The following is a 57,671-nucleotide window of genomic DNA, read 5'->3' on the forward strand; positions in this document are numbered from 1 at the left end:
TCTCACAAGGTCTTTCATGGGGAATGGTTACGCTAGAAACCATTCTCCATGAAAGAGCAGAGCAACCGAAGGGCGGTAGCCAAAAACCTCTCTTATTTTAGTGTCCGTTTTATTGACAGAAGTACCAGTCATCACCGATCATAAAGAGAGATAAAACCCTCCAATCCCTCTCAATAAAGAGAAGAATTAAACCTCTTTACTAGCTCTGTTTTACGCATGCTACTCGCAACCATTACACCTAAAATGGCGCCGATTGTACTTGATGTTAAAAAGGCTGGTAGGAAGAAGAATGCTGCTACAGATGTTCCCATGAATAATTTTGCGTAAGGGACGGCAATAAGTGAAGCCAGAATGCCAGTTCCGATAACTTCTCCGATACCAGCTAACCACATCTTATTGCTATATTTATAGGCAAGGGCAGCACAGAACGCACCGATGATACTACCAGGGATAGCTAGTAGAGAGCCTGTTCCAGTAAAAATACGAATGATGGCAGTGACAAAGGCAACTATAACTGTTGGTACGGGTCCAAGTATAATCGCTCCTATCACATTAATAGCATGCTGAACGGGGTAAGCACGTGCGATTCCTGTTGGGATGGATACGAAAGTAGAGCCTGCAACAGCAATGGCTACTAATAAAGCCATGACTGTTAATTTACGAATTGACATAAAGTTCACTCCTTTTGGTAAAGTTGGTGAGGAAAAATAAAAAGGCCACCCCCTTTAAACAATAGGAAGCGGCCTTGCATGTATATAGTGACAACAGCAAGTAGCGCCACTTCCCTCCGCTAGTGTGAACTAGATCAGGTTCAAAGGGTCCGTATATTACCATATACGTCTCAGCCTTTTAAAGACTCCCCTAGTGGTTAAGATTATTCAATTTAGTGAATCAACAATAATGTAACATACTGTTAAAAATAGTCAATGATTTTTCAGACTATTTTGGATCGGGATGCATTAAATGAGGTGCTTTTTTCACTGTCCAGATGAGCGCAAGGAAGAAACAAGCTAATAATATGATAGAACCAAAAATATAGGGGCTATTCATATTCCAATCAAATAATAAACCTGCCAAAGCAGGTCCAATCATATTCCCAAGGCTCATATAGGCATTATTCAAGCCCGCAGCAAATCCCTGCTCTTTTTCTGCAAGTTTTGAGATGAGTGTATTAACAGCTGGACGAATTAATGTCGTTGCTGTAGAGAAAATTGTTGCTACAACTAATATAAGGGCAAAGCCAGAAACAAATAATATTAAGAAAATAGCAACGGATGCAATAAACAAATTAACTAGTACTACTTTCATTTCACCATAACGATTGAACAGTGGTGTAATAATAAACATTTGTACTACTACTCCAAAAGCACCACCAACAACTAATATAATCGCTATATCTACAGGTGTGTAATTAAACTTTTCTGTCACAAATAATGACAATGTCGTTTGGAAATTTGCAATTCCAAACGAGAACACCAGCATAATTATGAGCATAACAAAATAAGGCATATGTATGGAACGAGCCATTTGCTTCGCCAGATTGTCTTGCTTTTGTTTCTGTTGCGCAGTGTTTGGTTTGGTAGAAGGTAATAAAAAGTAAGATAAAATAGATGCTACAATGGCTGCAGCTCCAGCTGTGAAAAATGGGAAATGTAAGCTTACCTTTGCTAAAAAGCCTCCAATACCAGGTCCAATCATAAAGCCAAGAGACATGGCGGCACCCAACATCCCCATACCTTTCCCGCGTTCTTCATAGGTTGTGACGTCAGCGACAAAAGCCATAATAGGAGGTGCAACAAATGCGGAACCTAGACCACCTAAAAATCTTGCTAAAAAGAGCATCCATACATCTGTAGCAAGGCCAAATCCGATTTGAGCAAGACCCGTTACGATAAGACCGAAAATAATTAAATTTTTTCGACCGTACTGATCTGAAAGATTCCCAGCAATAGGAGAAAATACGAATTGAGCTAAGGCGAACGTTGCGATTAGCATACCTAGAACTTGTCCTGCTGCACCAAATATTTTTAAATACTCTGGCATGACAGGAATAATAATGCCAATACTCCCCATTGCGATAAACATATTAAACATTAAAATATACAAAGCCGCCTTATTGGACTTCTGCTGGGTCATCGAATGAACCCCCTTTTTGTAATCAAATATAGTACAGTCTATCATAAAGAATTATTGCTTGGCTAATAGTTAAGATTATCGTACTGGTTCTATATTTAGAATGGTTTTCCACAAAAGTTTTCATCTGCGTACCTAAGGATGATGAAAGAATACATGTTAGTCATAAAAATTGAGGGAGAAGAACTATAGAATCGAGCAACAACAATCGATGGATTTCTCTTATAAAAGGAGAATTAACAAATTTGTGAGTCTGTCTGTAATGGTCTATAAATTGTAGCGACTGTTATAGTAGTGGCATCAAAATTATTATGGCTTATTTATTGTTAATACAATGGATAAAGAAAATATAAATTTATGCAGGTTCGATGAAAAAATCTATAGGTAAAGCTTTTCCATAACAGATGATGTGAGCATCTATTAAAATTTAGATAAAATATTTTCTAAATATAATAATACAAATAGTCGATTGAAAATGTTCTTATTTAATAGAAAATTAGATAGGCAGAGAAAAAACTAGCGAATTGGTGTGAAAACCATTTCGCTAGTTTAATTACCGGATACTCATTTTAAATTCTAAAAATAATTCGTTGTATTTCCCTAAATAATCAGGTCCCAAATTTTTGTAGACCTCTAATGTATCGCGTTGTTCTTCAGAAGGATAGTAGCGTTCGTCAGAAACAACTTCTGCGTCCATCAAGTCCATGGCTGCAATATTAGGAGTAGAGTAGCCTACAAAATCGGCATTTTGAGCACCTGATTCAGCACTTAGCATGAAGTTAATAAAGGCGTGGGCACCATCAATATTTTTCGATGTTTTTGGGATGACCATATTATCAAACCATAAGTTTGAGCCTTCCTCAGGTACAGCAAAGTCTAACTCTTCATTTTCATACATCATGTCAGCTGCTTGGCCAGACCATGTAAGGGCAACAGTTGCTTCATTATTGATCATTAACGGTGTAATTTCATCTCCAATGATCGCTTTTACATTTGGTGCGAGTGTGATTAATTTATCAGTAGCTTCACGAAGTTCCTGATCATCTAGTGAATTCAGAGAATAGCCAAGACTGTTTAAGCCCATGCCAATGACTTCACGCGCACCATCTACTAAAAAGACTTTTCGCTTTAAAGAAGGGTCCCATAAATCGTCCCAAGAGGAGAAGTCTAAGTCTCCAACAAGGCTTGGATTGTAGACAATACCTACTGTTCCCCAAAAATAAGGGACAGAATATTTATTGTTATCATCGAATGGTAAATCTAAAAAGTAAGGATCAATATTTTTTAAATTAGGGATTTTCTTCTTATCTAAAGGAATCAATAATTTTTCTTCCTTCATCTTCTCAATCATATATTCAGAAGGGACAGCAATATCGTAAGCTGTTCCGCCTTGTTGAATCTTTGTCATCATAGCTTCATTGGAATCGAATGTTTCATAGATAACATGAATGCCTGTTTCTTTTTCAAATTCTTTTAACAAATCAGGATCAATATATTCTCCCCAGTTAAAGATGGTTAACGTGTCTTTTCCACTTTTACCGCCACCAGCACTTAAGGCATCAGCCGCGTAGAATAAAAGGGCTGAAACGACAAGGATGGCGATGGTAGCTTGAATTAGTGACTTCATCGTTGCCCCTCCATTCTTTTACTCGTACGACTAGTAATGAAATAATAAACAACAACAACTAAAACAGTAATAAAGAATACTAAACCAGAAATTGCATTCACCGTTAGAGAAATTCCTGCGCGGGCCATTGAATAAATTTCGACGGATAAAGTACTAAAGCCATTACCTGTTACAAAGAATGTCACGGCAAAATCATCTAATGAATACGTAAGGGCAAGGAAGAAGCCTGCAAAAATACCTGGCTGAATATAAGGAAGAATGACACGCATCATAACGTCCTTTTTCGTTGCTCCTAAATCTAATGCTGCATCGATTAATGAGTTATTCATTTCTAGTAGCTTTGGTAAAACCATTAATACAACAATCGGTACACTAAATGCGACATGCGCTAATAAAACAGATGCAAAGCCCAGTTTAATTCCTACCATTGTAAATAAAATTAAGAAACTAGCCCCGATAATAACGTCTGGGCTGACGATTAAGACATTGTTTAAGGATAATAAAGTATTACGCATTTTAGAATCCTTTACCGTCACAATTCCAATTGCTCCTAGCGTACCAATAATAGTAGAAATGAGAGCAGAAAGTAATGCCACGATGACCGTATTTATTAATATAACAAGAAGACGCGAATCTTCAAAAACAGCTTGATAATGCTCCAAAGTAAAGGATTCAAAATTATTCATGGAGCCGCCACTATTAAACGAGTAAAAGATTAAATAGAAAATTGGAGCATAGAGAACGATAAAAACAATTGTTAAATAGACTTTGGCTGAAGCAGATAGTTTGTTCATCGTACGCGACCTCCTTTATCCTTTTGTCCCGTAATTAGCATGATAATCACCATGAATAAAATTAAGAATACAGCAATAGTGGAACCCATACCCCAATTTTGTGTCACAAGGAATTGCTGTTCAATCGCTGTGCCTAGAGTAATGACACGGTTCCCTGCAATTAAGCGAGTAATCATGAACAGGGATAGGGCAGGGATAAAGACGACTTGAATACCAGATTTAACGCCATCCATTGTCAATGGTAAAACAACACGACGGAAGGTTGTAAAAGCCGAAGCACCTAAATCACGTGCTGCATAAATGAGTGTTGGGTTTAAACGATCTAAAGAATTGAAGATCGGTAAAATCATAAATGGAATAAAGATATAGACAGACACAAAGACAAAGCTAATATCGGTAAAGAGCATTTGCTTTGGATCAAAGCCAAATACTTCGATAAATGCATTAATAGGCCCGTATAACCCAAAGATGCCGATAAAGGCATATGTTTTTAACAAAAGATTAATCCATGAAGGAATAATAATAAGTAGAAGCCAAAGTTGTTTATGCTTTGTCTTCGTTAAAAAATAGGCAGTTGGGTATGAAATTAATAGTGTAAAGAATGTAATTAAAAATGCATACCAAAACGAGCTCAAAGTCATCTTTAAGTAAACCGAAGAAAAGAACGCTTTGTAGTTATCGAGCGTAAAGTTGCCATGTAAATCAAGCAGGGAATAATAAACAACGAGTGCAATTGGCGCGATAACGAAAAAGGCAATCCATAACACATATGGAAATAACGCTGGTTTCGATGTTTTAGTTTGCATCTTCATCGTCTCCATACGATTCTAATCGTTTATCAAACTCTTCCTCTGTTTCGTTTAAGCGCATTACGTGAATCGCCTCAGGATCAAAGTCTAAGCCAATCTCAGTCCCTACTTCTGCTTTCTTCAATGAATGGACTAGCCACTCATTACCATCTTTATCATATGTGGATAATTCATAATGTACCCCTCGGAATAATTGTGTATCCACTTTTACCACAAGTTTGCCTTTATCAATTGTTGTCATTTCTAAATCTTCTGGTCGAATGACAATATCTATTTTTTCATTTGGCTTCATCCCTTGGTCAACACATTCAAAAACATTGCCAGCAAATTCAACCTTGAAATCCTCAATCATCACGCCAGGTACAATATTGGATTCACCAATAAAATCAGCAACAAAGCGGTTAATCGGTTCATCATAAATATCCACTGGTGTACCTGATTGCTGAATTTGGCCTTCACTTAAGACAAAAATTTCATCACTCATGGCAAGTGCTTCTTCTTGATCATGTGTAACAAAGACAAATGTTTTGCCAAGACGTTGTTGTAATTCACGTAGCTCATATTGCATTTCTGTACGTAGCTTTAAGTCTAAAGCTGAAAGTGGTTCATCCAGTAAAATTACTTCAGGGTCATTGACAATGGCACGTGCAATCGCGACACGTTGTCGTTGTCCACCAGACATTTCAGATATTTCGCGGTTACCATACCCTGCCAAATTGACAAACTTTAAGGCTTCAGCTACACGCTCTTTTATGTCCTTTTCAGGAAGCTTTTTAATACGTAGGCCAAATGCGACATTTTCAAACACATTTAAATGAGGGAACAGCGCATAATCCTGAAAAACAGTATTAACTTGACGTTCATTGGCAGGAACTGCATTAATCTTTTTATCATGGAAAAATACATTTCCTGTTGTAGGTTCCGTAAATCCTGCAATAATTCGTAAAATGGTTGTTTTACCACAACCTGATGGACCAAGGAGTGTATAAAATTTCCCTTTTTCAAGCTCCAAATTGATATTTTTTAAAACGACGGTGCCGTCGCTATATGACTTTGAAACATTTTCAAAGCGGATAATTGAATTGGTTGTCATGGATGCGCCTCCTTAAGCTATAAATAAGAATCTGTTGCGACAAGTAAAATTTTTGTTTCATCATCATGTGCATTAAAAATCTGATGATGGTCTGTCGCGTCATAATAAAGTGCGTTACCTTCACTTGCGATATACTGTTCATTCCCTAAAACGAGACGAATACGCCCTTTAACCACATAAATAAATGTTTCAGAAAGCGAAGGCTCAAACTGTTTGAACTCGCCATCTGCCGCAAAGGTTAAGAAAATGGGTTCCATCTCTTTTTCATTCGAAGTAGGAATCAGCCATTGAATTTCATATTTTTTTTCTTCATCTGTATAGGTAGATTGATCTTCCTCTGTATAAACAACCTTCTGTTCAGGTGATTCATCATCAAAAAAGTCTTTGGGTCTTGACCCTAATACTTCTAATATTGAAAATAATGTTTCAATTGAAGGTGAGTTTAGATCCCGTTCTAATTGGGAAATATAACCTTTGCTTAAATCTGTACGTTCTCCAAGTTCCTCTTGGGTAAGACCCTTTTTTAAACGAAGCGCTTTAATTTTTGCTCCTATTTGCATCTTTTCCCTCCTAAGAGAAGTTTAGCAATGATAAACTTTTGAAATATGAAGTTTACTTTAACGAAACTTTTAGTTTACTAAAACCATTACAATTATACATAATAAAAAAAAATTTGCAATCGTTTTTCGTGAAAAAAATAGCTATAAAAAGTTAAAAAATGGGGTATAAATGAAAGTGAGAAAAATTTTGAATAGTGTAGAATATTATTGTCAAAGATAGCTTGTAGATAGACAATAACTATAATTCCAGTTGTGGATTTGACGAATTTTTGTCAATCCATTTCAATCATCCAAACGGGCGGAGTTTACTTGTTTGAAAAACTGCGGTTACTCTGCTATCGTAGAAGACGAGTTCGCTAGTGCGAATGGAATATATAAACTACATATTTATTTGGAGGGATTTATTATGGCAGAACGCATGGTAGGTAAACAAGCACCTGACTTTACAATGGAAGCAGTACTTTCAGACAAATCATTTGGTAAAGTATCATTAGAAGATATTAAAGCACAAGATAAATGGACAGTTCTTTTCTTCTATCCAATGGACTTTACATTTGTATGTCCAACTGAAATCACTGCAATGAGCGATCGTTATGACGAGTTCGAAGACTTAGATGCAGAAGTAATCGGTGTTTCTACTGACACAATCCATACACACTTAGCATGGATTAACACAGACCGTACGCAAAATGGTCTTGGTGAATTAAAATACCCATTAGCTGCTGATACAAACCATCAAGTATCTAAAGAATATGGTGTATTAATTGAAGAAGAAGGTATCGCATTACGTGGTTTATTCATCATCAACCCAGAAGGCGAATTAAAATACCAAACAGTATTTGATAACAACATCGGCCGTGATGTTGATGAAACACTACGTGTACTTCAAGCACTACAAACTGGTGGTCTTTGCCCAGCTAACTGGCGTCCAGGCCAAGCAACTCTATAATCTAAATAGAGTCGATTATGCGAAAAATTAAAAGTCCCCACGACAAGCTTGTGGGGACTTTTAACTGAATTTTTGTTTTGGGAAAGAGTTTTTTTACCCGGTTATCTAAATATTTGAAGACAAACGATCTTTTAGAGGAGGATTTTTATGAAACTTCGTGAACAAATGCCTGAATTAGTTGGCGCAACGACTTGGTTAAATGGTGAAGTAACTAAAGCAGAATTAGTAGGCAAAAAACCAACATTAATCCACTTCTGGTCAGTAAGCTGTCATTTATGTAAAGAAGCAATGCCAGATGTGAACAATTTCCGCGATCAATATAAAGATGAATTAAACGTTGTAGCAGTACATATGCCACGTTCTGAGGCAGATACTGATTTAGATACAATTAAAGCAGTAGCAGCAGAGCATGATATTGTGCAACCAATCTTTGTAGACAGTGAAATGAAGCTAACAGATGCTTTTGAAAACCAATATGTTCCAGCATATTTTGTGTTCGATAAAGATGGACAGCTGCGTCATATGCAAGCTGGTGGTAGTGGTATGAAAATGCTAGAAAAGCGTGTAAACCGCGTTTTAGATGAGATGCGTAACGCTGAATAATAATGATATGGTGAAGACGGGGATTGAGATCCTCGTCTTTTTTGTTGTCCACCATTGACGAATTGGCTCTTGTTTTGACAATACATATCGCAGAGAATAGGCTACAATGGTGGTATAGTAGTTTTCGGAGGGATTTTTATGATGAAAAAAGAGTTTGCAGTCATAGGGCTTGGACGTTTTGGAGGCAGTATTGTTCGTGAATTAATGAGTCAGGGCGCACAGGTAATGGCAATTGATCATTCTTCAGAGCGTGTAGATGAGTTTGCTTCCATTGCTACACAAGCTGTTATTGCAGATTCAACCGATGAATCGGTGTTGAATTCATTAGGTATTCGTAATTTTGAGCACGTGATTGTAGCAATTGGGGAAGATATACAAGCAAGTATATTAACAACGATCATTTTGAAGGAAATTGGTGTTGAGCAAATTACAGTAAAGGCTCAAAACGATTACCATGAAAAGGTTTTACGTAAAATTGGCGCAGATTTTGTCGTCCATCCTGAGCGAGATATGGGTATTCGTATTGCTAATAATATGTTGTCGAATACTGTTCTAGATTATTTAGAGCTATCAGATGAACACTCCATTATGGAATTAAAGGCTAATGATGCGATTGCTGGCTATTCCATTATGGATTTAGATATTCGCGCTAAATATGGCATCAACATTGTAGGAATTAAGCGTGGGGCTGATATTATCGTATCTCCACAGGCGAGTGACAAGATTTTATTAGGAGATATTATGCTTGTTATAGGTGCTGATGTTGATATAAATCGCTTTGTTAAAAAGGCCTTGAACGGGTAAGAGCAAATGACGAAACGCAGATGGAGACTTGTTATATTCGCTGGTATTTTATTAGTTGGTGCTTTTATTATGCAAAACAGAGAAAAAAGTGAAGATGAAGCAATTTCTCTTGTTCTAGATCATGCCACAGAAATTGACCACATTGAATTATTCAAAGGAGATCAATCACTATTTCGTGCTACAGGCGAAGAAGCACAAGACTTTATTGAGAAATATCCATTAAGTCATGTAAGGAAGCTTTCCAAAAAGGAAAGAACGATTTTTGAAGAAAAGCCTGTATATCATATCATTTATAAAATGAAGGAGAAGCCTCTTTATGAGGTAGAAATATTAAAAGTGGCTATTAGTTCTGAACTTGATGAAGAGTTGCAGCAAATGGTTTTTCGTATGGGTGATGCACAATATTTGATTTATTGGGCAAAAGAGAAAAAGGTACTCGAACAATCGACCAACACGCAACGATTACTTGAACAATACGACCAATAATGCAGGTAGTGATACAGCAATTCATGCTGGTCACTACTTTTTTATTCTATTTTTAAGAAAAATTGGAAAAATATTTGATTTCATTGAGAGAGTTAGATTAAACTTTGACATAAAGAAGGGGGCTAGATGTAATGAAAATCATGTCAACTAATTGTATAATCGAACAATTACAACCAGAGCATTTTACAGATATACAAAAACTCTACTCTAATAAACAAGTTCGAACTTATCTCGGGGGTGTTCCATCAAACAGCTATATAGAAGCATCTTTTAAAGGCATGCTAGAAGCGCCATTTCCTAATACATATTTATATATTACTTTAAAGGAGACAGGTGAATTTATAGGTCTTGTCTCGATCGATGAATACCATGATAAGGAGTTGTATGAGCTTTCCTATCAATTTTTACCTCAGTTTTGGGGGAGGGGGTTAGCTTTTGAAGTGCTAACGCAGGTAATTCAGGATGGTTTGAATTATCTGAATATAGAATCTATTGTGGCAGAAACACAAACAGCTAACAAGGCATCATGTCGCTTGCTTGAAAAATTAGGAATGAAGAATGTACAGATGTTAGAAAGATTTGGGCAGGAACAAGCTGTCTATGAATTAAGTAAAAATAACGAACCGATAAGACAAATCATTGCCCTATCAGGCGGTGGGTTTTCTCAGCAGACCCCTTCATTTATCGATGAGTACATTTTACGACAAACTCAGAAAAATGAACGAGTTAAAATTTGTTTTATTCCCACAGCAAGTAATGATGCACAAGGGTATATCGAGAAGTTTTATGCAGCATTCCATCATTGTGAAGCAACCCATATTTTGCAAAAAGATATGCGTGATAGAAGCATTCGAGAAAAATTATTAGCGCAGCATATTATCTATGTGGGTGGTGGGAATACAGGTTATCTTCTTGAAAAGTGGCGAGAATATGGTTTTGATGAATTGTTAAAGGAAGCTTATCAAAAAGGGATTATATTAGTTGGCATCAGTGCTGGGGCAATGTGCTGGTTTGAAAAATGCTTTAGTGAAAATACTTATGATGATTTCGAGGAATGGAATGGCTTAGGGCTATTATCAGGTATCTATTGTCCTCATTATAATGATCAGGAGAGAAGGTATGCATTTGATCGCTGGATAGAAAATCATCCCACATTACAAGAATACACACTCATAGATACTGAGACACTTCATTTTAGGAATGAAAGGTTAGTAGCTAAAATTCAAAGCTATTAGAAGGGATGAAGAAAGTATGAGAATTCCAGCAAAACTAACACTGGGTGATGAGATTCGTGTTATTGCTCCAAGTAGAAGTGCCCAAGTTTTAAAAGTAGAGATGGTTGAACAAACGAAGATCATATTGGAAAGATTAGGGTTTCACGTATCATTTGGTGCCCACATTTTTGAATGTGATTTGCAGCACTCTTCCTCCATCATGCACCGTGTTGCGGATATACATGAAGCTTTTCGGGATCCACAAGTGAAGGCGATACTAACGGTGATTGGTGGATACAACTGTAATGAAGTTTTACCTTATTTAGATTATCAAATGATTGCTGAAAATCCGAAGATACTTTGTGGGTTTAGTGATATCACGGCCCTAGCTACAGCTATTACTACAAAATGCGATTTTATCACTTATTCAGGGCCACATTTTTCTAGCTTTCGTATGGTGCAAGCACAAAAATATCAGCTTTCCTATTTTCAAAAATGTTTAATGGAGAAGAATCCATTTTCTCTAGTTGCGTCTAGTATTTGGAGTGATGATGCATGGTATATTGATCAGGAAAATCGTCATTTTGAGGCAGCCAGCTGGAAGGTCTATTCGAAAGGCGCAGTGAGTGGGCAGCTTTATGGTGGTAATTTATGTACGTTAAATTTATTGCAAGGAACAGCTTACATGCCTGATTTATCGAATTGTATTTTATTTTTAGAGGATGATGAGCTTGTGAATCCTGCCATTTTTGCACGTGATCTCACGTCATTATTGCAAGCAACGACTACAATTAAAGGATTGGCAATAGGTCGATTTCAACGAGCTTCTGCGATGACAGAAGAACAATTACATTTTATTTTAGACAAGCATCCACTATTAAAAGCTATCCCTGTATTATATGATGTGGATTTTGGTCATACACAGCCGATTTTTACATTCCCTATCGGTGGCAATGTCCATATAAATACAAAAGAATTGAGGATTCAGGTGACTATATTTTAGAAGGAGAGCGTGTTCAACATGATCATACGAGAAGCAACCCGACATGACAGTGAACGAATTATAGCTGTTATGACAAATGCAGAGGCATCAAATTTTATGTTATTTGGACCAGGTGAGCGCAATTTAGCACCTAAGCCATTTGGGGAGTATATAGACAAGCTATATCATAGTCACCACTCAGCTTTGTTCGTAGCTGAAATGGATGAGCAGGTTGTGGCGTACTTAATTGTACAAGGCAATGAGCCGAAAAGAATTGCTCACCGTGCTTATCTTGTCATAGGCATACATAGTGACTATAGAGGAAGAAAAATTGGAACGGCTTTATTTCAACACGTAGAAAATTGGGCAATGGAGAATGGTGTACATCGTCTAGAATTAACCGTCATGGAAAATAATGAGGCTGGTGTTGCTTTGTATAAGAAAATGGGCTTTGATATTGAGGGAACGAAGCGGGCTTCGCTGTATGTAGATGGACAATATATTAATGAATACTATATGTCAAAACTATTGATTGGGAAAGGAACTAACGTATGACTACAAAAGTAAACATCGGCATTTATTCACCGTCCTCCCCAGCAACGGTGACGGCTTTGGAACGATATGAACGTGCTAAAGCATTTCTCGAGAATAAAAATTTTCGAATCGTGACAGGTTCTCTAACTGGTAAATCCGATTATTATCGTTCAGGTTCGCCAAAAGAAAGAGCAGAAGAATTGAATGAGTTATTACGCAATCCAAATGTGGATATGATTATGTCTACAATAGGAGGTACCAATGCCAATAGCATGCTACCTTATATTGATTATGAGGCTTTTCGTCAACATCCCAAAATGGTCGTAGGTTATTCGGATGCAACGGCCGTTCTACTGGCACTTTATGCAAAGACGGGTATCTCAACTTTTTATGGTCCAGCCCTTGTACCATCCTTTGGTGAGTTTGAACCATTAGTAAATGATACCTTCAAATTTTTTGAGCATTATTTCTTTAAACCCCAAGCATTACCTTACGAAATACCAATGCCTTCTTATTGGTCGGATGAACCTGTTAATTGGCTTGAGAAGACAGTGGATAAAAAACTCCAAAAGAATGAATGGTTAGCGATTCAGGGTGGGGTTGCTGAAGGAAGGTTAATTGGTGGGAATGCCAATGCCATGTATGGATTTATTGGTACGCCGTATTTCCCTAAAATTGTGGAAGGTGATATTTTATTAGTGGAGGACTGCTTAAAAAATGCTGCTGTTGTTGAAAAGAATTTTGCAATGCTAAAATTGCATGGTGTCTTTGACAAAGTTAGTGGGATTATTTTGGGGAAACATGAATGCTACGATGATTTAGGAACGGGTCGACAGCCATATGATATTCTACTTGAACAATTGGATGGAATAATGATTCCTATATTAGCAGAGGTGGATATTTGTCATACACATCCTATGCATCCAATTGCGATAGGCAAACGAGTAAGGATAGATGCCACAGCTAAGAAGATATACTGTTTGGAAAGATGGTTGTAATGATAAAGCCTTGCAAATCGTAGCAAGGCTTTATTTTCTAGAGGTTCCTATAATCATCATCAGTGATAGCGTACATTTTGGTATTGTCCCTTAACAAGCATACTTTTCCGTAATAGCCCTTCAAACTGCATACCTGACTTCTCCATAACCTTTTGGGACCCAATGTTTTCTTCAAAGCATCGTGCTTGGATACGTACTAAATCTAATTCATTAAAACCGAAGTCAATGAGCTTTTTAGTTGCTTCTGTTGTGAACCCCTTATTCCAAAAATCCTCAGAAAGAACATAGCCAATTTCCGCGTATTTATGGGTATCATTAATCGTCACAAAATCAATCGTTCCAATAATTGTGCCTGCATATTCAATACCCCATAACATCAGATTGCCTTGCTGATAACCATCAAATATTAATGCCATAAAAGCCTTTGTGTTCTCTAAGCTAGTGTGTGCTTGCCATGTCACATAACGCGCCACATTTTCACGGGAAGAGTAGTGAAACATTGCTTCTAAATCCTTATGTGTAATAGGTCTTAATAGTAACCTCTCCGTTTTCATAATTGGTATGTTACTCATGATTTACCTCCTTTAACAAATAGTATATAAAAAATCGACCCATAATAATGAATTAGGTCGACTTTTTTATTTATTCATTTTTGTAGCACTATTATTAAAGATTTCACCTTCACATTATGGATAGCGCTTATCTGTTGCTGAGGAATCCTTAGTTTTGGTTTTATGTTTTTCATCTTTTACTTTTTCATTCAATTCTTCGACAGGTATTGGATCTACTGTTTTCATGTCCTCGTGTTTATCAAAAATGCTTTCTTTATCTGTATCCAATACATCAGGGTTATTCGTATTACGTGTTTTTGCCTGTTTTTTATCATTCATTCACTATCACCTCTTACTATTAACTTTCACTTTTTTACTAGAGTGTAAACATTTTATTTTGAGTGATAGTGTAAGCTAATTGTTTGTTGTCAGCGCCAAACCATAAGTACATAGCTTTTACTTGAATGATAAAGAGTGTAGTGAAACAGAGATGGCTATCATTCCTACCATTTTTCTTAGGAAGAAATAGTGGTCTTTCCCTGAAGTGCACGTTCTTCCATAGCTATATCAAACTCTTTTTCAGATTTTGACACGACAACACAAGCTACACCATTACCAATTAAATTAGTTACAGCACGAGCCTCAGACATAAAGCGATCTACACCGATTAACAGCGCTATTCCTTCCACTGGTATCATTGGGAAGGCAGCCAAAGTTGCTGCTAATGTAATAAAACCTGAGCCTGTTACACCTGCTGCACCTTTAGAAGTAATCATTAAAATTCCGAGCAGTGTAATGATTTGAATCCAAGTTAGCTCCATTCCATATGCTTGTGCGATAAACAATGCAGCCATGGACAGGTAGATGGAAGTCCCATCTAGATTGAAGGAGTACCCAGTAGGAATGACTAAACCTACAACCTGCTTCGAGCAACCATAGTTCTCAAGCTTTCGCATCATAGATGGCAGAGCTGATTCAGAAGAGGAAGTCCCAATTACTAAGAAAATCTCATCTTTGATATAAGCGATAAATTTAAAGATGTTGAATCCAAAAAACTTTGCAATGGCACCTAAAATAAAGACAACAAATAAAAACATTGTTATATATACAGCAGCCATTAATAAACCTAGATTACCTAAAGATTTTAAACCAAAATTCCCAATTGTATAGGCCATTGCACCAAAAGCTCCGATTGGTGATATTTTCATAACCATACTTACAATCTTGAAGAATATCTCTGCTACTTGCTCAAAGAATGTGATGACTGGTTTTGCGGGTGCGCCTATTGAGGCAGCTGCTAGGCCAAATAAAACAGCAGAGAATAGGACTGGTAATAATTGACCTGTTGCCAATGCACCAACTACATTTTCTGGAATAATACTAGAAATGAAGGCACCCAAGCCCTGCTCAGATTCAGCTGCAGCAGTTGTATATTTTGAAATATCAGCATCAGATGCACCTGATGTATCCAAGCCTGTACCAGGACTTACGATTAAAGCAACAGCAATTCCGATTGCTAATGCAATTGTGGAAACTATTTCGAAGTAAAGCAATGCCTTTCCTCCGATTTTCCCGACCTTTTTCATATCTCCCATACTGCCGATTCCAATAACGACTGTTAGGAAAATTATAGGGGCAATTAACATTTTAATTAATTTGATGAATAGGTCTGCTAAGATTTTCAAGCTGGCACCGAACTCGGGAAAAATGGCTCCAACAATAATCCCAAGAATGATAGCCACTATAACCTGAACAGTCAAATTTTTCAGTAACTTCATTTTTTGCTACCTCTTTTCTAAATTTTCTCTTTGATATCGCTTTCACTAAAAGTATCATAGCGAATATTTCTTAAAAAAAGAGATTTAGAAAATAAGAAACATATCGTTCATTAAGTACATTTACTTACAATTACATATAAATATAGTAATATCAATAACTCTCCCTGTTATGGTACGCTATAGTTCATTAATTATTGTTATAATACAAAAACATAGAGTGATAATTAAGTTCTTTTTAAATTATCAATTTATAATATTGTTCATTAAATTCAATATTTTCTGCTACTTATATAGACTAAAGGTGTTGTCAAAAGATTTTTTTGCAGATAATCTTAAAACTAAATATGTGTGCCAGTGATTATGAGAATGCAAATTTGAAAGGACGGAATTTTTTAATGATGAAAATGCCTGTGAACGGCAAAATACTGTTAGTGACATTTTTAATCATTGCACTCTCCTTTTTACTAGGTGGTATTTTTTTACTCGGTAACCTATTATCTGAACAGGAAAGAGATTTTGGACAGCGGGCAATGCTTGTGGCAAGAACTGTATCAAATGTACCAGAGCTTAGTGTGCATTTGAAAAATGACAATATAAAAGAATCTGCAAAAAGTATTAATAAAATTGTAGATGGCATTAGAGTGATTCATAAGGCCGAGTATATTGTTGTAATGAATATGGAACGTATTAAACTATCACACCCAGTAAGTAAGGAAATAGGAAAACGCAGTGAGTCGCAGGATTTAAACGCCGCATTTAGTGAACATTATTATGTATCAAAGGCACGTGGAGAATCGGGTGTTATGATAAGAGCTTTCGTGCCAATTATTAATGATAAAAGAGAACAAGTGGGCATTGTAGTAGTTGGCTATTCATTACCAGATTTTATGGAAATGTTACAAAGTTATGAGCGAGAAATTATGATAACTATTGTTATATCGCTGATTTTCAGTATTTTCGGTGCCTATACACTTGGACGACATATAAAAAAACAAATGTTTGGGCTTGAACCTCATGAAATTGCAAAAATGTATGTGGAAAGAACAGAAACCTTTAATGCTATGCATGAGGGAATAATAGCGGTTGATAAGGAAATGAATATCACCATTTTTAATGAAAAAGCGGCCGATATTTTAGGTGTTACTAGGAAAATAGAGGACTGTATTGGACAAAAGATTTATGACGTTTTGCCTGATACCCGTCTGCCTGAAATTGTTGAAACAGCAACACCTGTTTATGATCAAGAGCTTTACATTAATCATCATAGTATCTTAAGTAATCGTGTACCTATTATTGTGAATGGAGAGCTAGTTGGTGCAGTTGCTATGTTTAAAGATTTAACAGCTGTGAAAAAGCTTGCGGAGGAAGTAACAGGTGTAAAGGCCTTTGTTCAAGCATTACGTGTGCAAACCCATGAGCATAAAAATAAGATTCATACAATTGCAGGACTACTGCAATTAGGACATACAAAGCAGGCACTTGAATATGTTACTGTCACTACTGAAAATGAAGCCTCATTGACGAAGTTTTTAAATGAACGCTTTCATAATGAAAATATTTCAGGTTTGTTATTAAGTAAAGTAAGCTATGGAAAAGAACTGGGCATCGAGGTTGAGATTGATCGGAAAAGTCATTTTAAACGCTTTCCACCTCTATTAGATCATCATGATTTTGTTGTGTTGTTTGGCAATTTAATTGAAAATGCTTTTGAGGCTTTAAATGTCCTTTCGAAGGAAGATAAATATGTAGCCATCTCTGTAGACGAGCATGATGGCGTCTTAGCGATTGCAGTTACCGATAATGGAATTGGCATGACCAAAGAGGTGCAGGATCGTATGTTTGAAAATGGATTTTCGTCCAAGGCTAGTGAAAATCGGGGCATTGGCTTGCATTTAGTCTATGAAATTGTAAGAAAAGGCAATGGAGATATTGAAGTAACAAGTGAATTTATGAAAGGGACAAGTTTCTTAATTTTATTTGAGTTAGGAGAAGTATAGATGGATGTAATAAATGTCTTATTGATTGAAGATGATCCAATGGTACGAGAAGTGAACAGACAATTTATTGAGCAAATCAAAGGCTTTTCATTAGTTGGCTATGCTAGCAATGGAATTGAGGGAATTCAAAAAATTAAACAATTAACCCCAGAGCTTGTCTTTATGGACATTTTTATGCCAGAGCAGGATGGCATTATAACGTTAGGGAAAATCCGAGAAGAGCATCTTCATGTTGCTGTTATTGCTGTAACAGCTGCGAATGATATGCCCACTGTGCAGCGAATATTACACTTAGGTGTCTATGATTATATTATGAAGCCCTTTACGTTTGAGCGGATTGAGCAGACTTTAAAAAATTATCAAAGCTATAGAAGGAAAATAAGCGGCATGCAAGATTTAACTCAGCATGATGTCGATCATTTAATGCAACAGCGTATTCCTGAACAAATTGTAGTAGAAACAACAGGAATGGATGCCATTCTTATAGAAGAACTCCCAAAAGGGTTTAATCGAGCTACCTTAGATAAGGTACTTGCATATATAAAAAAAAGTGGCGAGGCAGTATCAGCTGAGGAGGTATCAGCTTATATAGGTACAGCACGTGTTACAGCTAGACGCTATCTAGACTTTTTAGAAAAGCAGAAACTATTAAAAGTAGATATACAATATGGAAACGTAGGACGTCCTATTCATCGTTATTATATTTAATGATTAGTTACCTAAAATTTTTAGCCGAAATAGTAAAGTTTAGGGGGCGTTCTAAAAGCTTTATTTACGAGAATGCAAGAAGCTCCAAATCCCGATACATAAAAGGCAGTAGGTAAATTTGAATATCATGGAGTAGAGAGGAGCTTCCTTATTGAGGTATGCTTTAAAATGATTATTTTTATTGAATATGGACATTTTTATTTCTCTAATATATAAGGGAAATGAAAATGTCTTTTTGGGGTGATGGGATAGGAATAGGCAGGTGAGGAAAATTGTTCGATTGTTTGTTGATTAGTATGAATAGTAGTACTTTACTTTGACAATACATATAGCAAAGATACATTACAATATGGAAATAGTCAGTTACCTAAAAAATAAATTGATTTAGGTAATAGAAGTATTAAGTTAGCTCATGGGAAGTAGGTTAGGCATATGTTTAACGTCCGAAAAGAGACATTATTGAAATTTTTAAAGATTCTATTTCCAATATTACTTTTGGTGGTAGCTATTTATGAAATCCAACAGTCAGTGAGTGGAATAGATGTTCATTTACTAAAAGAAGAAGTGAACGAGCTTCAGCTATGGGAGCTTTTATTGATTTTCCTAATCACCTTTTTCGCAATTACACCAATGATTTTTTATGATGTTATTTTAGCAAATATATTAGGTATCAACATCAATAAACGTAATTTGCTCAATCATTCATTTATCGTAAATACTTTTTCAAACCTTATTGGCTTTGGAGGGTTAGTTGGTATATTCTTACGTGATTATTTTTATTCCAAATATAAAGACGATAAGGAAGGTATGTTAAGAAATATTGCTTCGGTCACCCTGTTCTATTTAACAGGGATTTCTTTGTTAACGTGGATTATGTATATATTCTTTTGGGATTTCTCGTTGCTAAAAGAAGAACGGTGGTTATCGATTGCAGTTGTTCTTGTCAGCCTATATGTACCAGCTTTTTGGGCGATGTATATGATTCGATATAAAAAGGAAAGCTCTTTAAAACCAAAAATATCACTTCAATTGATGGTTACTTCAATAGCTGAGTGGCTTGCTGTATTTTTCGTAATCTGGGCTTTAACGCTTATTTTAAAGATTCCAATAGAATTATCCACATTAATTCCTATATTTTTAATTGCTTCTAGTGCAGGAATAGTCAGCATGATACCTGGCGGAGTTGGCTCCTTTGATCTCGTTTTTTTGTGGGGAACACAAAGTATAGGAATTGCTGATGAAAAAGTGTTGTTTCTATTAATTCTGTACCGTGTTGGGTATTTTGTTTTACCATTTTTTGTTTCCGCTCTCTTATTTATTAAAGAATATTGGATGCGATGGAATCAATCATGGGATGACTTACCAAATATTATTTTTCAGAAACTAAGCCATATGCTATTAACAATTTTGGTGTTTATTTCTGGCATTATTTTATTACTATCTGCAGCTTTGCCAGGGGTGCTAAGTCGTCTAAAAATTGCTCAGGAATTTTTATCCTCACCCATTATGAATGTATCCCATCAATTGACCGTGGCAGCGGGCTTTATATTGTTAGGATTATGTAGGGGAATCAAATACAAAGTAAAAAGGGCATACCAGCTCGCGATTGTTGTGTTAAGTAGTTCAGCGCTATTTTCAATTTTTAAGGGTTTTGATTATGAGGAAGCCATTTTTTTAGTCATTGTCGCAGTGTTATTAATGGTGTCCAAAAAGCAGTTTTATCGAGAAAGTTATGTTTTGACGTGGGGGATTGTCATAATTGATCTTGCTGTAGTAACAATTATTACAGCTATGTATGTGGTAATTGGCTATGTCAATTTACCCTCTGCTAAAATTCATTTTCCTAGTGCCCTACAAGACTATATGATAACTGATTATCAGGACCTCTTTAATAGTGCGATTATCGGTATTCTGATCGCCATTGTTATTTTTTATATAGGCTATTTTATACGTACACCTAAGAAAATGGTAAAGCTTTTATCTAAAGAGCAGGAGGAAGCTATTAAAGATCATTTGAAGTCCTATGAAGGAACGGAGTATTCCCATTTGATTTTTTTGCATGATAAATTTGTACATTGGAATGAAAAAGGAACTGTTTTATTCTCTTATCAAATTTATGCAGATAAGATTATCGTTCTTGGAGATCCAGTTGGTAATGAATCTGATTTTTTATCTGCTATCCAGGAATTTTTGGAATTGGCTGATCGGCATGGCTACACTCCTGTCTTTTATGAAATTAACAATAAAATTTTCTCTGCATTACACGAGTATGGATATAGTTTCTTTAAGCTTGGCGAGGAAGCCTTTGTAGATTTAGAGAAATTTACATTCACGGGTAAAGAAATGAAGGGCAGTCGATCAATAAAAAATAAGTTTGAAAGAGAAAATTATATTGTGGAAATACTGAGTCCTCCGTATTCTCAGGAAGTCATGAAGGAATTGAAAGAGGTATCAACAAAATGGTTGCAGGGAAGGGCGGAGAAAGGTTTTTCGCTTGGTTTTTTTGATGAACACTATTTAAGCACTTCCAATATTGCTGTTTTACGTGGCACGCAAGGAACGTTCGGCTTTGCTAGTATTATGCCTATGTATGATCAAGGAGAAAGGATTTCAGTAGATCTGATGCGTTTTAAGCCAGGATCACCATCTGGAACAATGGATTTCATTTTCTTATCACTATTTGAATGGGCAAAATCAGAAGGCTATCGTGTCTTTAATATGGGGATGTCGCCTTTATCCAATGTCGGACAGTCTAGATATTCCTTTTTAAGTGAAAAAATAGCTGCACAAATCTTTCTACACGGACAGCATTTTTATCATTTTAAAGGGTTAAAAAACTTCAAGTTAAAATATGCAGATTTTTGGGTACCCAAATATGTAGCCTATCGGAAAAAATCTTCATTACCATTCACGATGGCACAAATCACGTTATTAATCGGGCAAAAGAGGAAAAAGTAAGTCATGTAAACTTTATAATTTTTAGCGCGGTATTGAAGCAAGTAAAGCACAAAAGAATTATTCTCTAGAAATGGATAGAGACGAAAAAGCCCTGCATAAAGCAGGGCTTTTTAGCGTCTAAAATATAAAAGCTAAGTTTTAATTATTTTTGATCAACAGCAATCATCTCTTATACGAAAGTCTTCACTTTTTTTCTAGCGTTTCAACATCCATAGGCTCAGCAGTAGGTTTACCAGCTTTTAATAAGACTTTACTGCCCAGAAGGAAAAATCCTTGGATGAAGAGTAATAATCCTGTACCGATGAGTAGCCACTCAATAGCAATAATATCAGCTATTGGCCCAAAAATTAGCATTCCTAAAGGCATCATAGAGGTAGATATCATACTAAGAATGCCAAATACTCTTCCCATATAATCACTATCCACTTTTTCTTGTAATAACACCGTTGCGGGTGTGTTAAAGATTGGCATAGCTATTCCAGTAACTGTCATGATCATGAGATACAGCCAAAAAACAGGTATGACTCCTAGAGCCATGGTACAAAGACCAAATAATAAAGCAGATAATGTCATCGTATGCACTTTATTTTTAAAGCCACCCCATGTTGCGATTGCGATACCACCGATTAACATCCCAATGGCAAAGGCCATTTCGATGGCAGTCAAACGCCATACATCATTGCCAAAAGTTCGTGTAACTTGTAAAGGCGTTAAAAAGGCAGCAGGTGCAGCAAGCAGCATGAAAAAGGCAAAGAACAAGAATAATTGTTTCAAGAAAGCATGCTCTTTAATATAGATGAAGCCTTGTTTCATATCACTAAAATAGCCTGTTGTTTGTGGCTGATTAGCTTTTGCATGTGCAGGGATATGCAGAAATAATAAGAAGATAGCGATGGCAATAGCCGCTGTTGTCACATCAATAAAGAAAATGGATTCAATAGAAGCCATCGTTAATAATGCACCACTTGCCATAGGTGCAAGAATCATGATGAAAGCTTGAATACTGCTATTTACACCATTGACCTTCATTAAATGCTCTTCAGGCACAAATTGTGGCAAAATTGCGCCTACTGCTGGTGTTTGAATACCTGCACCAACTGCACGTACGGCTGATATAACAAATAGTAGCCAGAGCTCATCATAGCCGATTAAAAATAAAATAGCTAAAATTAGGGTAGATAAGGCAATCATTCCATCTGCTAAAATAATAAGCCATTTACGGTTATAGCGATCTGCCCACACACCAGCAATCGGTGCTAAAAAGAAGGTTGGTAAAAAGCCGCAAATGATCGCGATGGTCATCATGCTGCCTGATTGTGTTGTAAGTGTGATGTACCATGTAATGGCATATTGCACAAGAGCAGAGCCAAAAAGTGAAATCGTTTGACTACTTAAAAAAAGTATTGTATTACGTTTCCAATGTTCCAATTTCGTCATCCCTTTCTAACAGAAGTGCCTGTGTGGAAAGTAAAAGACAACACAAAAAAAGAGGGGAGTAGAAGTCCCCTCTTTTCCAGTATTCCTAAAACAGACTAGACCTAATTCCATTTCCCTTGCACAGCAGGCAAAGTATATACATATTTAATTAGTAAGGTGAAATCGTAGTCTAATTGAAGCTGTCATTTGGAATACCCTCCGTTCTATATAAGTTGTGTTGATTGTAGCATAAAGTTCATCTATGCGTAAAGAATGAATTAAGCAAAAATTAGGTTGAATTTAAAAATATGGAAATTGTAAAATCAATCTAAAGGAAAAGTACTATTCATCTTATCGCCTTGTCAGTAGTTTTTTAGGGTTAGTATTCATATTTTGAAACTAACGGGAACGTTTGTTAGACGTGAAACTTATTATCTACTTGCATTGATCGCGATAAAGTTGCTTCAGAGACGTGCATATAGCGAGTACTTGTCATATACTAAAATAGAAAAATAGCAAATGGAGGAAATATGAGAAAGAAAAATAGTAAATGGAAGATCCTAACTTTAGTCGCGATGATTTTTGTGTTATGCCTATCGACCATCCCAACAAAGCCTGCCATGGCAAGCACGACACAGCCAAAAAGGGAGATGAGGGCTGTCTGGATTTCAACCGTTCTTAATCTTGATATGAAAGCAGGTATGACGAAGGAGCAGTACACGGCTTGGACACGCCAAACTTTGGATCAATTAAAAGCCAATAAATTCAATACTGTTATTTATCAAGTAAGACCAACAAATGATGCAATGTATGTCTCTGATCTAGTGCCATGGTCATCTTACATAACAGGCAAAAAGCAAGGCACAAATCCAGGCTACGATCCTCTTGCGATCATGATAGAGGAAAGTCATAAACGGGGTATGGAGCTGCATGCATGGATGAATCCGTATCGTGTAACAATGTCTGGACAAAAACTGACAGACCTTGCTGCTGATAATGTGGCTAGAACACATCCAAACTGGGTTATCAAATACGGTAAGCAATATTATTTAAATCCTGGTTTACCAGAAGTACAAGACTATTTAGTTGAAGTAGTAAGAGAGCTGGTAGCCAATTATGATATTGACGCAGTGCATATGGATGATTATTTTTATCCATATAAAATTGCTAATGAAGTTTTTCCAGATCAAGCAACTTTTAAAAATTATGGTGCTTCCTTTAAAAAGGTGGAGGATTGGCGACGAGATAATGTCAACCGTCTTGTAGAAAATCTTTACACGGCCATTAAAGACACAAAGCCATATGTTCAATTTGGTATTTCACCATTTGGTGTATGGCGCAATAAATCGCTAGATAAAACAGGCAGCGATACAAGGGCTGGTGTTAATAATTACGATGATTTATATGCAGACGTCAGAACATGGATTCAAAATGGCACAATTGATTACATTACACCACAAATTTATTGGTCAAGAACATTAACTGTTGCGAAATATGGAACGCTGCTAGATTGGTGGAGCCATGAAGTGCAAACCTACGCAACAACACACCCTGTGCATCTTTACATTGGGCTTGCTGATTACAAAGTTGGCAATGATAGTGATGCAGCATGGAAAAATAAAATGGAGCTACCAAGTCAAATACTAGCGAATCGTTCGGAAAAGGTAGCGGCTGAGGGGCAAATGCATTTCTCCTTAAGAAGCTTTCAAAACAATAAACTAGGCTATGCAACGATTGTTAGTCAACAATTATATAATTACACAGCACTGACACCAGAAACAACTTGGGATGATGACACAGTGCCGAACGTGCCGACTTTTGTGCAAGTGACAAAGGAAGCGGCAGGTCGCAAGATAGAGATTATAGACGAAAATGAAAGACAACCACGCAAGTATGTCATTTATCGTTTTTCAGGAAACAAAGAAGGCTCTTATGATGACCCTCGAAATATAGTGGATGTTGTTTATAATATGGATGGCCTCACTAAATTTGTGGACAAGTCAGCTCTTGCTAAGCATAGCTATACATATGGCATTAAGGCCGTATCAAATACAGGTGTGGAAAGCAAGGAAGTTTTTGTAGTAATAGAAAATCAATAAAAAGCTTAGAAAACAAAACAACCACTCATGCAAAGATTGCATGAGTGGTTGTTTTTTTATTAATTTTCTTCAATATCTTTACGGTTTTTCTTTAACATTTTAGATAGCATTTCATAAACAATTGGTACAACAACGAGTGTTAATAGGGTAGAAGATAATAAACCGCCAATTACAGTAATAGCTAAGTCTTTGGAAATTAATCCACTACCGCCAGTACCAAGCGCCATTGGTATCATAGCACCAATTGTAGCGATGGCTGTCATCAGGATAGGACGTAAACGTGTTGCTCCTGCTTCAAGGATCGCCTCACGCATGGCAAGACCATCATGTTCCATATGAATGATACGGTCAACTAATACGATGGCATTTGTTACGACGATACCAATCAACATCAATAGACCCATCATGACAGATACAGAAATAGTTTGCCCTGTAACGAATAATCCAATGAATGCACCAATTACTGCGAATGGTAGTGAGAAAAGAATAGCGAATGGAGCTAAACCTTCTCCGAATGTTACCACTAGAATGAAGTAAACAATGGCAATGGCTGCTAACATCGCAATACCAAGCTTAGTGAATGTTTCTTGCATATCTGCAGCAACACCAGCAACACCAAGTGTTACACCTTTTTGTAAATCTAATTTATCAATTTTTTTATCAGTAGCAGTAGTGGCTTTTGAAATATCGTCACCAATAATCGTACCAGATACTGTTGCGAAATATTCACCTTTTGAACGAGATAATGAGTTAAGTGTTGTACCTTCCTCAACATCTACTAATTCTCCGATTGTCATTGTTGTACCCAATGCTGTTTTAATTTCAGTGGCTAAGACATCATCAAGTGTAGTCGCAGCTGCTTTAGCATCGCGTTGAACGATAACATCGATATCTTTACCATCGTTTTTCACGGTAGTTAATACTTCTTGTGATGTATTTGAATTTAATGCCATCACAATTTGAGCTGTTGTTAACCCGTATTGAAGGACATTTTTTTGTTCAACTTTTAGCACATTCTCTACATATGGATCTTCATTATCAGATTTAATATCTTCTAAGCCATCCACTTCTTTTAGAGCACCCTCTACTTGTTTCACAGCATCTCGAAGTTTATCTAAATCATCACTATACAGTGTATAGCTGACTTCGTTTGATGACATCGACATAGAAGTGAAGTTTTGAGACTTCCATTCTCCTGATTGCCCGATGTTAAATACATAGTCTTCTACCTCTTCACGAGCTTTAGGGAAGTCTTCCATATCCGGATCAAAGATAAGATACATTAAGGCACCGCCAGCACCTCCACCCATCATCATTGCTGATGGATCGACATTCTTCGCATCTGTAATGGAAACTTGTAAAATATCAACATCTTTACGTTTCATTAATTCTTTTTCTACTTTTTCAACATTAGCTGCCGTTTCGTCAGCCAGTTCTCCCGTTGCAGGCGTATACGTTAAGTACATAACTTTTTCTTCTTGTGAGCCCATAAAACTAAAACCAATAAGTGGTGTTAATGCAAGAGAACCAACAAGTAAAAGAATCGCAAGGACAGATGTAATAATTTTGTGATTTAATACTTTTTCTAAGACACCTTTGTACCAGATAGCAAGTTTACCAACTTCTTTATGTTGGCTTTCAGTTTTCTCACCGTATAACTTTTTACGGAATAAGAAATGAGATAAAGCAGGTACGATTGTGATCGCAACTAATAATGATGCACCTAATGCAAATGTCATTGTAAGGGCAAATGGCATGAATAATTCGCCTACCATACCACCTACGAAAATAAGAGGAGCGAATACAGCGACCGTTACCAATGTTGAAGAAAGAATTGGTTTGAACATTTCAATTGTTGCTTCACGAATTAGGGCACGACCTGTAAGTTTTTCTTGTTTTAAGTGAATTCGTCGGTAAATATTTTCTACAACTACGATTGAGTCATCGATAACACGACCGATTGCGACGGTAATCGCGCCGAGGGTCATGATGTTTAATGTGATATCCATCCAGTTTAATAGGAGTAATGCCATGAAGATAGAAACTGGGATAGAAATAATTGAGATAATTGTTGATTTGAAATCACGTAAGAATAGTAAAATGATTAATACGGCAATTGCGCCACCAAAGACTGCTTTTTCGATCATTGTAAATACAGAATCTTCAATTGGGGCACCTTGATCAAGAGAGATCTCTACGTTTAAGCCGTCTAATCGTTTTTCCTCATCCTTCATAAGGTCTTTTACGGCATTAACAACTGTCACCGTATTAGCATCTTGGCCTTTTACGATTTGAATAGCAATGGCATCTTGACCATTTGTACGTGAAACAGATTGCACTTTACCTTCTACTTCAATTTTTGCAATATCACCTAGACGAACGAAAGGTGAAGGATTTGTAGCTGAAGGTGTAACTGGAATTAATAAGTCTTTTAGTTCATCCACTGATTTTACCTTACCGTCTACTGAAACTGCTTGTTCCCCGACAGTAAATTGATATAAACCAAGTGACAGTGACATATCACTTGCCTGAATCATTTGTTTAACAGTATCCTCTGTTAAACCAAGTGCTGCCATTTTTTCTTCATCATATTTAAACGATACTTGTTCAATATGCTGACCTGTGATGGTAGCGGATGCCACACCATCAATTTTTTCGATTTTAGGCAGTAAAACATCTTCAACTGTTGAAGTTAAATCAACAATATCTTCCTTAGAGCTACTTACAGATAAAGCGACTACAGGCATCATGTTCATGCTGATTGCCATAATAGTAGGCTCTTGAGCACCTTCAGGTAGTTTAAGATTATCTAAAGCTGCTTCTAATTGTCGTTTTTTCTCATCCATATCAATTCCATAGTCGTATTCCACTTGAACTTGTGCTACGTTGGAAGAGGATGTTGAGTAAACAGCCTTCACATCTTCTAAACTTTCTATGGATTTTTCGAACGGAATGGACAGATCATTCATGACTTGTTCAGGCGTTGCGCCAGGATATACACCCATGACAATTAAATACGGGATCGAAATATCTGGTATCGATTCCATTTTCATCCTTGTACCCGAATAAATACCAGAGACAGTGATGATAATTGTTAATAACCACACTGCCAATTTGTTCTTTAATACGAAATTAACTAAACCTTTCACCTTCACACCTACCCTTTATTGACTATCTAAATTCAATTATTTATACTAATGACTAATCGGTCATTTGTCAACGAAATGCATTAGGAGAGAGTTAAAAATATGTTAAAAAAGAAATTAATTATGGAGAAAGCGTTAGAACTGTTTTCTGAACAGGGTTTTGAAGCTACGTCAGTACAACAAATTACAGAACGCTGTGGGATTTCTAAAGGTGCATTTTATTTATCCTTCAAAACCAAAGATGAGCTTGTTATATCTATGGTTGATTACTATTTACAGCAGTTTATTACAGATATTGACCAAGTAGTCAGAGGAGCGTATAACAAAGAAACTGTTTTGGTTGAATTTTATAAAAGCATTTTTCAAGCATTCAAAGACCATTCTGCATCCGCACGTGTATTCTTTAATGAAAAGGTCTTTTTAACAAAAAAAGAGCTCTTTCATAAAATAACAGCGTATGAAGCAGAAATGTCGAAATCAATTCTCTATATGCTGGAGCAGCTTTATCAGGATCAATTACAAGAAACGAAATATGATGTAATGTATTGCATAAAAGGATTTATGAAGAGCTATGCTGAGCTTTTTATTTTTTCAGATATGCCACTTGATTTAGAGCAATTAGCTAAATCTTTAGCAGAAAAAACAGATATTATTGCCCAACATACAACCATTCCATTTATTACAGCAGATCTTGTGCCGTTTATTGCAAAGCCGTGTGAGCAAGACGTGCCAAAAGATGCTTTACTACAATTATTGGAGCAAAATATAAATAATACTGAGGATTCTATAGAAAAAGAATCCATTGAGTTGTTAAAGCAAGAAATAGAAAATCCTACTTATGGTAAAGCAATTATTAAAGGGCTAATTGAAAATTTACGTTTAGACCCAGCGTATCATTGGATTGCATATGTAACTGCAAAATACTTTAATATTTGAACCCTAGGATAGAATTGTTCACACTTGGCGGTGAACAATTCTATTTTTTAATAGTTTTATCTATGAATGGGGGCATAGATTGCAAGGCCTCTAAAGCACTTGCGAAGGGTTCTTGAATCCATAATAAGTGCTCAAGAAAATCTTGGACTTCGATTGGTAATTTTAATTCCTGCTGCCAAGCTTTCTCTTTTTTCTTGCTTGGCTTGTAGTCTGAGTATAGTAAAAATAATAAAAAATGGCCGACAAAATAAAGATCACTAATATGATTTTCAGCACGTTTTGGATTTTCGATCGTAGAGATATCGATTTGCTTTTGATAAGTGGTAGCTAGACCAAAGTCAATAATATGCAATTGTTGACCCACTAACAATATATTCGGAATACGTAAATCGCGATGTATAAAACCATGATTGTGTAACTGTACTATTTGTTCTAATAATTGCTTTGTAATAGCAAGGGATTGAGCGATTGTAAATTTGGCACCATTCTGAAAAATAAGCTGCTCAAAAGTTTGCCCATTGACATAGTCCATGATAAAAAATGGGCTGTTTGAAATTGTTCCTACTGAATGGATGGTAGGAACATAGGGTAGTGAAAGTTGCTGGAGTATGTGAATTTCTTGTTGAAATTTGTGAATAGTTTTCTGGTGATGACGATGTTTGGGTCGCAAGCATTTTAAAACAAATAGACTTGCTGAAGAGCAATCTTCAATTAAATACGTACGACCATATGAGCCATAGCCAAGAAATTTTTTAAAAGAAAAATCGGGATGTTCGGCTATGTAAAGTTCAACAGCCTGGTCAAAACTTTTTTCGGAAAGTCGTTTCCACCACATTAGCTACTAAAAAAACTCATAGAGCTGAAAAAACTGCGTGAGCTTTTACGAGAGCTACGCTTATAATGCTTATGACCATAATAATTATGTCGTTTTGAATATCTACTACGGCTACTTGAGGAAGAATAATGGCGTTTGGATTTACTATTGAATAAGGAATGAAGAATTTTATCTAGCATAAAAACGCTCCTTTTTGATGTTGTTATTACTATATACGCAAAAATAAAAAGGAGGTTTCAAAAATAAAAAAGAAACTATGTAAATTTTACATAGTTTCTTTTTACGAGGTTAAACCTCCATAATAATCGGTAAGATCATTGGACGACGTTTTGTTTTTTCGAATAGATAAGGTCCCAAAACGTCTGTAATTTCATTTTTCAATTCTGTCCATTGAGGAGTTTTGCTTTGAATTGTTTCATTTAGATGACGGTTTAGCATTTTTTGTGCCTCATTGATCATCGTACCTGATTCACGCATATAGACAAATCCACGTGAGATGATGTCAGGACCAGAAACAATTTTTTGGTTTTCCATATCAACACTTACTACTACAATTACAAGACCTTCTTCAGAAAGAATACGACGATCGCGTAACACGATATTACCGATATCGCCAATACCATTGCCATCAATGTAAACATCTCCTGAAGGAATACGGCCAGCTACATGTGCTTCATTGGCACTTAGTGCTAGAACATCACCATTTTCCATAACAAATGTATTGTCTAGTGGAACATCGCAATCTTCAGCTAGATGTGTATGCATTTTTAACATACGGAATTCACCATGGATAGGCATAAAGAACTTAGGCTTCATTAAGCGAAGCATCAGTTTTTGTTCTTCTTGAGATCCGTGACCGGATGTATGAATATTGTTTAATGCGCCATGAATGACTTCTGCACCTGCACGGAACAATAAATTAATGATTTTATTAACACTCACGGTATTGCCTGGTACTGGTGAAGAAGAAAAGATAACTGTATCGCCAGGCTGAATTTGAATCTGACGGTGTGTCCCATTGGCAATACGTGATAAGGCAGCCATTGGTTCACCTTGAGAGCCTGTACATAAAATCATAACTTCGTTTGCAGGAAGTCGATTGATGCTTTGAGCATCAATAAATGTATCCTTTGGAGCCGTAATGTAACCTAGCTCACGACCAATCGTAATAGCATTGTCCATTGAGCGACCAAAGACAGCAATCTTTCTTCCGTATTTCACGGCTGCGTCTGTGGCTTGCTGTAAACGGTGAATATTTGATGCAAAGGTAGCAAAAATAATACGGCTATCCACCTTACGGAAAATCTCATCGATACTTTTTCCAACTGTGCGCTCTGACATTGTGAAATTAGGCTTTTCAGCGTTAGTACTATCAGATAGTAAGCAAAGCACGCCATCACGTCCAATTTCAGCCATCTTTGTTAGGTTGGCTGGTTCACCCACTGGTGTAAAGTCAAATTTAAAGTCACCTGTGTGAACAATATTACCAGGTGGTGTTTTAACAACAATTCCATAAGCATCAGGAATACTATGTGTTGTTCTAAAGAAGCTAACAGATGTTTTTCTGAATTTAATAACATCCTCTTCCTTAATTTCAATGAGTTTTGTTGTACGTAGCAAGCCATGTTCTTCTAATTTATTACGTAATAAGCCAAGTGCGAGCTTACCGCCATAGACAGGGATATTTACTTGACGTAAAAGGTATGGAATACCCCCGATATGATCCTCATGTCCATGGGTAATAAACAGTCCCTTGATTTTATCGACATTACGTACTAAGTACGTGTAATCAGGAATAACATAGTCAATGCCGAGTAAGTCGTCTTCTGGAAATTTAATACCGGCGTCAATTAAGATAATTTCATCTTGAAATTGAACGCCATAAGTGTTTTTGCCGATTTCGCCCAGTCCGCCGAGCGCGAAAACAGCTGCTTGGTCATTTTTAACAAACTTCATGTTTGTTAAATTTCCTCCAAGACGAAGTTCGGGCTTGCTTGTTCGTACTCTAAGTAGTTACCCTCAAGCAGTTGAATGAACTCGATGTTGTAGTTTCGGTCTTTTAGCTTTTCACGTACTTCACGTTCTGAAGTAGCTTCTAGGTATAGACTTTTAGTATTTTCGCGAACTGGAATCTCATTTGCATTTTCTTGATAATAAACTTTGTAAATCATAGTTTGCTCTCCTTTAATTGCGTACAATTTTCTTGCACCTTTGACTACTACCACACACGTGCTACAAGAAAACAACGAATTTCTTTTATTGAAGAAATGTACGTTTGTAATACTTGTATCTCAATGCTTCAGATGTGCACTATGTTATAAAATTGTATAGGAAGTAGTGAGACAGTGGTTGCGTATAGCCAAATAAATGCATTTCCTTTATATTATCACGCACTTCCTCTAAAATAAAGAAAAGCCCTTCAAATAATGAAGGGCAAATGTTAGGCAATTGATTTTTTTCCGAGTACGCCACGAAGTTGCTTCAACAATTTCCGTTTGAGTTTCTTAAGCATGGCACATCACTCCTTAGGATCATTATAATTAAAATTATTGTCTATGTAAAGTCATTTAGCTTGAAAGGATAATATTTATGGAAAGGATTAATAGAATGAACAAAATTTTATTTTTTGATGTTGATGGTACTCTCTATAACAGTGAAAAAAAGTTACCTTCATCTGCCAAAGAGGCACTTTTGACAGCACGACGTAATGGTTATGAATTGGCAATTGCTACTGGTCGAGCACCATTTATGATTGAGTCATTACTAGAAGAATTAGAGATTGATACCTATGTTACCTTCAATGGTCAATATGTCGTCTATAAAGGTGAGGTTATCTATACAAATGGGATTGCGAAAGATGAACTTACTAAAATTATTGCCTTTGGTGAGGCGCGTAACGAACCTGTAGTGTTTTTAGATGATAAACGGATGATTGCCTCAGTTGGCGATCATCGTATGGTAGCTGAAAGCTTAGATACTCTTAAATATCCGTATCCAGAATTAGACTCATCTTATTATATGCAGAACAATGTATATCAAACACTTATTTTTATGGAAGAAAAAGATGAGCCTTTATATAATGAAACCTTCCCAAATGTTCAATTTATACGTTGGCATCGTTATTCTTGCGATATTTTGCCAAAGGGAGGTTCGAAGGCTGCTGGTATTGAAAAGGTGCTTGAAAAAATGGGCATCACTTTACAAGATGCCTTTGCTTTTGGCGATGGCATAAATGATATCGAAATGCTACAGGCAGTTGGGACAAGTGTTGCTATGGGGAATGGCCATGAGCGAGTGAAGGCAGTCGCTCATCATATTGCAGACCATGTAGACGAGGATGGTCTCTCAAAAATAATGCGTAAGCTATCTATTATATAAAAATGAAAAACAACTAGTTGGAAATTTCCAACTAGTTGTTTTTTGATTAATGGTCTATGCCATATTGACGGTTTTTATTTGAACACCTTTTTCTGAAAAATGTTGAATCGTCTTTTTGGATAGTGCGTCATCTGTGATAATGACATCTACGTCATTCACTGGACAAACTTGAATCGCTACATCTTTATTAAATTTTGAGGAATCTGTAGCTACGTAGACTTTTTGAGCGATGGAAATAATTTGCTTTCTAGTAATCGCTTCATCCAAGCTAAAATCGGATATGCCTTTTTCAATTGAAACCCCACTAGCGCAAATAAAAGCTTTATTGATATTAAGATGCTCGAAGCGAAATAAAAATTCATTTGATGTCACTGATTTTTCAGAATGGCGTACTTTACCCCCAAGCAGTATAACCTCAATGTTAGAGCCGATTAGATCAAATGCTACAGGTAGTGAATTTGTCACCACTGTTAGTTTTTCCTTGTCCAATAAAAAGGGTGTCATTTGATAGGTAGTTGTTCCGCTATCAATGAAAATACATTCCCCATCTTGAACGAGCGAAGCACATGCTTTGGCAATGGCAATTTTCTCTGTTAACTGTTCGTGAAGTCGCTGATCAATTAGTCCTTCTACTGGCTCAATATATTTAACGCCCCCATAAAATTTTTCAATTTTTTTGTCTTGCATCAACTGTTGTACATCGCGACGGATCGTTTCCATCGAAACGTTAAACTCTTTTGTAAGTGTTACTAATTTTACTACCTTATGTTGACGTATAAACTGCAAAATTAGTTGTTGCCTTTCTATCATGTACATTTCATCACCTCTACTAGATATTTACTCAAAATAATCATAACTTTGTCAACAGTTGGTCAGAATTTACTCAACATTTACACAAATAAGCATTTTCCTTTACAAATGGTCTCTATACTGAAGCTAAGAACTGAGTGAGGTGACCAATTTGTTAGAGCTAAAAAATATCTCAAAAAGCTATAAAAATAAAAAAGTTTTAGTAGATATCAACGTAACCATTGAATCAGGGGAGATTATTTCGTTGCTAGGGCCGAGTGGCTGCGGTAAAACTACTTTGCTTAATATCATTTTAGGACTTGTAGATCCAACTGCTGGTCAGCTTGTCTACAATGGACAAGATATTTCCAAGCAATCAATGCAAGAAAGAGGATTTAATATAGTGTTTCAGGATTTTGCATTATTTCCTCATTTAAATGCATACGACAATATTATTTATGGATTAAAAAATAAAAACGTGAAAATGTCCAAAGAGGAGATACAAGAATACATTGATTTTTTAGAGCTAGCTCCTCATTTGCATAAGAATATTCATGAATTGTCTGGTGGGCAAAAACAACGCGTTTCCATAGCAAGAACACTCGTGATGCAACCAAAAATTCTATTATTAGACGAACCACTAAGTGCACTAGATGGCGTTATAAAGGAATCTATAAAGGAACGTATTAAATCCATCGCCAGTGAATTTAATTTGACGACGATTATCGTGACACATGATCCAGAAGAAGCCCTTACCTTGTCAGATAAAGTCATCATTATTAATGAAGGTACAGTTGCTCAATTTGGCACACCTCATGAAATTGTAACAGCGCCAAAAAATCAATTTGTAGAGGACTTTATCTTAAGGCAGCTTCATATTAAGCGACATAACATCTATCAATTGTTTGGAGAAACCTATGCTTAAAACGAATAAAGTAATGAAATTAATTTTTCTACCGATTCTACTATTTTTTCTATTCTTTTTAATTGTGCCATTGCTTTATATGCTTTGGCAGTCATTCAAAATAGGCAATGTCGTGACCACTCAAAATTATATAGAAGCTTTACGGAATATCGAAATTCGTGAAGCTTTTACGAATAGTTTTAAAGTTTCTTTTGTTGCATCAGTGATTACAACCATTTTAGCCTTTTGGTTGGCCTATGCTGTTCATTTTACTACGATGCATCGCCATACAAAAAAATTAGTTCAAATTGGAATTACGTTGCCGATGCTACTGCCAACCATCACCTATGGCTTTGTATTGATATATACATTTGGTAATCAAGGAATTCTAACAAAATTAGTAGGGCAGCCTCTTTTTACAATCTATGGGTATAACGGCTTGGTGATCGGTTACGTCTTATACACATTACCAGTTGCTTTTATATTAATGCAAAATTCCATGCAATATATCGATAAACGGTTTTTACTTGTTTCAATATTAATGCATGATCAGCCCATGCGTCGTTTTTATCATACCGTATACCGTCCTATGCTTGGAACAATTGGCGGGGCATTTATTTTAACATTTGTTTTAAGCTTCACAGACTTTGGAATCCCTGCATCGGTTGGTGGAAATTACAGGGTGATAGCTACTGAGCTCTACCAAGCTATGTTAGGTTCCATTGTACATTTTGAACGTGGAGCAGTCATTTCGGTGTTAATGCTAGTACCTGCTGTATTAGGTGTTGTCATGCTAACGGTTTTAGAGCGCTTCAATTTTCAATATAAACAGGTTGGGCAAAGTGAACTTGTAAAGCATCGTTTACGAGATTCGCTATTTACAATTTATTCAATTCTCTGTGTAACAGCTGTATGTATTATTTTTTCAACCATGTTTATTGTGCCTTTTACCAAAGGCTATCCGTACGATTTCAGCTTTACATTAGAGCACGTTCAAAATGTACTTGCAGAGAAAGATTTAACGAAGGTTTACATCAATTCTCTCATCGTAGCGGTTCTAACAGCCATATTCGGTGTGGGCATAACATTTATGTCAGCGCTTCTTAATACAAGGACACCATTAAAGGGAAGAAAAAGCTTAGATGTAACTTCTATGATGACAAATACAGTTCCAGGAATGGTGCTTGGATTATCCTACTTATTTTTCTTTAATGGAAGTTCTTTAAAGGGTACTTTTCTTATCATTATCGCATGTAATATAGTCCATTTTTTTACGACACCTTATTTAATGGCGAAAAATTCGTTGCAAAAAATGGATCCTACGTGGGAAGTGACAGCTGAGTTGTTAAAGGATTCGTGGTTAAAAACCGTGATACGAATTATTTTACCGAATATTAGGCCAACGATTTATCAAATGTTTAGCTACTATTTTTTAAATGCGATGGTTACGGTCAGCGGTGTTATTTTTCTTGTCAGCACAAAGACAATGCTTGTATCGACAAGGATAAAAGAGCTACAGCATTTCGCAAAGTACACCGATATTTTTGTTTTATCGATATTCATTTTATGTACAAACCTCATTGTGAAATTAGGTTGTGATTATATAGCAGCACATAAAGAAAAAACGGAGGAGATTACAAAATGAAGAAGTCAACAGGCATGATGTTAGGGACAGTAAGTGCAGCAGCAGTCGTTTTAGCTGCATGTGGAGGGGTAGCAGCAGATTCCAAAGAGCAAGTCATCATTTATTCAAATGCTGATGATGAAGCTATTGAAGTGATGGAAACTACATTGGATGACAAGGGCTATAAAGGTAAGTATTTAATCCAGTCGTATGGTACTTCTGAGTTAGGTGGCAAAATGATGGCGGAAGGGACAGATATTGAAGCAGATGTTGTGACAATGGCTTCTTATTTTATAGAAAGTGCACAAACCTCAAAATCCATGTTTGTGGATATTTCTTCAGACTCAAAGCCTCTTGATGGGGGTGTTACGTATGCATTACCGATTTTAGGCAATGTAGGCTCTATCTTTATTAATACAGAGGTATTACAACAAAAGGAGCTACCTATCCCGAAATCAATTAAAGATTTGACAGACCCTGCTTATAAGGATTTAGTGTCATTCCCAAACATTATGGACTCCTCAACAGGGTGGCTTCTCGTACAAGCTATTATAAAGGAATATGGTGAAAAAGAAGGGAAAGAAATTTTAGCAGAGCTAATTAAAAATGCAGGACCACATATTGAGAGTTCAGGCTCTGGCCCTATTAAAAAGGTGAAAACAGGAGAAGTTGCTGCTGGCTTTGGTTTACGTATCCAAGCTATTGATGCCAAAAACGAAGGGTTGCCGATTGATTATATTGACCCGACAGAAGGAAACTTCACTTTAACAGAATCTGTAGCTGTTGTAGATAAAGAAGGTGAGGAAGCATTAGCGAAAGAAATTGCAAAGGTAATTGCCACAGAGGCTCGTGATGGTCTTCTAGAGCAATACCCTGTAGCCCTATATGAAGGAGAACAAGTAAAGGACGAGCACGTTCCTGCCTATTTGAAAAAATGGGATACAACCTTAACCGTAGATTTATTAGAAAAACACCAAGCCTTCTTTAAAGAAGCACAGAGATAAGGAGTTATAGCAGATGAGTAACTATAAATTATTGACGCCAGGTCCATTGACAACAACTGAAGCGGTGAAACGAGAAATGTTAAAAGATCGTTGTACATGGGATGACGATTATAAAAATGTGACACAAGTGATTCGAAAGCAACTCTTAAAATTAGCAAAAGTTGATGAAGCTGATTACACTACGGTACTAATGCAAGGAAGTGGAAGCTTTGTAGTGGAGTCTGTACTAACAACTGCAATTGGTGAAAATGATAAGGTGCTGATACTAACAAATGGTGCTTATGGTGAAAGAATTGTTGAAATGGCCAAAGCCTTAAAGTTACAGCATGTTGTTTATAGTGCTCCTTATGATGAACAGCCATCCTTGTTAGAAGTACAATCCTTCCTTGAAAGAGATAGAAGTATTACTCATGTAGCTATCGTACATTGTGAGACGACTACTGGTATTTTAAATCCTATTAAAGAAATCGGGGAAGTTGTTCATTCGTTCAACAAAACGTTTATTGTGGATGCCATGAGTAGCTTTGGAGGCGTGCCAATGGATTTATCAAGCTTGCATATTGATTTTTGTATTAGTAGTGCCAATAAATGTATTCAGGGTGTCCCAGGCTTTGGTTTTGTTATCGCGAATACAAGAGCATTGGAAAAATGTAAGGGACAAGCTCGAAGTGTAGCATTAGATTTGCATAGTCAGTGGGAAGTAATGAAGCAAGATGGGAAATGGCGTTTCACATCGCCTACTCATGTAGTTGCAGCTTTTGCGAAGGCGCTTGAAGAGTTGAATGAAGAAGGCGGAATTCATGCCCGCTACAAACGCTATGCGTATAATAATCAACTACTTCGCTCTCGCTTGTCAGTGCTGGGATTTAAAGCGTATATTTCGGAGGAGCTTCAATCACCAATTATCACAACATTTTTATTCCCGTATAAAGAGTTTTCTTTTGAGCATTTTTATCAAGAAATAAAAAAGGCAGGTTTCGTTATCTATCCAGGTAAGCTGACGGATGTCGATACATTCCGTATTGGCAATATTGGTGATATTCATGAGGAAGATATGCTTGCATTATGTGAAATCATTGAAAATTATATGGTGGTGAAAAACAATGAAAATTGAGACGGTTATTTTGGACTGGGCAGGCACAGCAGTTGACTTTGGTTGTTTTGCCCCTGTTAATGCTTTTTTAACAATTTTTGAAGATGCTGGTGTGATAGTTACACTGGAAGAGGCTCGTAAACCAATGGGGATGCTGAAAATTGATCATATCCGCACCATGCTAGAAATGCCAAGAATTAAAGCAGAATGGCATCGTGTACATGGACAATCCTTTACTGAAAAGGATGTACATGTATTATATAATCATTTTGAAACAAAATTAATGGAGTCTTTGGCGACCTATACAGATCCTATCCAGCACGTGAAAACAACAGTACAGCAATTAAGAGGTGCAGGTATTCGAATAGGCTCTACAACTGGCTATACAGATGCAATGATGGAAGTAGTGACAAAGCATGCAGCTGACAAGGGCTATCAACCTGATTTTCTTGTAACACCTACACAGGTAGGTGATAAAGGGCGACCATATCCATATATGATTTTTAAAAATATGGAGGCATTAGGTTCGCAAGCGACGAAGCAAGTTGTGAAGGTTGGCGATACAACATCAGATATAAAGGAAGCCTTGAATGCAGGTGTTTGGGCTGTTGGCGTTATTATTGGAAGCTCAGAAATGGGACTATCCGAAGAAGAATTCAATGCCCTATCTTTAGAAGAACAGCAACAAATCATAGCGAAAACAAAATGTGTTTTTAAAGAATCTGGTGCTCATTATACAATTGAAACAATGGCGGAGTTGCCAGCATTAATTGAAACGATCAATGCTCGGTTAAATGTGGATAGACAATTAGAATATAAATAAAAATTAACCTCGGCAGAAGTAATAAACTGCCGAGGTTGTTTTTAGTCGCGCTCATATGGGATTGAATCTGGTATTTCCGCAAATGGATTCTTTTCATTAATACGGTCATAAAACATAACGCCATTTAGATGATCTAATTCATGTTGAAAGGCAATAGCTGGCAAGCCCTTAAGGCGCATTTTTTTCTCTTCACCATCAATGGTTTTAAATTTTACTGTGATTCGTGCATGACGAGGTACATACCCAGGAATATTACGGTCAACAGAAAGACATCCTTCTCCTGATGATAGGTATGTGTTTTCAACAGAATGGCTAACGATCTTTGGATTTATGGCTACAAAGCTTAATTGTTCACCAGCCTCATCTTTTAAATGAAGGGCAAACATACGCTGTAAGCTATTTACCTGATTGGCAGCCAAACCAATGCCACTACGCAAATTATATTTTTCTGCCATTTCAGGATCTTGGCTGTTGATTAAATATTGAAGCATATCCTCAGCAAGTTTTCTTGTTTCATCAGTTAAAGGGAATTTAACTTCCTCTGCTTTTGTGCGTAAAGTCGGATGACCTTCGCGGATAATATCATCCATTAAAATCATAATAGTAATCTTCCTTTCAACTTTGTAGTGCTTACTAATAAGTATACATCACGTTTTCGTACAATCCCATGAAAAAAGTCCTTATTTGAATATACTCAAAAAATTTTTATAATGCTATTAGATTTTCGAGAATGGGGTATTCTACTAGGGGAAAACCTGTTGGAAAACGCAAGAGTTGTATGGTGTGAATAAGGTGTTGTAATACAGAAATTGAATAATAGTAATACAGTATAGGACAGCGGTATTTGATTGTTATTCTAGAAAAAATCTTTGTATATAGCAGTAATAGATGATTGACCGACAGTATTTTATTCAGTATACTGAGTGTCAAGAATAAGTTGTACTAGTTAAAAAGGTGATTTATTTTAATACAGCTGAAAGGGAGATGTGACAAATGAGCAAGAAAAACAATAATATTTTTGATGCTAAACAAACGCTAACTGAAATCGAAGATAAGTTTGAAATGTTTCAAATTTTGAATGAAGAAGGCGAAATTATAAATAAAGAGGCAGATCCTAAATTATCAGATGAGGAACTAGTTGAGTTAATGACACGTATGGTTTACACACGTATTTTAGATCAACGATCAATCTCATTAAATCGTCAAGGACGTTTAGGCTTCTATGCACCAACTGCGGGTCAAGAAGCTTCACAACTTGCTTCTCACTTTGCATTAGAACAAGAAGATTGGATTTTACCAGGTTACCGTGATGTGCCACAAATTGTATGGCATGGCTTACCTCTTGAAAAAGCATTTTTATTCTCACGTGGGCACTTCATGGGGAATCAGGTTCCTGAAGGTGTAAACGTTTTAGCTCCACAAATTATTATCGGTGCACAATATATTCAAGCTGCTGGGGTAGCACTTGGTATTAAAAAACGCGGGAAAAAAGCTGTTGCAGTAACGTATACAGGTGACGGTGGTTCTTCTCAGGGAGACTTCTATGAAGGCATTAACTTTGCAGGTGCATTTAAATCTCCAGCAATCTTCATTGTACAAAATAACCAATATGCAATCTCAACACCTCGTGAATTGCAAACAGCTGCTAAAACAATTGCACAAAAAGGTGTAGCAGCAGGCTTACCAAGTATTTTAGTAGATGGAATGGATGCGCTTGCAGTTTATGTAGCAACTCGTGATGCTCGTGAGCGCGCGGTTAATGGTGAAGGTCCAACATTAATTGAAACAATGTGTTACCGTTATGGTCCTCATACAATGGCTGGGGATGACCCAACTCGTTACCGTACTTCTGATACAGATAATGAATGGGCTCAAAAAGATCCTCTAGTTCGCTTCCGTAAATACCTAGAAGCAAAAGGTATATGGGATGAGAAAAAAGAAGAAGCAGTAATTGAGCGAGCAAAAGAAGAAATTAAAGAAGCAATCAAAAAAGCAGATGCTGCTCCAAAACAAAAAGTAACAGAGTTAATGGAAAATATGTATAAAGGCGAAATGCCTTCTAATCTAAAAGAACAGTATGAAATCTATAAAGAGAAGGAGTCGAAATAACCTATGGCACAAATGACGATGATTCAAGCAATTACAGATGCACTTCGCACAGAATTAAAGAATGATGAAAACGTTCTTGTATTCGGGGAAGATGTAGGTGTCAACGGTGGGGTATTCCGCGCGACAGAAGGCCTACAAAAAGAATTTGGGGTTGACCGCGTATTTGATACACCATTAGCAGAATCAGGTATTGGTGGCTTAGCAGTTGGCCTTTCTCTTCAAGGATTCCGTCCAGTTCCTGAAATTCAATTCTTCGGTTTCGTTTATGAAGTTATGGATTCAATCAGTGGCCAGCTAGCACGTATGAGCTACCGTAGTGGTGGCGTATACAATGCTCCAGTAACAATCCGTTCACCATTTGGTGGTGGTGTGCATACACCTGAAATGCACTCAGATAGCTTAGAAAGCTTAATGACAGCACAACCAGGATTAACAGTTGTTGTACCATCAACACCATATGATGCAAAAGGTTTACTTATTTCTTCTATTCGTAATGACAACCCAGTTATTTTCTTAGAGCATTTAAAACTATACCGTTCATTCCGTGAAGAAGTACCTGAGGAAGCATACGAAATCCCACTAGGAAAAGCAGATGTAAAACGTGAAGGTACTGATTTAACAATTGTTGCTTACGGTTTAATGGTTCATGAAAGCTTAAAGGCTGCAGAAGAACTTGAAAAAGAAGGACATTCTGTAGAAGTAATTGACTTACGTACAATTCAACCAATCGATGTGGAAACAATTATCGCATCAGTTGAAAAAACAGGTCGTGCAATCGTTGTCCAAGAAGCTCAAAAACAAGCAGGTATCGCTGCGAACGTAGTAGCAGAAATTACAGAGCGAGCAATTTTAAGCTTAGAGGCTCCTGTTCTTCGTGTGGCTGCACCAGATACTGTGTACCCATTCCCACAAGCTGAAGGTGTTTGGTTACCAAATTACAAAGATGTAATGGAAACAGCGAAAAAAGTTTTAACATTCTAATAAAGCTTCTAAACTTGAACAACAGTAAATAGAAAGGATGGGTACACATGGCATTTGAATTCAGATTACCGGATATTGGCGAGGGTATTCACGAAGGCGAGATTGTGAAATGGTTCGTTAAAGCTGGAGATACAGTAAAAGAAGACGATATTCTTTGTGAAGTACAAAATGATAAAGCAGTAGTAGAAATCCCTTCACCAGTTGAAGGAACAGTAGAGGAAGTTTTAGTAGGAGAAGGGACAGTTGCCGTAGTTGGCGATGTTTTAATCCGATTAGACGCACCTGGCTATGAAGACTTAAAGCTAAAAGGTGACGATCATGCCGAAGCAAAAACAGAAGCACAAGTTCAAGCAACTGCTGAATCTGGTCAGAACGTAGAAAAAGCTCCTGCTAAAGGGGAAAAGGCACCAGAAAATGCCCCTGAAAGAGCTCCAGAAAAAGTGGAGACAGTAGTTGATGAAACAAAACGTGTGATCGCGATGCCTTCTGTACGTAAATTTGCACGTGATAACGATGTAAATATTCGTGAAGTGAAGGGTACAGGCAAAAACGGTCGAATCCTTAAAGAAGATATTGAAAACTTCTTAAAAGGTGGCGGTACTGTAGAGGCTGAAACTGCAAATATCGAAACATCAGAAGAAACAGTTCAACAAGAAACGTCTACACCAGCAGCACCAGTAGTTCTTGAGGGGGATTTCCCAGAGACTCGTGAAAAAATGTCAGGTATTCGAAAAGCGATTGCTAAAGCAATGGTACACTCGAAACAAACGGCTCCTCATGTTACACTAATGGATGAAGTCGATGTAACAGCTCTTGTAGCACATCGTAAAAAATTCAAAGATATCGCTGCCGAAAAAGGTGTTAAATTAACATACTTACCATATGTAGTGAAAGCACTTATTTCAACTTTACGCGAGTTCCCAGAATTTAATCGCTCTTTAGATGATGCAACACAAGAAATTATCCAAAAGCATTACTATAACATTGGTATTGCAGCAGATACTGAAAGAGGCTTACTAGTACCAGTTATTAAGCATGCAGATCGTAAATCTGTATTTGCAGTGTCTAATGAAATTAATGAATTAGCGACAAAAGCCCGTGAAGGAAAGCTAGCACCACATGAAATGAAAGGTGCTTCCATGTCCATTACGAATATTGGTTCTGCAGGAGGACAATGGTTTACACCAGTTATTAACCATCCTGAAGTAGCAATTCTAGGTATTGGTCGAATTTCAGAAAAACCTGTAATAAAAAATGGTGAAATTGTAGCCGCACCTGTGTTAGCATTATCATTGAGCTTTGATCATCGTATGATCGATGGAGCCACTGCGCAAAATGCTTTAAATCACTTAAAGCGTTTGTTAAGTGAGCCAGAATTATTATTAATGGAGGCGTAACAAAAATGGTAGTAGGAGATTTCCCAATCGAAACAGATACTCTTGTCATTGGTTCAGGTCCTGGAGGATATGTAGCAGCAATTCGTGCAGCTCAAACTGGCCAAAAAGTAACAATCGTTGAAAAAAATGTACTTGGTGGAGTGTGCTTAAACGTAGGTTGTATCCCATCAAAAGCATTAATTTCAGTAGGTCACCGTTTTGAGCAAGCTAAACATTCAGATGACATGGGAATCATCGCTTCTGATGTGAAATTAGACTTCTCAAAAGCACAAGCATTTAAAGACAGCGTTGTTAAGAAATTAACTGGCGGTGTTGAAGGCTTACTTAAAGGTAACAAAGTTGAAATTGTACAAGGTGAAGCTTATTTCGTTGACGCTCATTCAGTGCGTATCATCAATGGTGAATCTGCTCAAACTTACACATTTAACAATGTCATTATTGCAACAGGTTCTCGTCCAGTTGAAATTCCAACATTCAAATTCACTGATCGCGTATTAAATTCTACTGGTGCACTTTCTTTACAAGAAGTACCTAGTAAATTAGTTGTTATCGGTGGCGGTTATATTGGTACTGAGCTAGGATCCGCTTATGCAAACCTTGGCTCTCAAGTAACAATTATCGAAGGCGGAAAAGATATTTTAGCTGGCTTCGAAAAACAAATGACGCAAATCGTGAAAAAAGGCCTTAAAAAGAAAGGCGTTGAAATTGAAGTTAACGCATCTGCAAAAGGCGTAGAAGAAACTGAAAACGGCGTAGTAGTAACTTATGAAGTTGGCGGAGAAGAGAAAAAAGTTGAAGCTGATTACGTGTTAGTTACTGTAGGACGTCGTCCAAATACAGATGAAATGGGACTTGCTGAAATCGGAGTTGAATTCGGTGAACGTGGTCTAATCAATGTTGACAAACAATGTCGCACAAATATTCCAAACATCTATGCAATCGGTGATATCGTAGCAGGTCCACAACTTGCACATAAAGCATCTTACGAAGGTAAAGTTGCTGCTGAAGCAATTGCGGGTGAAAAATCAGTAGTTGATTATCTTGCTGTTCCAGCTGTATGTTTCACAGATCCAGAAATGGCGACAGTTGGTTACAACGAAGAACAAGCAAAAGCTGAAGGCATCGAATATACTGCAGCGAAATTCCCATTCGCAGCAAATGGTCGTGCACTTGCATTAAACCAACCAGAAGGTTTCGTGAAACTTGTTGCTCGTAAAGAGGATGGCTTATTAATTGGTGCTCAAATCGTAGGTGCTGGTGCATCTGATATGATCGCTGAAATGGGCTTAGCGATTGAAGGCGGCATGACTGCTGAGGATATCGCATTAACAATTCACGCTCACCCAACGTTAGGTGAAATTACAATGGAAACTGCTGAAGTATTACTTGGCAACCCAATCCACATTGTAGCGAAAAAATAATTTGAATAAAAGAGTGTAGATAAAGCGGGATCATTCGCTTATCTACACTCTTTTTTTAGCCAATGTTTTATTTTATATGAACAATTAAATTTTTATATAATCTTTTCCCCTAACAGGCTTTAATGACAATGATAAGTAGCTTCTCATAGAAAATATTCCGTCATTATAGCTTTCAAATCGTATTTCTATCATTTACAAGCTCCTTTGATTATTCTGAATAGTCGATAAATGCTATAATGATAGCATTGTAGAAAGTAAGGGAGGATTTATTAATGGAGCTTAATTTAACGGGGAAAGTAGCAATTATAACAGGGTCAAGTAAAGGAATTGGCTATTATACAGCCATGCAGCTTGTTAAAGAGGGTGCAGAGGTTGTACTTTGCGCTCGTGGTGAAAAACAACTGCAAGTGGCTGCTGGATGCATAAAAAATGAAACAGGCGTAGATGTTTTAATTGTTCCAACTGATATTACAAAAGAAAAAGATTGTAAGTATCTAATCGAGCGTACTGTCGAACATTATGGACGTGTTGATATTCTTATTAATAATGCAGGTACAGCTTCAGCGAATCCCTTTGAATCGGTGAGTAGTGAGCTGTGGCAGGCAGATTTAGATTTAAAGGTATTTGGAGCTATTCATTGTTCTAAATATGCTGCTCCATATATGCGAAAGGCTGGGGGCGGTGCAATCGTTAATGTGACTGCCGTGATGGCTAAAACGCCACCTGCAAGCTCACTTCCAACTACTGTAAGCCGTGCTGCGGGGCTTGCCTTGACAAAAGCGATGAGCAAGGATTTAGGGAAGGATAATATTCGAGTAAATTCTGTCTGTATAGGACTTATTCGTAGTGATCAAATCGAAAAGAAATGGAAAAAGGAAGAACCTAATTTATCGTGGGAAGAATATTCTCGTAAAGTGGGGCAAGTAATTCCGCTTGGTCGTGTAGGTGATACGCAAGAAGCAGCAAACGTTATCACTTTCCTAGTATCTGATGCGGCGAGCTATGTTACAGGAACAGCTGTTAATATTGATGGTGGCTCTGGTCACGCATTATAGACTAGTATAAATCCACTATACTAATAGAAGTATAGTGGATTTTTAAGAATATTTATCCTTCTTCATTAATAACCACATTTTTACCACGTATCTTCATAATCAGTGGTATAAGTAACCAGGAAATGGCAATCACTAAAAATAGTAATGATAAAGGCTTTGTTATAAAAATAGAAAAGTCTCCATTCGAAATGGTTAATGCACGGCGCATATTATTTTCAATCATCGGCCCTAGTACTAAGGCAAGTACTAATGGAGCTACTGGATAATCATATTTAGCAAATAGATAACCAAGTACCCCACAAGCTACTAATAAAAATAAATCAAACGTGGCAAATTGTACAGCATAAACGCCAAAAATTGAAATGGCAATAATAATAGGCAATAAATATTTTTTAGGCGTTTCGATGATTTTGGCAAAAATACGGACCAAAGGCATATTTAATGCTAATAACATTAAATTTCCAATAAACATACTGGCAATTAATCCCCAAGCAACTTGAGGGTGCTCATCAAATAATAATGGACCTGGCTGAATATTATACATAATAAGTGCGCCCATTAAAATTGCAGTAGTACCTGAGCCAGGAATTCCTAAAGTTAGTAATGGGATCATTGCACCGCCTGATGCAGCATTGTTAGCCGATTCTGGCCCAGCTACACCCGCAATATGACCTTTTCCGAATTGCTCGGGTGTTTTACTAAATTTTTTCTCAGTAATATAAGAAAAGAATGAGGCAAGTGTTGCACCAGCACCGGGTAATACGCCAATAAAAAAGCCTAATAATGAGCCGCGAGCAATAGGAACAGCACTATCCTTTAAATCTTCCTTTGTTGGTAATACGCGATTAATTTTTGCTAATTGACCATCCTCTTCTTCTTTTTCAAGAATGGTTTTAAATACTTCGCCTAATGCAAATAAACCAACAGCGATGGTTAAAAATTCAATGCCAGAGAACAGCATTGGCTGACCAAATGTAAAACGTTCGATACCTGATACGGCATCAATACCAACTGTCCCGAGCATAAGCCCTAAAACAGTCATAATTAAAGCTTTGGTAATAGAACGTCCTGCTAGGCCACTAACTGCTGCAAGTCCTAATAACATCAAAGAAAAGTATTCTGCGGGTCCAAATTTAAGTGCTACTTTTGACAATGGATTGGCTAATAATATCAGACCTAATAGCGCTACAACGCCCGCACAAAATGAGCCTATGGCCGCGATAGAAAGAGCACTTCCAGCACGACCTTGTTTAGCCATTTGATAGCCATCCAATGTTGTCACAACTGATGATGATTCACCAGGCGTGTTTAATAGAATGGATGTTGTTGATCCACCATACATAGCCCCATAGTATACACCTGCAAGTAAAATAATTGAGCTGGTAGCGGCAGCCTCAGTAGGTAGTCCAGCTGTAATAGTTGCTGTAACGGGGATTAATAAAGCAACTCCACTCATTGGACCTATACCTGGAAGTACACCAACTGCTGTACCAATTATGACGCCCACAAGAGCGAATAAAAGGTTTTGCCATTGAAGGGCAACTGCAAATCCATCAGCTAAAAATTGCAATGTCGACATATGTTCACTCCTGTACTAAAAAATTGGGAAACTAGGCAATGATCCTCCTAGTAAACTTGTAAATAAATAATAGACACCTAGTGAAAATCCAGCTGCAATAATAATTGAATAAATAAGTTTAGTACGTTCCATTGTTTGGAAACTAATACACAAAAATAAAAATGTTGTTATCATATAGCCAATTTTTTCAAGGAAAAATACATACGCAAGAGCGCTACCTAAAATAATTAAGAACTTTTTGAGCTCTGTTGAAGCTATTTTAGAAGAAGTAGTTGGTCCTCCTGTGACTCGCTCTCTCACAGCTTTTTTCCATGATTCATAAAATAATTGAAGACTTAATAAACCTAAAATAATACCTAAACCTAATGGGAAAATTTTGGGCCCAACTGTAGATCCATATGCACTATCAGAAATCTGAGTTGCTTGAAAAATAAACAGAATGCTAAGTGTTAAGAGGATAATGCTAAATGTTTTATCAAATGTATAGCTCAACCGTTTTACACCTCCATTGAAAATAGAATAAAGTTACACAAGTAGTTCTATATTTAATGGAAATACTTGTGTCTTTTTTTAAAACGATTCTTTATTTTTGCATACCAAGAGCTGTTAGTAGTTCAATGATTATTTTATTTTGATTGTCTAGATAAGCTGTAAAATCTTGTGCATTACGATATTCTGCTTGCCAACCATTACGGGTCACCTCAGCTTGCCATTCTTTTGATTCAGACATTGCATGTAATTTTTCAGACCAATAGGCAATCGCATCTTTACTCATATTTTTTGGACCAAAGATACCACGCCAAATTGTAAATTCCTCATCAATACCAGCCTCTTTAAATGTAGGAACTTCTGCTAGCTCACCTTCTAAGCGTTCAGAGGAACTGACAGCTAATACACGAACATCTCCTGATTTAACATAAGTAGCAATTGTGGAGGCATCTGTTGCAATAACATCAGCATTGCCACCTAATAATGCTGTAACCGCCTCACCACCACCATCATAAGAAACATATTTAATTGTTTTTAAGTCAATCCCCACTTTATAAGCCGGAATAATTCCTACTAGGTGATCCATCGAGCCCGGTGCAGAACCACCTGCTAATGTGACATCTTTTGGTGAAGTTTTCATAGCATTTAAAACATCTTCAAGCGTTTGGAAAGGAGAATCCTTTTTAACAACGATTGCGCCATAGTCCCGTGTTAATTGAGCTAAAGGTGTAGTATCCTTATAGCCAAATTTACTATTTCCTTCAGCCTTTTCATGATTTATAAGGATTGGTGGTGATTTAACCATTAACATATAATCATTATTGGCTTCCTTTGTAGCAAATGTTGCCATGAAGGCAGCACCACCACCACCTGGCTTATTCTCAACTTGAATCGCCTTATCAATCAACCCAGTATCACTCATTGTTTTTGCCACTGCACGAGCTGTTAAATCCCAGCCACCACCAGCACCTGATGGAGCAACAATGGTAATATTACTTTTCGGATAATCATTGGCCTTCTTTCCCTCTGTTTTTTCTCCAGTTGATGCTGAACAGCCAACTAAACTAGTAAATAATAAGCCTGCTGCCATTATTTTAGAAATGTTCCTCCACATAAAAATCCCCCTTAAAAATAAAATGGTAGCGCTATCAATTTAGCGCTACCCATACTATAACTTACTTCTTAATTTTAGGAATATTGTGATAATAATGTGAATTAACAGCATTTTGTTCATAAAGTTTATGTGGAAATAAAGTATCGTCGCTCAGGACGCCCAACTGTGCCATAAGTCAGTTCGGTATAGACCTGCTTTTGTGTAACTAAAAATTCTAAATAACGACGAGCGGTGGAACGGCTGACACCGATATTCTTTCCCAATAGCTCAGCTGTACTACCATTCTCCATTATACTTAAATGGTTGATAACATGATTCATAGTTGTTGGATCTATCCCTTTTGGTAATAATAACGGTGTTTCTAGAGGGGTGGATGAACCTGCTTTTGGCCAAAGATATTGAATTTTTTCTTGTGTAAATTTCTCATTATTTTTCAGCAATAGATACTTGTAACGGAATTTTTCTATACTCTCTTTTAGCTGTTCGAATGTAAATGGCTTTAAAATGTAATCAGTAACATTTTTCCGATAAGCTTTCTGTACTATATGTGCCTCTGTAGCTGCGGTAATCAAAATAATACTACTTGTTGGGCTCACTTCTTGGATTTTATCAATTAAATCTACTCCTAGTATATCTGGCAAAAAGACATCGAGTAATATAAGGTGTGGTGAAAATGATTGAAGCCAATCTAAAGCTTCTTCTCCCGTGCTTGCCCGTGCAATTACTGTAAAGCCTTCAATTTTTTCTAAAAAACGACAATGTACATCCGCTACACGTACATCATCTTCAATTACCAGCACTTCAATATTGTTCATGGATCATAGTCCCCCTTTTGCTAATAGATACGATAAATAGGGCACCTCCTAAATCTCCTTCTTCAAGAGCAAGAGTACCGTTTAAATCATGGATACTGGAAATGACTTTCCTTAATCCATAGCCTCGATGTTTACTATCTTTCGTAGAAATATTTTCTGAAAATAGCACGGCTAGTTTTTCTTGTGCTAAACCTTGTCCAGAGTCCTCGACCTCAAAGATGATTTCCTCTCCATTATCAAATATAAAAAGCCTAATAATTGGTTGTCGCTCTTTGTTTTTTTCGACCTCTTCAAAAGCATTGGTTAATAAATTTCCCATTATAGAAATAATTAAGCTTTTTTCGATGCTTTCAGGAAATGTTTCTAAATAACTATCCTCATCAAAAACCAACTTGATCTTTAATTCACGTGCACGATTAAAAAATCCGATAATTAAACCATTCAAAAAAGGGTCTTTTACACGCTTTGTTATAAATTGGGTTAGAGAAGAATGTCCTTGTGCCTCTTTATGAATAATAGACAGTGCTTCATCAGATGCATTTAATTGAATAAGGCCGGATATTGTGTAAAGGACATTATTAAACTCATGTGTTTGGGCACGTAAAGCCTCTGTATATTGTTTTACTTGTGATAATTCGATAGCCATTTGCTCTATTTCTGATTGTAATCGGAAACTTGCAACTGCGCCGACAACTTGACCATTCACCTTCATAGGTACACGGTTAACAATAATTTCATGACCGTTAACAATCATCAATTTATCAAGTTGTTTTTCACCCTTCATTAATACGTTAAGCAGATGTGTGTTTGGTATATGCTGCTCGATATTATCGCCAATAATAGAAGCTGAATCCGTTAAATGTAAGATTTTTGCGGCAGCATTGTTTAGGGTCGTAATTTCACCTTTCTGATTTACCGTAATAATAGCTTCACGAACAGATTCAATTAAAGTATTTTTTTCTGTTAATAGACTGGCAATTTCACTTGGCTCTAGATTAAAAATTTGCTTTTTAATGTTTCGGGATAAAAAAATAGAGCCGATAATACCAATGCCTAGTGCAATAACCATCGTATAAAAAATATTATCAAGGTATAAAAAATATAAGCGATCTAATTCACTTGTTAAGTAACCAATTGAAACAACACCAATAATCGATCCATTTGAGTCTAAGATAGGTGCCTTCCCACGAATGGATTGTCCCATTGAACCATTTGCAATGGAAATATAAGACTCACCGTTGATTAATGCTCGGTCATTATCATCTCCGACCATTGATTTACCAATACGGTCAGCGATAGGATGGGTGTAGCGTATGCCATTTTTATCTCCTATTACAACATAAGTAGCTTTTGCAGCAAGCAAAATCTCTTTGCTAATTTTTTGCAGACTTTCGGAAGGATTATTTGTATGAAACGCTTCAATTACATCCCCCCTGCTAGCCGTTGTTTCCGCCAAATATAGTGCCCGGTTCCCAATTTGTGTTTGCAATGCATCAGATATGGTCATATAAAAGAGGATGCCTGCTAAAATAACAATAATAAAAATTAGAAAACTACTGTAATAGGCAAAGCGGGCTTGGAGTGTTAATGTTTTAAAGAAAATAGTGAATCCCACCTTTGTGTTTATTTTGGAAATTTTGGTCATTGATAATACTAGTAATCTTTTGTAATTTTCGATTATATAAAAAAATTTCGAAATTTGCTAGATGATCATTAAAAAAGTGATTTGAAGTGGATAGACACAATATAAAAATGTTGAAAAGTCATAATCATAAAAAGTAAAATCATGAAGTTCTTGTAGAATAGGACTTTTAATACTGTTTCATAGAATTGTTTGGATATTTCTATATTTGATTATTATTTTTCTAAAATTACAATAGACAGAAAATTCCTACAGATGTAGAATGAACGATATAGGGGGTGAAAAGTGGCGAAATGTTGAACGAAAATTTAGCTGCGTTATTGTTACGAGTTGTTCGGATTATTGTGCAAATTGGTATACTTACTATTTTCTATTACATGGGGGTTGGCATTGTTTCTTATTTGCACATACCTCTTCCAGGAAGCGTCATAGGCTTACTTTTATTAGCACTTTCACTCAATTTTAAAATTATTAAGGTCGAATATATACAAGATGGAGCAGGTTTTTTAATTGGCATCTTAACGTTGTTTTTCATTCCAGCAACGGTAGGTGTTATTGATTATCCAGAGCTCATGTCAATCACTGGTCTGCTCATTATTTTAGCAATTATTGCTAGTACATTAATCTCTATTTATGTAACAGGACTGCTGACACAGCTCATCGAGAAAAGAGAATTGGCCAAAAAAGAAAGCTCGAAGACTCCTGTGGAAGAAGGAAAGGGGGAATTAACTGTTGATTGAAGTAACAGTTGTCCTTAGCACCATCATTATGTTTATTTTATTTACAAAGCTCTATCAACGATTTCCCCATCCTATCATGATTCCCTTGGTCACGACTACGATTGTCAGTGCAGTGGTTTTACTTGTGTTTGATATTCCATATTCAACTTATATGCAAGGTGGGGAGTGGCTTCAGAAAATGCTTGGGCCAGCTGTTGTGGCACTTGCATATCCTCTCTATAATCAACGAGCAATTATTATGAAATATAAGTATTCAATTTTATCAGGGCTTCTAATCGGCATGATAACAGGCTTAGTGACAATTTTTGTGTTACTAAAATGGATCGGTGTAGAACCTAGCTGGATGCTGACAGCCTTACCTAAATCGTTAACAACGCCTGTTGGGATGCAGGTGAGCGAAACGATTGGAGGCATTCCTCCTTTAACTGCTGTTTTCGTTATGATTGCAGGGTTTGTAGGGGCCATTATCGGACCGTTAGTCATTAAGTATGGCAAAATCGACTCTGCTGTGAGTAGGGGAGTGGCAGTAGGAAGTGCCTCACATGGGGTAGGTCTTGTGAAATTAAGAGAATATGGGGAACAGGAATTATCAGTTGGTTCATTATCAATGGGCTTAACGGCTGTTATCGGAGCCTTCTTCTGCCCTTTATTTGTGTATTTATTTTTATAATAGAATCGTGGAAAAAGGAGCTGTCTCAAAACGAATGGAAACAAATTCTTTGTTGTGAAAAAAATAGTTATTTCTAGAAGCAATTATTCATTATGAAATGAATTTAAAAACACTTCAGATAGTATTCTATTATAGCTATTTTGTAAATGAAGAGAATGTTTTCTGGTTGTGTTCAACAAAAAGAATATACTCACATTTTAAATATAAAAGCTAGCCCTTCTTATTGAAGAGCTAGCTTATATTTTTTAGAAAATTGGCTTACGTTCTTTGATAACACGAATTGTTTTTAATGTTGTATCCTCTGGTCCTTGAACGGGTAAACCTGCTTCAATATTCATTTGAATATAATGAATATTTTCTTGAGTAATTATTTCCCCGGGAATAAAAATAGGAATCCCAGGAGGATACACCATAATAAATTCTGCACAAATACAGTTATCTGCTTCTGCAAGGGGAACGACTTCTGTATCTGCATAAAAAGCATCACGCGGAGACATGGCAAGAGCTGGAATTTCCGGCACATTTACTAAAGCCTCTGTTATAGCCGCTTCAGAATCAAATGCTTTTGACATACGAGTTAAAGCATTTATTAAAAGATTGATTTCCTTTTTTGTATCTCCTAAAGTCACTAAACATAAGATATTATAAAGGTCAGACAATTCTACTTCAATATTGGCATTATAACGCAACCATTCCTCAGCTCGATGACCAGAAATACCTAAATCTTTCACACTAATCAGAAGTTTTAATGGATCCATATCATAAGTTGCAGAAGAATGTAACTTTTCCTTGCCAGCACACTTTAAATGTGGTATTTGATTGATGCGTTTACGAGCGTCCTTTGCTAAACGTAATGCATCGTCAATTAAATCGTATCCATGAATGGCTAGCTGACGTCGAGCTGTGTCAAGTGAAGCAAGTAATGGATAGGATGTCGATGTAGTTGTTAACATAGAAAATACAGCTTGTACACGTTTTGCAGAAACAAGACCCTCACGTACATTTAAAATAGATGTTTGTGTCATGGAGCCACCAAGCTTATGAACGCTTGTTGCTGCCATATCAGCACCTGCTTCCATAGCTGAATATGGAAGGTCATCATGGAATTTTATGTGTACACCATGCGCTTCATCTACTACTACAGGAATATTACGGTCATGAGCAATCTCCACAATACGCTTTAAATCAGCTGTAAAGCCAAAATATGTTGGATTAATAACAAGTACTGCCTTTGTATCTGGGTAAGCATTTAATGCTTTTTCAACAGCTTCAGGGGATATGCCATGAGAAATCCCATATTCGCTGTCAACTTCAGGATGAATAAAAATTGGAATGGCACCAGCGAATACAATCGCCGACATAATAGATTTATGAACATTCCGTGGCACTAGAATTTTATCACCTGGACCGACGACGGTCAGAATCATCGTCATGATGGCGCCACTAGTACCTTGAACGGAAAAGAATGTATGATCAGCACCAAAGGCTTCAGCTGCTAAGTTTTGCGCTTCTTTTATAGCACCCTTTGGTGAATGTAAATCGTCTAGTGGAGCAATATTAATTAAATCAATTGATAAAACGTTGTCGCCGACGAATTCACGGAACGCAGGATCCATCCCTTGCCCTTTCTTATGGCCTGGAATATGGAACTGAATGGGATGTCTGTTCCGATGTTTTAGTAATACGTCGAACAATGGAGTCTCTAATTGTGACAACGCAGGTACCACCTCACTTTATAATATCTAAGAAAACAAATGAATTATAGCACCTAACGACACGAAAAAATAGGCTTTTCCTAAAAAATAAAAGGATTTTTTTCAGGGTACCGAGAAAATAGTATTGAACGAAAGGGGAGGTACTATGAATTGGAATACACGTGTGACGGATCTTTTACAGGTTAAATACCCAATTATTCAAGGGGGATTAGCCTATTTAGCATATGCTGATTTAGCCGCAGCTGTGTCGAATGCTGGTGGTTTAGGGCAAATAACGGCTATGAGTTTACGAGATCCTGAATTATTACGAGCAGAGATCCATAAGGTACGAACATTAACAGATAAACCATTTGGCGTAAATTTTGCGATTGGCATGCATGGTACAGGCTATGAGGATATGGTGCGCGTTGCAATCGAAGAAGAAGTTCCAGTTGTTACAATGACGGGGGGAAATCCAGCGCCTATATTTAATTTGCTGGCAGGCACAGCTATAAAAAAATTAGTACTTGTAGCTGCTCGTAGACAAGCACAAAAGGCTGAACAGCTTGGAGCAGATGCTGTAATGGTTGTGGGTCAAGAGGGTGGCGGTCATCTGGGGCGTGATGATGTCGGTACAATGGTTCTTGTTCCCCAAGTGGTTGATAGTGTAAGTATTCCTGTCATTGCTTCTGGCGGAATTGGCGATGGGCGCGGCTGGATGGCTGCTCAAGCATTGGGAGCTGAAGGCATTGAAATGGGCACTCGTTTTATAGCAACACGAGAGTGTGTTGATGCTTCACAGGCTTATAAAGAGGCCCTAGTTGCAAGTACTGAGGCAGATACAACCATTATTAAGCGCTCAATTGGTGCACCAGCTCGTGCATTACGCAATGACTTTACTGCAAAGATTTTGGAAATTGAGGAAAAAACACCAACATATGAAGCGTTGAAAGAATATATAAGTGGTTCAGCAAATAAACGCTTTATTTACGATGGTGATAAGAATCAGGGCTTTGGCTGGGCTGGACAAGTGACTGGAATGATTCACGATATTCCAACCGTTGATGACCTTATTAAGCGAATGGTTGCAGAAGCTGAAAGTATACGGTTAAAATGGGGGCAATAACGTAAAGGTGGTTTTGTCGAATGGAATACTCTTATCCGTTTTCAACTGATTGGTCCACAGAGGAGATTGTGGATGTTATTCAATTCTTTGAGGGAATTGAGAAAGCTTATGAAAAGGGCATCAAGCGTGAAGTTATGCTAGCTAAATATCGACGCTTTAAAGAGATTGTTCCTTCCCAAGCAGAGGAAAAATCAATTTTTCGTGAATTTGAAGAGGCGAGTGGCTACATTAGCTATCCAGTTGTAAAACAAACAAAGGAAGCCGAAGATGGAATGATTATAAAAGTTTCCCCAAGAAATGGCCGTTAAAAAAAGTGGATGTGAGATCAACTCACATCCACTCTTTATTTTTTGTGTTAAAAAACGACATAATGCATAAACTACATCAATAAAAAACTTTATAAGGTTAGCCTATTTTCCAACAATAATGTTGTAAAGAGGAAGTAAGCTGTTAAATGTGTCCTCTGTTAATTGATGTAATTCGCTTGCTGTTAATTTGGTTGCTTGTTCTTTTGCAATATGACGGCCAATTAAGAATTCACCCTTTTTGACATCTCGTAGGCGAATAAGAAGTTCTTCAAGCTTGTCTTCTTTTGCCACTTCGAGAGAAACTGCCTCAGGGGACATATGATCTCCTGACACGATAAAATCATCTGGAAGCTGTTCAATTAAAGATTTATGAGCTAGTAAACGCTCAGCCATAACATTTTTTTGAGGCGCTTCATAAATAATAGCTAAGACGATGAATAAATGTGTGTGCCATAGACCAATCTGAAAGTGAGGCAATGATTTATAACCTCTTTTATAAGGTGCGAAGGCAACCCAGCTATCTTTTGGAGGGTTAACAGTTCTTCGAGCATGTTTAGCCACATGCGGGAAGAATTCTTCACCTAATTGACTAGAGAAATATGCAGAAAAATCTTCACCTAGCTGATTGAATTTTGGACGTACATGTAAATTTAAAGCATCCATTCTCTGTTCTAAACCGTCTATTGTAAAAACCTTAAAGTCTTTGTTTGTCCACTTTATTTTTGGCAATTTTATTTTACTCCTTTCGTTTTATAAGGTTTATTTTACGCTGAATTTGGGAAAAAATCTTATAACAAGAACTTTATCAAATGAGCAAAGTTTTTGTAAAAAAATTAAAAAAAGGAAGTGTTTTTTATGAAACCGTTCGTAAAAATTATACGTAAAGTTGACATTGAAAAGCAATAT

The 57,671-nt window shown here is 36.8% G+C and carries 53 protein-coding genes and 1 riboswitch (1 of these 54 running past the window's edge); of the genes, 29 read left to right on the plus strand and 24 right to left on the minus strand.

What is annotated here, in order from left to right; all coding sequences use genetic code 11:
- Positions 1 to 170: 170 nt before the first annotated feature.
- The 7 genes from thiW to RCJ95_RS14055 form a co-directional block, all read right to left on the minus strand.
- Positions 171 to 671: an energy coupling factor transporter S component ThiW gene (gene thiW, locus RCJ95_RS14025; protein ID WP_257521237.1), complete on the minus strand. Its 501-nt coding sequence runs from the start codon at positions 669 to 671 to the stop codon at positions 171 to 173.
- Positions 672 to 765: 94 nt separating this feature from the next.
- Positions 766 to 873, minus strand: a riboswitch (TPP riboswitch).
- Positions 874 to 939: 66 nt separating this feature from the next.
- Positions 940 to 2,136, minus strand: coding sequence for an MFS transporter (locus RCJ95_RS14030; protein ID WP_221679608.1), 1,197 nt, complete (start codon positions 2,134 to 2,136; stop codon positions 940 to 942).
- 550 nt (positions 2,137 to 2,686) lie between these two features.
- Positions 2,687 to 3,760: an ABC transporter substrate-binding protein gene (locus tag RCJ95_RS14035; RefSeq protein ID WP_221679615.1), complete on the minus strand. Its 1,074-nt coding sequence runs from the start codon at positions 3,758 to 3,760 to the stop codon at positions 2,687 to 2,689.
- The gene (locus RCJ95_RS14040; protein WP_221679616.1) at positions 3,757 to 4,554 is read right to left on the minus strand and encodes an ABC transporter permease; all 798 of its coding nucleotides are present in this window, start codon (positions 4,552 to 4,554) and stop codon (positions 3,757 to 3,759) included. The genes RCJ95_RS14035 and RCJ95_RS14040 overlap by 4 nt, the downstream gene beginning before the upstream one ends.
- The gene (locus tag RCJ95_RS14045; RefSeq protein WP_221679618.1) at positions 4,551 to 5,360 is read right to left on the minus strand and encodes an ABC transporter permease; all 810 of its coding nucleotides are present in this window, start codon (positions 5,358 to 5,360) and stop codon (positions 4,551 to 4,553) included. Before RCJ95_RS14045 ends, RCJ95_RS14040 begins: the two co-directional genes overlap by 4 nt.
- Positions 5,350 to 6,456, minus strand: coding sequence for an ABC transporter ATP-binding protein (locus RCJ95_RS14050; RefSeq protein WP_004224673.1), 1,107 nt, complete (start codon positions 6,454 to 6,456; stop codon positions 5,350 to 5,352). The genes RCJ95_RS14045 and RCJ95_RS14050 overlap by 11 nt, the downstream gene beginning before the upstream one ends.
- Positions 6,457 to 6,473: 17 nt before the next feature.
- Entirely contained in the window at positions 6,474 to 7,016 is a 543-nt protein-coding gene (locus RCJ95_RS14055) for a helix-turn-helix domain-containing protein (protein ID WP_004224674.1), read from the minus strand.
- A gap of 406 nt (positions 7,017 to 7,422) precedes the next feature.
- On the opposite strand from RCJ95_RS14055, the gene RCJ95_RS14060 reads away from it, so the two are divergent.
- The 8 genes from RCJ95_RS14060 (at position 7,423) to RCJ95_RS14095 (ending at position 13,586) form a co-directional block, all read left to right on the plus strand.
- Positions 7,423 to 7,965 (plus strand): peroxiredoxin, encoded by a 543-nt coding sequence (locus tag RCJ95_RS14060; protein ID WP_004224676.1) that lies wholly within the window; start codon positions 7,423 to 7,425, stop codon positions 7,963 to 7,965.
- A gap of 147 nt (positions 7,966 to 8,112) precedes the next feature.
- Positions 8,113 to 8,568, plus strand: a complete 456-nt coding sequence (locus tag RCJ95_RS14065; protein ID WP_004224678.1) for a TlpA family protein disulfide reductase — start codon at positions 8,113 to 8,115, stop codon at positions 8,566 to 8,568.
- Positions 8,569 to 8,709: 141 nt separating this feature from the next.
- Entirely contained in the window at positions 8,710 to 9,372 is a 663-nt protein-coding gene (locus RCJ95_RS14070) for a potassium channel family protein (protein ID WP_004224679.1), read from the plus strand.
- Between the two features lie 6 nt (positions 9,373 to 9,378).
- Positions 9,379 to 9,858: a hypothetical protein gene (locus tag RCJ95_RS14075; RefSeq protein ID WP_221679620.1), complete on the plus strand. Its 480-nt coding sequence runs from the start codon at positions 9,379 to 9,381 to the stop codon at positions 9,856 to 9,858.
- Between the two features lie 131 nt (positions 9,859 to 9,989).
- Positions 9,990 to 11,093, plus strand: a complete 1,104-nt coding sequence (locus RCJ95_RS14080) for a GNAT family N-acetyltransferase (RefSeq protein ID WP_221679622.1) — start codon at positions 9,990 to 9,992, stop codon at positions 11,091 to 11,093.
- Positions 11,094 to 11,109: 16 nt separating this feature from the next.
- Positions 11,110 to 12,075 (plus strand): S66 family peptidase, encoded by a 966-nt coding sequence (locus RCJ95_RS14085; RefSeq protein ID WP_446722422.1) that lies wholly within the window; start codon positions 11,110 to 11,112, stop codon positions 12,073 to 12,075.
- 18 nt (positions 12,076 to 12,093) lie between these two features.
- Positions 12,094 to 12,609 (plus strand): GNAT family N-acetyltransferase, encoded by a 516-nt coding sequence (locus tag RCJ95_RS14090; protein WP_221679626.1) that lies wholly within the window; start codon positions 12,094 to 12,096, stop codon positions 12,607 to 12,609.
- Positions 12,606 to 13,586, plus strand: a complete 981-nt coding sequence (locus RCJ95_RS14095) for a S66 family peptidase (protein ID WP_257521243.1) — start codon at positions 12,606 to 12,608, stop codon at positions 13,584 to 13,586. The genes RCJ95_RS14090 and RCJ95_RS14095 overlap by 4 nt, the downstream gene beginning before the upstream one ends.
- A gap of 59 nt (positions 13,587 to 13,645) precedes the next feature.
- Here RCJ95_RS14095 and RCJ95_RS14100 read toward each other — a convergent pair whose 3' ends face one another.
- The 3 genes from RCJ95_RS14100 to RCJ95_RS14110 all read right to left on the minus strand — a co-directional run bounded on the left by RCJ95_RS14100 (position 13,646) and on the right by RCJ95_RS14110 (position 15,915).
- Positions 13,646 to 14,158 (minus strand): GNAT family N-acetyltransferase, encoded by a 513-nt coding sequence (locus tag RCJ95_RS14100; RefSeq protein WP_446722423.1) that lies wholly within the window; start codon positions 14,156 to 14,158, stop codon positions 13,646 to 13,648.
- A 114-nt stretch (positions 14,159 to 14,272) separates the two neighbouring features.
- A complete protein-coding gene (locus RCJ95_RS14105; protein ID WP_221679630.1) occupies positions 14,273 to 14,476 on the minus strand; it encodes a hypothetical protein in 204 nt (67 codons plus the stop codon).
- A 176-nt stretch (positions 14,477 to 14,652) separates the two neighbouring features.
- Entirely contained in the window at positions 14,653 to 15,915 is a 1,263-nt protein-coding gene (locus RCJ95_RS14110) for a dicarboxylate/amino acid:cation symporter (RefSeq protein WP_009371221.1), read from the minus strand.
- A gap of 395 nt (positions 15,916 to 16,310) precedes the next feature.
- Between RCJ95_RS14110 and RCJ95_RS14115 the strand changes: the two genes are divergently transcribed.
- The 3 genes from RCJ95_RS14115 (at position 16,311) to mprF (ending at position 21,578) form a co-directional block, all read left to right on the plus strand.
- A complete protein-coding gene (locus tag RCJ95_RS14115) occupies positions 16,311 to 17,912 on the plus strand; it encodes an ATP-binding protein (RefSeq protein WP_221679631.1) in 1,602 nt (533 codons plus the stop codon).
- Positions 17,913 to 18,620 carry a response regulator gene (locus RCJ95_RS14120; protein ID WP_446722424.1) on the plus strand — a complete coding sequence of 236 codons (708 nt, stop codon included), beginning with the start codon at positions 17,913 to 17,915 and terminating at the stop codon, positions 18,618 to 18,620.
- A 432-nt stretch (positions 18,621 to 19,052) separates the two neighbouring features.
- On the plus strand, positions 19,053 to 21,578 hold the full coding sequence (gene mprF / locus RCJ95_RS14125) for a bifunctional lysylphosphatidylglycerol flippase/synthetase MprF (protein ID WP_221679632.1): 2,526 nt from the start codon (positions 19,053 to 19,055) through the stop codon (positions 21,576 to 21,578).
- A gap of 183 nt (positions 21,579 to 21,761) precedes the next feature.
- Here mprF and RCJ95_RS14130 read toward each other — a convergent pair whose 3' ends face one another.
- Positions 21,762 to 23,015, minus strand: a complete 1,254-nt coding sequence (locus RCJ95_RS14130) for an MFS transporter (RefSeq protein WP_221679633.1) — start codon at positions 23,013 to 23,015, stop codon at positions 21,762 to 21,764.
- A gap of 509 nt (positions 23,016 to 23,524) precedes the next feature.
- Here RCJ95_RS14130 and RCJ95_RS14135 point away from each other — a divergent pair.
- Positions 23,525 to 25,093 carry a glycoside hydrolase family 10 protein gene (locus RCJ95_RS14135; RefSeq protein WP_257521248.1) on the plus strand — a complete coding sequence of 523 codons (1,569 nt, stop codon included), beginning with the start codon at positions 23,525 to 23,527 and terminating at the stop codon, positions 25,091 to 25,093.
- A 59-nt stretch (positions 25,094 to 25,152) separates the two neighbouring features.
- Here the strand turns inward: RCJ95_RS14135 and RCJ95_RS14140 are convergent, their stop codons facing one another.
- The gene (locus RCJ95_RS14140) at positions 25,153 to 28,242 is read right to left on the minus strand and encodes an efflux RND transporter permease subunit (protein WP_446722425.1); all 3,090 of its coding nucleotides are present in this window, start codon (positions 28,240 to 28,242) and stop codon (positions 25,153 to 25,155) included.
- 99 nt (positions 28,243 to 28,341) lie between these two features.
- On the opposite strand from RCJ95_RS14140, the gene RCJ95_RS14145 reads away from it, so the two are divergent.
- On the plus strand, positions 28,342 to 29,175 hold the full coding sequence (locus tag RCJ95_RS14145) for a TetR/AcrR family transcriptional regulator (RefSeq protein WP_221679637.1): 834 nt from the start codon (positions 28,342 to 28,344) through the stop codon (positions 29,173 to 29,175).
- Between the two features lie 40 nt (positions 29,176 to 29,215).
- Here the strand turns inward: RCJ95_RS14145 and RCJ95_RS14150 are convergent, their stop codons facing one another.
- From RCJ95_RS14150 to RCJ95_RS14160, 3 genes are all read right to left on the minus strand, one after another.
- On the minus strand, positions 29,216 to 30,010 hold the full coding sequence (locus tag RCJ95_RS14150) for a protein kinase domain-containing protein (RefSeq protein WP_446722426.1): 795 nt from the start codon (positions 30,008 to 30,010) through the stop codon (positions 29,216 to 29,218).
- Positions 30,011 to 30,298: 288 nt separating this feature from the next.
- Positions 30,299 to 31,966 carry a ribonuclease J1 gene (rnjA, locus tag RCJ95_RS14155; protein ID WP_004224711.1) on the minus strand — a complete coding sequence of 556 codons (1,668 nt, stop codon included), beginning with the start codon at positions 31,964 to 31,966 and terminating at the stop codon, positions 30,299 to 30,301.
- Between the two features lie 5 nt (positions 31,967 to 31,971).
- Positions 31,972 to 32,181, minus strand: coding sequence for a DNA-dependent RNA polymerase subunit epsilon (locus tag RCJ95_RS14160; RefSeq protein WP_004224712.1), 210 nt, complete (start codon positions 32,179 to 32,181; stop codon positions 31,972 to 31,974).
- A gap of 436 nt (positions 32,182 to 32,617) precedes the next feature.
- On the opposite strand from RCJ95_RS14160, the gene RCJ95_RS14165 reads away from it, so the two are divergent.
- Positions 32,618 to 33,388 (plus strand): Cof-type HAD-IIB family hydrolase, encoded by a 771-nt coding sequence (locus RCJ95_RS14165; protein ID WP_312130610.1) that lies wholly within the window; start codon positions 32,618 to 32,620, stop codon positions 33,386 to 33,388.
- 54 nt (positions 33,389 to 33,442) lie between these two features.
- Here RCJ95_RS14165 and RCJ95_RS14170 read toward each other — a convergent pair whose 3' ends face one another.
- Positions 33,443 to 34,204, minus strand: coding sequence for a DeoR/GlpR family DNA-binding transcription regulator (locus RCJ95_RS14170; RefSeq protein WP_257521252.1), 762 nt, complete (start codon positions 34,202 to 34,204; stop codon positions 33,443 to 33,445).
- Positions 34,205 to 34,349: 145 nt separating this feature from the next.
- On the opposite strand from RCJ95_RS14170, the gene RCJ95_RS14175 reads away from it, so the two are divergent.
- The 5 genes from RCJ95_RS14175 to phnX are packed head-to-tail and all read left to right on the plus strand — an operon-like array spanning position 34,350 to position 39,625.
- The gene (locus tag RCJ95_RS14175; RefSeq protein ID WP_221679646.1) at positions 34,350 to 35,102 is read left to right on the plus strand and encodes an ABC transporter ATP-binding protein; all 753 of its coding nucleotides are present in this window, start codon (positions 34,350 to 34,352) and stop codon (positions 35,100 to 35,102) included.
- Positions 35,095 to 36,726 (plus strand): ABC transporter permease subunit, encoded by a 1,632-nt coding sequence (locus RCJ95_RS14180; RefSeq protein WP_312130608.1) that lies wholly within the window; start codon positions 35,095 to 35,097, stop codon positions 36,724 to 36,726. The genes RCJ95_RS14175 and RCJ95_RS14180 overlap by 8 nt, the downstream gene beginning before the upstream one ends.
- Entirely contained in the window at positions 36,723 to 37,709 is a 987-nt protein-coding gene (locus RCJ95_RS14185) for an extracellular solute-binding protein (RefSeq protein WP_312130607.1), read from the plus strand. Before RCJ95_RS14180 ends, RCJ95_RS14185 begins: the two co-directional genes overlap by 4 nt.
- 13 nt (positions 37,710 to 37,722) lie before the next feature.
- Complete coding sequence (gene phnW, locus RCJ95_RS14190; RefSeq protein WP_221679654.1) at positions 37,723 to 38,823, plus strand: 2-aminoethylphosphonate--pyruvate transaminase; 1,101 nt, start codon at positions 37,723 to 37,725, stop codon at positions 38,821 to 38,823.
- Positions 38,813 to 39,625 (plus strand): phosphonoacetaldehyde hydrolase, encoded by an 813-nt coding sequence (gene phnX / locus RCJ95_RS14195; RefSeq protein ID WP_257521254.1) that lies wholly within the window; start codon positions 38,813 to 38,815, stop codon positions 39,623 to 39,625. The genes phnW and phnX overlap by 11 nt, the downstream gene beginning before the upstream one ends.
- Positions 39,626 to 39,666: 41 nt before the next feature.
- On the opposite strand, the gene def is transcribed toward phnX, so the two are convergent.
- Positions 39,667 to 40,224 carry a peptide deformylase gene (def, locus tag RCJ95_RS14200; protein WP_221679657.1) on the minus strand — a complete coding sequence of 186 codons (558 nt, stop codon included), beginning with the start codon at positions 40,222 to 40,224 and terminating at the stop codon, positions 39,667 to 39,669.
- A gap of 394 nt (positions 40,225 to 40,618) precedes the next feature.
- Between def and pdhA the strand changes: the two genes are divergently transcribed.
- The 5 genes from pdhA to RCJ95_RS14225 all read left to right on the plus strand — a co-directional run bounded on the left by pdhA (position 40,619) and on the right by RCJ95_RS14225 (position 46,588).
- Entirely contained in the window at positions 40,619 to 41,734 is a 1,116-nt protein-coding gene (gene pdhA, locus RCJ95_RS14205) for a pyruvate dehydrogenase (acetyl-transferring) E1 component subunit alpha (RefSeq protein WP_004224731.1), read from the plus strand.
- A 3-nt stretch (positions 41,735 to 41,737) separates the two neighbouring features.
- Positions 41,738 to 42,715 carry an alpha-ketoacid dehydrogenase subunit beta gene (locus RCJ95_RS14210; RefSeq protein ID WP_004224734.1) on the plus strand — a complete coding sequence of 326 codons (978 nt, stop codon included), beginning with the start codon at positions 41,738 to 41,740 and terminating at the stop codon, positions 42,713 to 42,715.
- Positions 42,716 to 42,762: 47 nt separating this feature from the next.
- Positions 42,763 to 44,112 (plus strand): dihydrolipoamide acetyltransferase family protein, encoded by a 1,350-nt coding sequence (locus RCJ95_RS14215; RefSeq protein WP_257521255.1) that lies wholly within the window; start codon positions 42,763 to 42,765, stop codon positions 44,110 to 44,112.
- A gap of 5 nt (positions 44,113 to 44,117) precedes the next feature.
- Positions 44,118 to 45,533: a dihydrolipoyl dehydrogenase gene (gene lpdA / locus RCJ95_RS14220; protein ID WP_446722427.1), complete on the plus strand. Its 1,416-nt coding sequence runs from the start codon at positions 44,118 to 44,120 to the stop codon at positions 45,531 to 45,533.
- Between the two features lie 272 nt (positions 45,534 to 45,805).
- Complete coding sequence (locus RCJ95_RS14225; protein ID WP_221679664.1) at positions 45,806 to 46,588, plus strand: SDR family NAD(P)-dependent oxidoreductase; 783 nt, start codon at positions 45,806 to 45,808, stop codon at positions 46,586 to 46,588.
- A 52-nt stretch (positions 46,589 to 46,640) separates the two neighbouring features.
- On the opposite strand, the gene RCJ95_RS14230 is transcribed toward RCJ95_RS14225, so the two are convergent.
- The 5 genes from RCJ95_RS14230 to RCJ95_RS14250 all read right to left on the minus strand — a co-directional run bounded on the left by RCJ95_RS14230 (position 46,641) and on the right by RCJ95_RS14250 (position 52,230).
- The gene (locus tag RCJ95_RS14230; RefSeq protein WP_221679665.1) at positions 46,641 to 48,167 is read right to left on the minus strand and encodes a tripartite tricarboxylate transporter permease; all 1,527 of its coding nucleotides are present in this window, start codon (positions 48,165 to 48,167) and stop codon (positions 46,641 to 46,643) included.
- Positions 48,168 to 48,182: 15 nt separating this feature from the next.
- Positions 48,183 to 48,659, minus strand: coding sequence for a tripartite tricarboxylate transporter TctB family protein (locus RCJ95_RS14235; RefSeq protein ID WP_257521256.1), 477 nt, complete (start codon positions 48,657 to 48,659; stop codon positions 48,183 to 48,185).
- Positions 48,660 to 48,750: 91 nt separating this feature from the next.
- A complete protein-coding gene (locus RCJ95_RS14240) occupies positions 48,751 to 49,770 on the minus strand; it encodes a Bug family tripartite tricarboxylate transporter substrate binding protein (protein ID WP_257521257.1) in 1,020 nt (339 codons plus the stop codon).
- A gap of 125 nt (positions 49,771 to 49,895) precedes the next feature.
- Positions 49,896 to 50,585 carry a response regulator gene (locus RCJ95_RS14245; RefSeq protein ID WP_221679669.1) on the minus strand — a complete coding sequence of 230 codons (690 nt, stop codon included), beginning with the start codon at positions 50,583 to 50,585 and terminating at the stop codon, positions 49,896 to 49,898.
- Positions 50,572 to 52,230, minus strand: a complete 1,659-nt coding sequence (locus RCJ95_RS14250; RefSeq protein WP_446722428.1) for an ATP-binding protein — start codon at positions 52,228 to 52,230, stop codon at positions 50,572 to 50,574. Before RCJ95_RS14250 ends, RCJ95_RS14245 begins: the two co-directional genes overlap by 14 nt.
- A gap of 290 nt (positions 52,231 to 52,520) precedes the next feature.
- On the opposite strand from RCJ95_RS14250, the gene RCJ95_RS14255 reads away from it, so the two are divergent.
- Complete coding sequence (locus tag RCJ95_RS14255) at positions 52,521 to 52,967, plus strand: CidA/LrgA family protein (RefSeq protein WP_255600439.1); 447 nt, start codon at positions 52,521 to 52,523, stop codon at positions 52,965 to 52,967.
- Positions 52,960 to 53,637 carry an LrgB family protein gene (locus RCJ95_RS14260; protein WP_004224753.1) on the plus strand — a complete coding sequence of 226 codons (678 nt, stop codon included), beginning with the start codon at positions 52,960 to 52,962 and terminating at the stop codon, positions 53,635 to 53,637. Before RCJ95_RS14255 ends, RCJ95_RS14260 begins: the two co-directional genes overlap by 8 nt.
- A 245-nt stretch (positions 53,638 to 53,882) precedes the next feature.
- On the opposite strand, the gene RCJ95_RS14265 is transcribed toward RCJ95_RS14260, so the two are convergent.
- Entirely contained in the window at positions 53,883 to 55,352 is a 1,470-nt protein-coding gene (locus RCJ95_RS14265; RefSeq protein ID WP_004224764.1) for an aminotransferase class I/II-fold pyridoxal phosphate-dependent enzyme, read from the minus strand.
- A gap of 145 nt (positions 55,353 to 55,497) precedes the next feature.
- Between RCJ95_RS14265 and RCJ95_RS14270 the strand changes: the two genes are divergently transcribed.
- Both RCJ95_RS14270 and RCJ95_RS14275 read left to right on the plus strand, forming a co-directional pair.
- On the plus strand, positions 55,498 to 56,457 hold the full coding sequence (locus RCJ95_RS14270) for an NAD(P)H-dependent flavin oxidoreductase (RefSeq protein WP_221679673.1): 960 nt from the start codon (positions 55,498 to 55,500) through the stop codon (positions 56,455 to 56,457).
- A 20-nt stretch (positions 56,458 to 56,477) separates the two neighbouring features.
- A complete protein-coding gene (locus RCJ95_RS14275; protein WP_221679675.1) occupies positions 56,478 to 56,765 on the plus strand; it encodes a UPF0223 family protein in 288 nt (95 codons plus the stop codon).
- 102 nt (positions 56,766 to 56,867) lie between these two features.
- Here RCJ95_RS14275 and RCJ95_RS14280 read toward each other — a convergent pair whose 3' ends face one another.
- Entirely contained in the window at positions 56,868 to 57,494 is a 627-nt protein-coding gene (locus RCJ95_RS14280; RefSeq protein ID WP_221679677.1) for a YktB family protein, read from the minus strand.
- A 126-nt stretch (positions 57,495 to 57,620) separates the two neighbouring features.
- Here RCJ95_RS14280 and RCJ95_RS14285 point away from each other — a divergent pair, with 126 nt between their 5' ends.
- A protein-coding gene (locus tag RCJ95_RS14285) for a hypothetical protein (RefSeq protein ID WP_026023402.1) crosses the window boundary here: on the plus strand, positions 57,621 to 57,671 show its beginning. It continues 147 nt past the right edge of the window; 51 of the gene's 198 nt are visible here — the first part of the coding sequence; its start codon is at positions 57,621 to 57,623; its stop codon lies beyond the right edge, outside the window.

This window comes from Lysinibacillus sp. BSL11 (genome assembly GCF_052928325.1).

What these genes read in the sequence shown, in the direction of transcription:
- thiW (WP_257521237.1), bottom strand. Translation starts at nt 671, where the DNA reads ATGTCAATTCGTAAATTAACAGTCATGGCTTTATTAGTAGCCATTGCT.
- RCJ95_RS14030 (WP_221679608.1), bottom strand. Translation starts at nt 2,136, where the DNA reads ATGACCCAGCAGAAGTCCAATAAGGCGGCTTTGTATATTTTAATGTTT.
- RCJ95_RS14035 (WP_221679615.1), bottom strand. Translation starts at nt 3,760, where the DNA reads ATGAAGTCACTAATTCAAGCTACCATCGCCATCCTTGTCGTTTCAGCC.
- RCJ95_RS14040 (WP_221679616.1), bottom strand. Translation starts at nt 4,554, where the DNA reads ATGAACAAACTATCTGCTTCAGCCAAAGTCTATTTAACAATTGTTTTT.
- RCJ95_RS14045 (WP_221679618.1), bottom strand. Translation starts at nt 5,360, where the DNA reads ATGCAAACTAAAACATCGAAACCAGCGTTATTTCCATATGTGTTATGG.
- RCJ95_RS14050 (WP_004224673.1), bottom strand. Translation starts at nt 6,456, where the DNA reads ATGACAACCAATTCAATTATCCGCTTTGAAAATGTTTCAAAGTCATAT.
- RCJ95_RS14055 (WP_004224674.1), bottom strand. Translation starts at nt 7,016, where the DNA reads ATGCAAATAGGAGCAAAAATTAAAGCGCTTCGTTTAAAAAAGGGTCTT.
- RCJ95_RS14060 (WP_004224676.1), top strand. Translation starts at nt 7,423, where the DNA reads ATGGCAGAACGCATGGTAGGTAAACAAGCACCTGACTTTACAATGGAA.
- RCJ95_RS14065 (WP_004224678.1), top strand. Translation starts at nt 8,113, where the DNA reads ATGAAACTTCGTGAACAAATGCCTGAATTAGTTGGCGCAACGACTTGG.
- RCJ95_RS14070 (WP_004224679.1), top strand. Translation starts at nt 8,710, where the DNA reads ATGAAAAAAGAGTTTGCAGTCATAGGGCTTGGACGTTTTGGAGGCAGT.
- RCJ95_RS14075 (WP_221679620.1), top strand. Translation starts at nt 9,379, where the DNA reads ATGACGAAACGCAGATGGAGACTTGTTATATTCGCTGGTATTTTATTA.
- RCJ95_RS14080 (WP_221679622.1), top strand. Translation starts at nt 9,990, where the DNA reads ATGAAAATCATGTCAACTAATTGTATAATCGAACAATTACAACCAGAG.
- RCJ95_RS14085 (WP_446722422.1), top strand. Translation starts at nt 11,110, where the DNA reads ATGAGAATTCCAGCAAAACTAACACTGGGTGATGAGATTCGTGTTATT.
- RCJ95_RS14090 (WP_221679626.1), top strand. Translation starts at nt 12,094, where the DNA reads ATGATCATACGAGAAGCAACCCGACATGACAGTGAACGAATTATAGCT.
- RCJ95_RS14095 (WP_257521243.1), top strand. Translation starts at nt 12,606, where the DNA reads ATGACTACAAAAGTAAACATCGGCATTTATTCACCGTCCTCCCCAGCA.
- RCJ95_RS14100 (WP_446722423.1), bottom strand. Translation starts at nt 14,158, where the DNA reads ATGAGTAACATACCAATTATGAAAACGGAGAGGTTACTATTAAGACCT.
- RCJ95_RS14105 (WP_221679630.1), bottom strand. Translation starts at nt 14,476, where the DNA reads ATGAATGATAAAAAACAGGCAAAAACACGTAATACGAATAACCCTGAT.
- RCJ95_RS14110 (WP_009371221.1), bottom strand. Translation starts at nt 15,915, where the DNA reads ATGAAGTTACTGAAAAATTTGACTGTTCAGGTTATAGTGGCTATCATT.
- RCJ95_RS14115 (WP_221679631.1), top strand. Translation starts at nt 16,311, where the DNA reads ATGATGAAAATGCCTGTGAACGGCAAAATACTGTTAGTGACATTTTTA.
- RCJ95_RS14120 (WP_446722424.1), top strand. Translation starts at nt 17,913, where the DNA reads ATGGATGTAATAAATGTCTTATTGATTGAAGATGATCCAATGGTACGA.
- mprF (WP_221679632.1), top strand. Translation starts at nt 19,053, where the DNA reads ATGTTTAACGTCCGAAAAGAGACATTATTGAAATTTTTAAAGATTCTA.
- RCJ95_RS14130 (WP_221679633.1), bottom strand. Translation starts at nt 23,015, where the DNA reads ATGACGAAATTGGAACATTGGAAACGTAATACAATACTTTTTTTAAGT.
- RCJ95_RS14135 (WP_257521248.1), top strand. Translation starts at nt 23,525, where the DNA reads ATGAGAAAGAAAAATAGTAAATGGAAGATCCTAACTTTAGTCGCGATG.
- RCJ95_RS14145 (WP_221679637.1), top strand. Translation starts at nt 28,342, where the DNA reads ATGTTAAAAAAGAAATTAATTATGGAGAAAGCGTTAGAACTGTTTTCT.
- RCJ95_RS14150 (WP_446722426.1), bottom strand. Translation starts at nt 30,010, where the DNA reads ATGTGGTGGAAACGACTTTCCGAAAAAAGTTTTGACCAGGCTGTTGAA.
- rnjA (WP_004224711.1), bottom strand. Translation starts at nt 31,966, where the DNA reads ATGAAGTTTGTTAAAAATGACCAAGCAGCTGTTTTCGCGCTCGGCGGA.
- RCJ95_RS14160 (WP_004224712.1), bottom strand. Translation starts at nt 32,181, where the DNA reads ATGATTTACAAAGTTTATTATCAAGAAAATGCAAATGAGATTCCAGTT.
- RCJ95_RS14165 (WP_312130610.1), top strand. Translation starts at nt 32,618, where the DNA reads ATGAACAAAATTTTATTTTTTGATGTTGATGGTACTCTCTATAACAGT.
- RCJ95_RS14170 (WP_257521252.1), bottom strand. Translation starts at nt 34,204, where the DNA reads ATGTACATGATAGAAAGGCAACAACTAATTTTGCAGTTTATACGTCAA.
- RCJ95_RS14180 (WP_312130608.1), top strand. Translation starts at nt 35,095, where the DNA reads ATGCTTAAAACGAATAAAGTAATGAAATTAATTTTTCTACCGATTCTA.
- RCJ95_RS14185 (WP_312130607.1), top strand. Translation starts at nt 36,723, where the DNA reads ATGAAGAAGTCAACAGGCATGATGTTAGGGACAGTAAGTGCAGCAGCA.
- phnW (WP_221679654.1), top strand. Translation starts at nt 37,723, where the DNA reads ATGAGTAACTATAAATTATTGACGCCAGGTCCATTGACAACAACTGAA.
- phnX (WP_257521254.1), top strand. Translation starts at nt 38,813, where the DNA reads ATGAAAATTGAGACGGTTATTTTGGACTGGGCAGGCACAGCAGTTGAC.
- def (WP_221679657.1), bottom strand. Translation starts at nt 40,224, where the DNA reads ATGATTTTAATGGATGATATTATCCGCGAAGGTCATCCGACTTTACGC.
- pdhA (WP_004224731.1), top strand. Translation starts at nt 40,619, where the DNA reads ATGAGCAAGAAAAACAATAATATTTTTGATGCTAAACAAACGCTAACT.
- RCJ95_RS14210 (WP_004224734.1), top strand. Translation starts at nt 41,738, where the DNA reads ATGGCACAAATGACGATGATTCAAGCAATTACAGATGCACTTCGCACA.
- RCJ95_RS14215 (WP_257521255.1), top strand. Translation starts at nt 42,763, where the DNA reads ATGGCATTTGAATTCAGATTACCGGATATTGGCGAGGGTATTCACGAA.
- lpdA (WP_446722427.1), top strand. Translation starts at nt 44,118, where the DNA reads ATGGTAGTAGGAGATTTCCCAATCGAAACAGATACTCTTGTCATTGGT.
- RCJ95_RS14225 (WP_221679664.1), top strand. Translation starts at nt 45,806, where the DNA reads ATGGAGCTTAATTTAACGGGGAAAGTAGCAATTATAACAGGGTCAAGT.
- RCJ95_RS14230 (WP_221679665.1), bottom strand. Translation starts at nt 48,167, where the DNA reads ATGTCGACATTGCAATTTTTAGCTGATGGATTTGCAGTTGCCCTTCAA.
- RCJ95_RS14240 (WP_257521257.1), bottom strand. Translation starts at nt 49,770, where the DNA reads ATGTGGAGGAACATTTCTAAAATAATGGCAGCAGGCTTATTATTTACT.
- RCJ95_RS14245 (WP_221679669.1), bottom strand. Translation starts at nt 50,585, where the DNA reads ATGAACAATATTGAAGTGCTGGTAATTGAAGATGATGTACGTGTAGCG.
- RCJ95_RS14250 (WP_446722428.1), bottom strand. Translation starts at nt 52,230, where the DNA reads ATGACCAAAATTTCCAAAATAAACACAAAGGTGGGATTCACTATTTTC.
- RCJ95_RS14255 (WP_255600439.1), top strand. Translation starts at nt 52,521, where the DNA reads ATGTTGAACGAAAATTTAGCTGCGTTATTGTTACGAGTTGTTCGGATT.
- RCJ95_RS14270 (WP_221679673.1), top strand. Translation starts at nt 55,498, where the DNA reads ATGAATTGGAATACACGTGTGACGGATCTTTTACAGGTTAAATACCCA.
- RCJ95_RS14275 (WP_221679675.1), top strand. Translation starts at nt 56,478, where the DNA reads ATGGAATACTCTTATCCGTTTTCAACTGATTGGTCCACAGAGGAGATT.